At 70.8% G+C, this 57,671-nt stretch carries 47 protein-coding genes (1 of these 47 cut by a window edge); 34 read left to right on the top strand and 13 right to left on the bottom strand.

Annotated elements, in window-relative coordinates; translation table 11 throughout:
• The 8 genes from ACFZCY_RS27930 to ACFZCY_RS27895 all read left to right on the top strand — a co-directional run.
• A protein-coding gene (locus ACFZCY_RS27930) for an ABC transporter permease subunit (RefSeq protein ID WP_391178958.1) crosses the window boundary here: on the top strand, positions 1 to 697 show its 3' portion. It extends 308 nt beyond the left edge of the window; only the last 697 of its 1,005 coding nucleotides appear in the window; its start codon lies beyond the left edge, outside the window; its stop codon occupies positions 695 to 697.
• A gap of 86 nt (positions 698 to 783) precedes the next feature.
• Positions 784 to 2,544, top strand: a complete 1,761-nt coding sequence (locus ACFZCY_RS27925) for an ABC transporter substrate-binding protein (RefSeq protein ID WP_391178955.1) — start codon at positions 784 to 786, stop codon at positions 2,542 to 2,544.
• Positions 2,545 to 2,639: 95 nt separating this feature from the next.
• Entirely contained in the window at positions 2,640 to 3,674 is a 1,035-nt protein-coding gene (locus ACFZCY_RS27920; protein ID WP_391178952.1) for an ABC transporter permease subunit, read from the top strand.
• Positions 3,671 to 4,828, top strand: coding sequence for an oligopeptide/dipeptide ABC transporter ATP-binding protein (locus ACFZCY_RS27915; RefSeq protein WP_391178949.1), 1,158 nt, complete (start codon positions 3,671 to 3,673; stop codon positions 4,826 to 4,828). Before ACFZCY_RS27920 ends, ACFZCY_RS27915 begins: the two co-directional genes overlap by 4 nt.
• A gap of 41 nt (positions 4,829 to 4,869) precedes the next feature.
• The gene (locus tag ACFZCY_RS27910) at positions 4,870 to 5,940 is read left to right on the top strand and encodes a dipeptide ABC transporter ATP-binding protein (RefSeq protein WP_391178946.1); all 1,071 of its coding nucleotides are present in this window, start codon (positions 4,870 to 4,872) and stop codon (positions 5,938 to 5,940) included.
• A gap of 41 nt (positions 5,941 to 5,981) precedes the next feature.
• Positions 5,982 to 6,641 carry a TRIC cation channel family protein gene (locus ACFZCY_RS27905; RefSeq protein WP_391178943.1) on the top strand — a complete coding sequence of 220 codons (660 nt, stop codon included), beginning with the start codon at positions 5,982 to 5,984 and terminating at the stop codon, positions 6,639 to 6,641.
• Between the two features lie 52 nt (positions 6,642 to 6,693).
• Complete coding sequence (locus ACFZCY_RS27900) at positions 6,694 to 7,023, top strand: metalloregulator ArsR/SmtB family transcription factor (protein WP_391178939.1); 330 nt, start codon at positions 6,694 to 6,696, stop codon at positions 7,021 to 7,023.
• Positions 7,020 to 7,895 (top strand): SRPBCC domain-containing protein, encoded by an 876-nt coding sequence (locus tag ACFZCY_RS27895; protein ID WP_391178935.1) that lies wholly within the window; start codon positions 7,020 to 7,022, stop codon positions 7,893 to 7,895. Before ACFZCY_RS27900 ends, ACFZCY_RS27895 begins: the two co-directional genes overlap by 4 nt.
• A 169-nt stretch (positions 7,896 to 8,064) precedes the next feature.
• Here ACFZCY_RS27895 and ACFZCY_RS27890 read toward each other — a convergent pair whose 3' ends face one another.
• Positions 8,065 to 8,922: an alpha/beta fold hydrolase gene (locus tag ACFZCY_RS27890; RefSeq protein ID WP_391178931.1), complete on the bottom strand. Its 858-nt coding sequence runs from the start codon at positions 8,920 to 8,922 to the stop codon at positions 8,065 to 8,067.
• Positions 8,923 to 9,044: 122 nt separating this feature from the next.
• Here ACFZCY_RS27890 and ACFZCY_RS27885 point away from each other — a divergent pair, with 122 nt between their 5' ends.
• Entirely contained in the window at positions 9,045 to 10,214 is a 1,170-nt protein-coding gene (locus ACFZCY_RS27885; RefSeq protein ID WP_391178928.1) for an aminotransferase class V-fold PLP-dependent enzyme, read from the top strand.
• 212 nt (positions 10,215 to 10,426) lie between these two features.
• A complete protein-coding gene (locus ACFZCY_RS27880) occupies positions 10,427 to 11,779 on the top strand; it encodes a hypothetical protein (RefSeq protein WP_391178925.1) in 1,353 nt (450 codons plus the stop codon).
• Positions 11,780 to 11,797: 18 nt separating this feature from the next.
• Here the strand turns inward: ACFZCY_RS27880 and ACFZCY_RS27875 are convergent, their stop codons facing one another.
• Entirely contained in the window at positions 11,798 to 12,466 is a 669-nt protein-coding gene (locus tag ACFZCY_RS27875) for an N-acetylmuramoyl-L-alanine amidase (RefSeq protein ID WP_391178922.1), read from the bottom strand.
• 145 nt (positions 12,467 to 12,611) lie between these two features.
• On the opposite strand from ACFZCY_RS27875, the gene ACFZCY_RS27870 reads away from it, so the two are divergent.
• From ACFZCY_RS27870 to ACFZCY_RS27860, 3 genes are all read left to right on the top strand, one after another.
• On the top strand, positions 12,612 to 13,523 hold the full coding sequence (locus ACFZCY_RS27870) for a TIGR03619 family F420-dependent LLM class oxidoreductase (protein WP_391178919.1): 912 nt from the start codon (positions 12,612 to 12,614) through the stop codon (positions 13,521 to 13,523).
• Positions 13,524 to 13,574: 51 nt separating this feature from the next.
• Positions 13,575 to 14,726, top strand: a complete 1,152-nt coding sequence (gene mnmA, locus ACFZCY_RS27865) for a tRNA 2-thiouridine(34) synthase MnmA (RefSeq protein ID WP_391178915.1) — start codon at positions 13,575 to 13,577, stop codon at positions 14,724 to 14,726.
• 337 nt (positions 14,727 to 15,063) lie between these two features.
• A complete protein-coding gene (locus ACFZCY_RS27860; RefSeq protein WP_391179290.1) occupies positions 15,064 to 16,551 on the top strand; it encodes a methyltransferase domain-containing protein in 1,488 nt (495 codons plus the stop codon).
• Positions 16,552 to 16,618: 67 nt separating this feature from the next.
• On the opposite strand, the gene ACFZCY_RS27855 is transcribed toward ACFZCY_RS27860, so the two are convergent.
• The 5 genes from ACFZCY_RS27855 to ACFZCY_RS27835 all read right to left on the bottom strand — a co-directional run bounded on the left by ACFZCY_RS27855 (position 16,619) and on the right by ACFZCY_RS27835 (position 21,573).
• Positions 16,619 to 17,155 carry a Uma2 family endonuclease gene (locus tag ACFZCY_RS27855; RefSeq protein ID WP_391178912.1) on the bottom strand — a complete coding sequence of 179 codons (537 nt, stop codon included), beginning with the start codon at positions 17,153 to 17,155 and terminating at the stop codon, positions 16,619 to 16,621.
• 1,241 nt (positions 17,156 to 18,396) lie between these two features.
• Positions 18,397 to 18,717 carry a hypothetical protein gene (locus ACFZCY_RS27850; RefSeq protein WP_391178909.1) on the bottom strand — a complete coding sequence of 107 codons (321 nt, stop codon included), beginning with the start codon at positions 18,715 to 18,717 and terminating at the stop codon, positions 18,397 to 18,399.
• Positions 18,718 to 18,992: 275 nt separating this feature from the next.
• Positions 18,993 to 20,426 (bottom strand): WGR domain-containing protein, encoded by a 1,434-nt coding sequence (locus ACFZCY_RS27845; protein ID WP_391178905.1) that lies wholly within the window; start codon positions 20,424 to 20,426, stop codon positions 18,993 to 18,995.
• Positions 20,427 to 20,506: 80 nt separating this feature from the next.
• Positions 20,507 to 20,758 (bottom strand): DUF397 domain-containing protein, encoded by a 252-nt coding sequence (locus ACFZCY_RS27840; protein WP_391178902.1) that lies wholly within the window; start codon positions 20,756 to 20,758, stop codon positions 20,507 to 20,509.
• Positions 20,755 to 21,573 carry a Scr1 family TA system antitoxin-like transcriptional regulator gene (locus tag ACFZCY_RS27835; protein ID WP_391178899.1) on the bottom strand — a complete coding sequence of 273 codons (819 nt, stop codon included), beginning with the start codon at positions 21,571 to 21,573 and terminating at the stop codon, positions 20,755 to 20,757. The genes ACFZCY_RS27840 and ACFZCY_RS27835 overlap by 4 nt, the downstream gene beginning before the upstream one ends.
• A gap of 102 nt (positions 21,574 to 21,675) precedes the next feature.
• Between ACFZCY_RS27835 and ACFZCY_RS27830 the strand changes: the two genes are divergently transcribed.
• Together ACFZCY_RS27830 and ACFZCY_RS27825 are read left to right on the top strand one after the other, a co-directional pair.
• Positions 21,676 to 21,972, top strand: coding sequence for a hypothetical protein (locus tag ACFZCY_RS27830; RefSeq protein ID WP_391178896.1), 297 nt, complete (start codon positions 21,676 to 21,678; stop codon positions 21,970 to 21,972).
• 10 nt (positions 21,973 to 21,982) lie between these two features.
• Positions 21,983 to 22,510, top strand: a complete 528-nt coding sequence (locus ACFZCY_RS27825) for a TIGR00730 family Rossman fold protein (protein ID WP_391178893.1) — start codon at positions 21,983 to 21,985, stop codon at positions 22,508 to 22,510.
• Here ACFZCY_RS27825 and ACFZCY_RS27820 read toward each other — a convergent pair.
• Positions 22,492 to 23,112 carry an SRPBCC family protein gene (locus tag ACFZCY_RS27820; protein WP_391178889.1) on the bottom strand — a complete coding sequence of 207 codons (621 nt, stop codon included), beginning with the start codon at positions 23,110 to 23,112 and terminating at the stop codon, positions 22,492 to 22,494. The two genes, ACFZCY_RS27825 and ACFZCY_RS27820, sit on opposite strands and share 19 nt — an antisense overlap.
• A gap of 169 nt (positions 23,113 to 23,281) precedes the next feature.
• Here ACFZCY_RS27820 and ACFZCY_RS27815 point away from each other — a divergent pair, with 169 nt between their 5' ends.
• Positions 23,282 to 23,971, top strand: a complete 690-nt coding sequence (locus ACFZCY_RS27815; RefSeq protein WP_361478212.1) for an SDR family oxidoreductase — start codon at positions 23,282 to 23,284, stop codon at positions 23,969 to 23,971.
• Between the two features lie 15 nt (positions 23,972 to 23,986).
• Here ACFZCY_RS27815 and ACFZCY_RS27810 read toward each other — a convergent pair whose 3' ends face one another.
• Positions 23,987 to 25,261: a PQQ-binding-like beta-propeller repeat protein gene (locus ACFZCY_RS27810; RefSeq protein ID WP_391178883.1), complete on the bottom strand. Its 1,275-nt coding sequence runs from the start codon at positions 25,259 to 25,261 to the stop codon at positions 23,987 to 23,989.
• A 127-nt stretch (positions 25,262 to 25,388) separates the two neighbouring features.
• Between ACFZCY_RS27810 and ACFZCY_RS27805 the strand changes: the two genes are divergently transcribed.
• The 7 genes from ACFZCY_RS27805 to gatB all read left to right on the top strand — a co-directional run bounded on the left by ACFZCY_RS27805 (position 25,389) and on the right by gatB (position 34,691).
• Entirely contained in the window at positions 25,389 to 26,342 is a 954-nt protein-coding gene (locus ACFZCY_RS27805; protein WP_391179288.1) for a methionine synthase, read from the top strand.
• 15 nt (positions 26,343 to 26,357) lie between these two features.
• Positions 26,358 to 28,592, top strand: a complete 2,235-nt coding sequence (ligA, locus tag ACFZCY_RS27800) for an NAD-dependent DNA ligase LigA (RefSeq protein WP_391178880.1) — start codon at positions 26,358 to 26,360, stop codon at positions 28,590 to 28,592.
• Between the two features lie 280 nt (positions 28,593 to 28,872).
• Positions 28,873 to 30,957 carry an EAL domain-containing protein gene (locus ACFZCY_RS27795; protein ID WP_391178876.1) on the top strand — a complete coding sequence of 695 codons (2,085 nt, stop codon included), beginning with the start codon at positions 28,873 to 28,875 and terminating at the stop codon, positions 30,955 to 30,957.
• A gap of 182 nt (positions 30,958 to 31,139) precedes the next feature.
• A complete protein-coding gene (gene gatC, locus ACFZCY_RS27790) occupies positions 31,140 to 31,436 on the top strand; it encodes an Asp-tRNA(Asn)/Glu-tRNA(Gln) amidotransferase subunit GatC (protein WP_055547417.1) in 297 nt (98 codons plus the stop codon).
• Between the two features lie 5 nt (positions 31,437 to 31,441).
• Positions 31,442 to 32,935, top strand: coding sequence for an Asp-tRNA(Asn)/Glu-tRNA(Gln) amidotransferase subunit GatA (gatA, locus tag ACFZCY_RS27785; RefSeq protein WP_391178872.1), 1,494 nt, complete (start codon positions 31,442 to 31,444; stop codon positions 32,933 to 32,935).
• Positions 32,932 to 33,171 carry a hypothetical protein gene (locus tag ACFZCY_RS27780; protein WP_055547413.1) on the top strand — a complete coding sequence of 80 codons (240 nt, stop codon included), beginning with the start codon at positions 32,932 to 32,934 and terminating at the stop codon, positions 33,169 to 33,171. The genes gatA and ACFZCY_RS27780 overlap by 4 nt, the downstream gene beginning before the upstream one ends.
• A 14-nt stretch (positions 33,172 to 33,185) precedes the next feature.
• Positions 33,186 to 34,691: an Asp-tRNA(Asn)/Glu-tRNA(Gln) amidotransferase subunit GatB gene (gene gatB / locus ACFZCY_RS27775; RefSeq protein WP_391178865.1), complete on the top strand. Its 1,506-nt coding sequence runs from the start codon at positions 33,186 to 33,188 to the stop codon at positions 34,689 to 34,691.
• A 90-nt stretch (positions 34,692 to 34,781) separates the two neighbouring features.
• On the opposite strand, the gene ACFZCY_RS27770 is transcribed toward gatB, so the two are convergent.
• Positions 34,782 to 36,263: a M81 family metallopeptidase gene (locus tag ACFZCY_RS27770; RefSeq protein ID WP_391178861.1), complete on the bottom strand. Its 1,482-nt coding sequence runs from the start codon at positions 36,261 to 36,263 to the stop codon at positions 34,782 to 34,784.
• A gap of 156 nt (positions 36,264 to 36,419) precedes the next feature.
• Between ACFZCY_RS27770 and ACFZCY_RS27765 the strand changes: the two genes are divergently transcribed.
• The 6 genes from ACFZCY_RS27765 to ACFZCY_RS27740 all read left to right on the top strand — a co-directional run bounded on the left by ACFZCY_RS27765 (position 36,420) and on the right by ACFZCY_RS27740 (position 46,835).
• Positions 36,420 to 38,231 carry an ABC transporter substrate-binding protein gene (locus ACFZCY_RS27765; RefSeq protein WP_391178858.1) on the top strand — a complete coding sequence of 604 codons (1,812 nt, stop codon included), beginning with the start codon at positions 36,420 to 36,422 and terminating at the stop codon, positions 38,229 to 38,231.
• Entirely contained in the window at positions 38,228 to 39,178 is a 951-nt protein-coding gene (locus ACFZCY_RS27760; protein ID WP_391178854.1) for an ABC transporter permease subunit, read from the top strand. Before ACFZCY_RS27765 ends, ACFZCY_RS27760 begins: the two co-directional genes overlap by 4 nt.
• On the top strand, positions 39,175 to 40,110 hold the full coding sequence (locus tag ACFZCY_RS27755; protein ID WP_391178850.1) for an ABC transporter permease subunit: 936 nt from the start codon (positions 39,175 to 39,177) through the stop codon (positions 40,108 to 40,110). The genes ACFZCY_RS27760 and ACFZCY_RS27755 overlap by 4 nt, the downstream gene beginning before the upstream one ends.
• A complete protein-coding gene (locus tag ACFZCY_RS27750; protein ID WP_391178847.1) occupies positions 40,107 to 42,143 on the top strand; it encodes a dipeptide ABC transporter ATP-binding protein in 2,037 nt (678 codons plus the stop codon). The genes ACFZCY_RS27755 and ACFZCY_RS27750 overlap by 4 nt, the downstream gene beginning before the upstream one ends.
• A gap of 159 nt (positions 42,144 to 42,302) precedes the next feature.
• Positions 42,303 to 44,414: a phosphocholine-specific phospholipase C gene (locus ACFZCY_RS27745; protein WP_391178844.1), complete on the top strand. Its 2,112-nt coding sequence runs from the start codon at positions 42,303 to 42,305 to the stop codon at positions 44,412 to 44,414.
• Positions 44,415 to 44,549: 135 nt separating this feature from the next.
• Positions 44,550 to 46,835: an MMPL family transporter gene (locus ACFZCY_RS27740; protein ID WP_391178841.1), complete on the top strand. Its 2,286-nt coding sequence runs from the start codon at positions 44,550 to 44,552 to the stop codon at positions 46,833 to 46,835.
• Between the two features lie 19 nt (positions 46,836 to 46,854).
• On the opposite strand, the gene ACFZCY_RS27735 is transcribed toward ACFZCY_RS27740, so the two are convergent.
• The 3 genes from ACFZCY_RS27735 to ACFZCY_RS27725 all read right to left on the bottom strand — a co-directional run bounded on the left by ACFZCY_RS27735 (position 46,855) and on the right by ACFZCY_RS27725 (position 49,453).
• Entirely contained in the window at positions 46,855 to 47,019 is a 165-nt protein-coding gene (locus tag ACFZCY_RS27735; protein ID WP_361478181.1) for a DUF6191 domain-containing protein, read from the bottom strand.
• Positions 47,020 to 47,091: 72 nt separating this feature from the next.
• Positions 47,092 to 48,279 (bottom strand): PQQ-dependent sugar dehydrogenase, encoded by a 1,188-nt coding sequence (locus ACFZCY_RS27730; RefSeq protein ID WP_391178838.1) that lies wholly within the window; start codon positions 48,277 to 48,279, stop codon positions 47,092 to 47,094.
• Positions 48,280 to 48,454: 175 nt separating this feature from the next.
• Positions 48,455 to 49,453: an aldo/keto reductase gene (locus ACFZCY_RS27725; RefSeq protein ID WP_391178835.1), complete on the bottom strand. Its 999-nt coding sequence runs from the start codon at positions 49,451 to 49,453 to the stop codon at positions 48,455 to 48,457.
• A gap of 73 nt (positions 49,454 to 49,526) precedes the next feature.
• Between ACFZCY_RS27725 and ACFZCY_RS27720 the strand changes: the two genes are divergently transcribed.
• From ACFZCY_RS27720 to ilvC, 5 genes are all read left to right on the top strand, one after another.
• A complete protein-coding gene (locus ACFZCY_RS27720) occupies positions 49,527 to 50,531 on the top strand; it encodes an NAD(P)-dependent oxidoreductase (RefSeq protein ID WP_391178832.1) in 1,005 nt (334 codons plus the stop codon).
• 342 nt (positions 50,532 to 50,873) lie between these two features.
• On the top strand, positions 50,874 to 53,798 hold the full coding sequence (locus ACFZCY_RS27715) for an EAL domain-containing protein (RefSeq protein WP_391178829.1): 2,925 nt from the start codon (positions 50,874 to 50,876) through the stop codon (positions 53,796 to 53,798).
• Positions 53,799 to 54,007: 209 nt separating this feature from the next.
• Positions 54,008 to 55,867, top strand: coding sequence for an acetolactate synthase large subunit (locus ACFZCY_RS27710; RefSeq protein ID WP_391178827.1), 1,860 nt, complete (start codon positions 54,008 to 54,010; stop codon positions 55,865 to 55,867).
• A 39-nt stretch (positions 55,868 to 55,906) separates the two neighbouring features.
• Positions 55,907 to 56,431, top strand: coding sequence for an acetolactate synthase small subunit (ilvN, locus tag ACFZCY_RS27705; RefSeq protein WP_391178823.1), 525 nt, complete (start codon positions 55,907 to 55,909; stop codon positions 56,429 to 56,431).
• Positions 56,432 to 56,506: 75 nt separating this feature from the next.
• The gene (gene ilvC / locus ACFZCY_RS27700; protein WP_361478164.1) at positions 56,507 to 57,505 is read left to right on the top strand and encodes a ketol-acid reductoisomerase; all 999 of its coding nucleotides are present in this window, start codon (positions 56,507 to 56,509) and stop codon (positions 57,503 to 57,505) included.
• The last annotated feature ends 166 nt before the right edge of the window (positions 57,506 to 57,671 follow it).

Below are 57,671 nucleotides of genomic sequence, written 5' to 3'. Positions count from 1 at the left end.
CTTCGGCGTCGAGCCCTCCAACGGCCGCGACGTGTTCAGCCGCGTCGTCTACGGCGCGCGGATCTCGCTGCTGGTGGCCTTCCTCGCGGCCCTGGTCGCCGTCGTCCTCGGCACCGTCTTCGGCATCATCGCCGGATATTTCGGAGGCTGGGTGGACTCGGTGATCAGCCGCGTGATGGACATGCTGCTGGCCTTCCCGCAGCTGCTGTTCATCATCTCCCTGGTCTCGGTGCTTCCGAACGACCTGCTGGGCCTGACCGGCAGCGGGGTGCGCATCGCGGTGCTGGTCTGCGTCATCGGCTTCTTCGGCTGGCCGTATGTCGGCCGCATCGTGCGCGGCCAGACGCTGTCGCTGCGCGAGAAGGAGTACGTGGAGGCCGCGCGCAGCCTCGGCGCCGGCCGCCGCTACATCCTCTTCCGGGAGCTGCTGCCCAACCTGGTGGCGCCGATCACCGTCTACGCGACGCTGATGATCCCCACCAACATCCTCACCGAGGCGGCCCTCAGCTTCCTGGGAGCGGGCGTGAAACCGCCGACCGCCTCCTGGGGGCAGATGCTCTCCAAGGCGGTGGGCACCTACGAGGACGACCCCATGTTCATGATCATCCCGGGTGCGGCGATCTTCATCACCGTGCTGGCCTTCAACCTGTTCGGCGACGGCGTCCGCGACGCCCTCGACCCCAAGGGCACCCGTTGAGGCGCCCCGGCCGCGGCTGTCAGGCGGCTCCCCGAAGCTTTCCCCGCGCCATGCCACGTACCGCTATCCCGGAGGTTGCAGGAACCATGAAACCCCTACGTTCGTCGAGAAGCAGGCGGATCGTCGGCGCGACGGCTGTCGTCTGCGCCCTGCTCGCCACCGCGGCGTGCGGCGGCGGCAGCGACGAGAAATCCTCCGGTGCCGGATTCAACGCGGGGGCGAAGGGCGTCGCCAACAAGTCCACCAAGAAGGGCGGCACCCTCAAGTTCATCAACAAGCAGAACTTCGACTCGCTCGACCCGCAGCGCCAGTACTACGGCTTCGCCTGGGACTTCGCCCGTTTCTACTCGCGTCAACTCATCACGTACGCGCCGAAGCCGGGCGAAGCCTCCAACGAGCTGGTCCCCGACCTGGCCACCTCCACCGGCAAGATCAGCGACGGCGGCAAGACGTACACCTACACGCTGCGCGACGGGATCACCTGGGAGGACGGTTCGCCGATCACCTCCAAGGACATCAAGTACGGCATCGAGCGCATCTGGGCCAAGGACGTGGTCTCCGGCGGCCCCGGCTATCTGCGTCAGGTCCTCGACCCCAAGGGCGAGTACCCGGGCCCGTACAAGGACAAGTCCAAGGACAAGCTCGGGCTGAAGGCGATCGAGACGCCGGACGACAAGACCATCACCTTCCGTCTCGCCCAGCCCAACGGTGACTTCGAGCAGATGCTCGCGATGCCCACCGGCTCCCCGGTCAAGCGGGAGAAGGACACCGGCGCCCAGTACACCAACCGGCCGTTCTCCTCCGGCCCGTACAAGGTCCAGTCCTTCACCCCGGGCAAGAGCCTGGCCCTGGTGCGCAACGACAAGTGGAAGAAGTCGTCCGACCCGGTCCGCGCCGCCCTGCCGGACCAGGTCACGGTCACCTTCAACTCCAACCTGGAAGCCATCGACAAGCTGCTCATCAAGGGCGACTACGACGTCTTCCTGAGCGCCACCGGCATGGGCCAGTCCGGCCGCGCCGCCGCGCTCAAGGAGCACAAGGGCAACGTCGACAACATCAACACCAACTTCGTCCGCTATGTCGACCTCGCCACCAAGGTGAAGCCGTTCGACAACATCCACTGCCGCAAGGCGGTCTTCTACGCGACCGACTACACCCAGCTCCAGACCACCCGCGGCGGCCCGCAGGCCGGTGGTGACCTCGCCCCCAACATGCTCCCCAAGACCGTCAAGGGCTCGGACGACTACGACCCGTACGGCGTCATCAAGCGCAAGGGCAAGCCGGACACGGCCAAGGCCAAGGACGAGCTGAAGCAGTGCGGCAAGCCGAATGGTTTCTCCGCCAAGATCGTCTCGCGCACCGACCAGCCCAACGAGACGGCGGCCGCCGAGGCGCTCCAGGAGTCGCTGAGCAAGGTCGGCATCAAGCTCGACATCAACGAGATCGAGGGCGGCTCGTCCGCCGGCATCACCGGCTCCCCGTCCGTGATGCACAAGCGCGGCTACGGCCTCAACATGACCGGCTGGGGACCCGACTTCCCGACCGGCCAGGGCTTCTCCCGTCCGCTGTTCGACGGCCGCTTCATCGAGCAGACCGGTAACTACAACGTCTCCGAGACCAACGACAGCGCGATCAACAAGGACTTCGACGACGCGCTCAAGGAGACCGACCCCGCCAAGGCCGGCCAGATCTACACGGACATGAACCACAAGGTCGCCGACCTGGCCGTCGCGATGCCGTTCCTCTACGAGAAGAACATCACCTGGCGCAGCTCGCGGCTGACCAACGCCTACTCGTCCTCGGCCTACAACGGCCGGTACGACTACGTGTCCCTCGGGGTCAAGTGACGGCCGGCCACCAGCCACCCCACCCCCACCGTCGCTTCATCCGATAGGCCCGAAGGGCAGGTGATGGCCACGCGTGGCGGTCCCGGAACCCCGGTATGAGGGGCGACGGGACCGCCACCGGGCCGCGCACAGTGCTTGCTTACGTCATCCGGCGCTTGTTCGCCGTCGTCATGATGCTGCTGGTCGTCACCCTGACGACCTTCGCCATCTTCTTCGTGATCCCGAAGTGGGCCGGTTCCGACCCCGCGCTGCTCTTCGTCGGCAAACAGGCCGACCCCGCGGCCATCGAGGGCATCAGGCAGAAGCTGGGGCTCAGCGATCCGCTCCTGGTGCAGTTCTGGCACTTCGTCGAGGGGCTGTTCGTCGGCCGCGACTACGCCAACGGCTCCGACGTCACCCACTGCCCGATGCCCTGCTTCGGCTACTCCTTCCGCACCGAGCAGGCCGTGTGGCCGCAGCTGACCGACGCCATGCCGGTCACCCTCTCGCTCGCCGCTGGCGCGTGCCTGCTGTGGCTGGTCGGCGGCATCGCCACCGGCGTCGTCTCCGCGCTGCGCCGGGGCACCCTGTGGGACCGCTCGGCGATGACCGCCGCGCTCGCCGGCGTCTCGCTGCCGATCTACTTCACCGGTCTGCTCTCGCTGGCGATCTTCAGTTACCAGCTGAAGTGGGTCGACGTGGACTACAAGGGGCTCGGCGACGACCCCGCCAAGTGGTTCGAAAGCCTGATCCTGCCGTGGATCACCCTCGCCTTCCTCTACGCCGCCATGTACGCCCGGCTCACCCGCGCCACCATGCTGGAGATCATGGGTGAGGACTACATCCGCACCGCCCGCGCCAAGGGGCTGCGGGAACGGACGGTCATCGGGCGGCACGCGATGCGCTCCACCTGGACCCCGATCCTCACCCTGCTCGGCCTGGACCTGGGCGCGCTGCTCGGCGGCGCGGTGCTCACCGAGAGCACCTACAACCTGCCCGGCCTCGGCCGGCTCGCGGTGAACGCGATCAGCGACAAGGACCTCCCGGTCATCCTGGGCGTCACGCTGATCGCCGCGCTGTGCATCGTGCTCGCCAACCTCGTCGTGGACCTCCTGTACGCCGTCATCGACCCACGAGTGAGGCTCGGATGACCGATCTGAACAAGCCCGCGACCGACGCCGCGGGGGAGACTCCGGCCGCGGCCGCGGGGGAGCCCCGGACCGCCGCCGTGGGGGAGGTGGCCGCGGCCGGTTCGCCCGCCCCGACGGCCTTCCTCGAAGTGCGCGATCTGCGGGTCCACTTCCCGACCGACGACGGCCTGGTCAAGTCCGTGGACGGGCTCAGCTTCCGGCTGGAGAAGGGCAAGACCCTCGGCATCGTCGGCGAGTCCGGCTCCGGCAAGTCCGTCACCTCGCTCGGCATCATGGGGCTGCACACCGCGGGCCAGTACGGCCGCCGCAAGGCCCGGATCTCCGGGGAGATCTGGCTGAACGGGCAGGAGCTGCTGGGCGCCGACCCCGACGAGGTGCGCAAGCTGCGCGGCCGCGAGATGTCGATGATCTTCCAGGATCCGCTGTCGGCGCTGCACCCGTACTACACGATCGGCCGCCAGATCACCGAGGCGTACCAGGTCCACCACGACGTCGCCAAGGACGTCGCCCGCAAGCGCGCCGTCGAGATGCTCGACCGGGTGGGCATCCCGCAGCCGGACAAGCGGGTGGACAGCTATCCGCACGAGTTCTCCGGCGGGATGCGCCAGCGCGCGATGATCGCGATGTCGCTGGTCAACAACCCCGAACTGCTGATCGCCGACGAGCCGACCACCGCCCTCGACGTCACCGTCCAGGCGCAGATCCTCGACCTCATCCGGGATCTGCAGAAGGAGTTCGGCTCCGCGGTCATCGTCATCACCCACGACCTGGGCGTGGTCGCCGAACTCGCCGACGACCTGCTGGTGATGTACGCGGGCCGGTGCGTCGAGCGCGGCCCCGCCGAGAAGGTCTTCTACGAGCCCCAGCACCCGTACACCTGGGGGCTGCTCGGCTCGATGCCCCGTATCGACCGCGACCAGACCGAGCGGCTGATTCCGGTCAAGGGCTCCCCGCCCAGCCTGATCAACGTGCCGTCCGGCTGCGCCTTCCACCCGCGCTGCCCGTACGCCGACGTCCCCGAAGGCGGCATCACCCGCACCGAGCGGCCGGAGCTGCGCCAAGTAGTGGGCGCCGACGGGCACTTCTCCGCCTGCCATATGGCGCAGGAGGACCGTACGCGGATCTGGACCGAAGAGATTGCGCCGAAGCTGTGACGACGGACTCCCAGGGCACGAAAGACGTGAAGGATCCGAAGATGACGGTCCCGGAGCAGGCGACCACCACCGCCGAGCCCCTGCTCACGGTGTCCGGCCTGGTCAAGCACTTCCCCATCAAGAAGGGGCTGCTGCAGCGCCAGAGCGGCGCGGTGCAGGCGGTCGACGGCCTCGACTTCGACGTGCGCCAGGGGGAGACCCTGGGCGTGGTCGGCGAGTCGGGCTGCGGCAAGTCCACCATGGGACGGCTGATCACCCGGCTGCTCGAACCCACCTCCGGGAAGATCGAGTTCGAGGGCAAGGACATCACGCATCTGGGCACCGCCTCGATGCGGCCGATGCGCCGCGACGTCCAGATGATCTTCCAGGATCCGTACTCCTCGCTGAACCCCCGGCACACCGTCGGCGCGATCGTCGGCGCGCCCTTCCGGCTGCAGGGCGTCTCCCCGGAGGGCGGCATCAAGGCGGAGGTGCAGCGGCTGCTGGCGCTGGTCGGCCTCAACCCCGAGCACTACAACCGCTATCCGCACGAGTTCTCCGGCGGCCAGCGGCAGCGCATCGGCATCGCCCGGGCGCTCGCCCTCAAGCCCAAGCTGGTCGTCGCCGACGAACCGGTCTCCGCGCTGGACGTCTCCATCCAGGCCCAGGTGGTCAACCTGCTGGACGACCTCCAGGACGAGCTGGGCCTGACGTACGTGATCATCGCGCACGACCTGTCCGTCATCCGGCACGTCTCGGACCGGATCGCGGTGATGTACCTCGGGAAGATCGTCGAACTGGCCGACCGCAAGGCCCTGTACGAGACCCCCATGCACCCGTACACCAAGGCGCTGCTCTCCGCGGTGCCGGTGCCCGACCCCCGGCGGCGCGCCCGGCGCGAGCGGATCCTGCTCAAGGGCGATGTGCCCTCGCCGATCTCGCCGCCGTCCGGCTGCCGCTTCCACACCCGGTGCTGGAAGGCGACCGAGGTGTGCAAGCGGGAGGAACCGCCGCTGGTGGCGCTCGCCACCGGCCACCAGGTGGCCTGCCACCACCCCGAGAACGCGCCGGACCAGGCACCCGGCCAGGTCGCCGGACCGGTGCGGAGCGCGACGAAGAAGACCGAGAGCTGAGACGGGGCGGGCGCGGCGGCATCGTCGGATAACAATGTCGGGTGCTCATCGAACTGGTCACCCCGTCCGTCCAGCACGCGTTCGAGGTCGTCGGGATCTTCGTCTTCGCGATCTCCGGTGCGCTGCTCGCGGTGCGCAAGAACTTCGATGTCTTCGGCATGGCGGTGCTCGCCGAGGCCACCGCGCTGGGCGGCGGGGTGTTCCGGGACCTGGTGATCGGCGCGGTGCCGCCCGCCGCCTTCGTCGACCTCGGCTACTTCTTCACCCCGCTCGTCGCCACCGTCATCGTCTTCTTCCTGCACCCCCAGGTCGAGCGGATCACCCGGGCGGTGGGCGTCTTCGACGCGGCCGGGCTGGGGCTGTTCTGCGTCGAGGGCACCGTGAAGGCGCACCAGCACGGGCTCGGCCTCACCTCGTCCGTCACCCTCGGCATGGCGACCGCGGTCGGCGGCGGCGTGCTGCGCGACGTCCTCGCCCATGAGGTGCCCTCGCTGCTGCGCTGGGACCGTGACCTGTACGCCGTACCGGCCATCGTGGGCGCGTCCATAGCCGCCCTGCTCATCCACTTCGGCGCGCTCTCCGGGGCCACCAGCGCCCTCGCGGCCGTGGTGGCCTTCGTCGTCCGGCTGCTGGCGATGCGGTACGGATGGCGGGCACCGCGGGCATGGAACCGGCGCAGCACGGCGACCGAGGAGAGCTGACCGGGGCTACATTCCCTTGCAGCTATATACCCCGCAAGCTATATTCCCCTTCATGCCCATACCGTTCGACGTGCTCGCGGAGCCGAGCCGACGGCAGATCCTGGACCTCCTCCTGGAGCGCCCCCGCCTGGTCGGCGAGCTGACCGACCAGCTCGGGCTGACCCAGCCCGGCACCTCCAAGCACCTGCGGGTGCTGCGCGAGGCCGGGCTGGTGCGGGTGCGCCGGGACGCCCAGCGGCGGTGGTACGAGCTGTGCCCCGAGCCGCTGGCCGAGATCGACGCCTGGCTCGCCCCGTACCGGCGGCTGTGGACCGGCCGCCTCGACGCGCTGGAACGCCACCTCGACACCATGCCGCATCCTTCCGACGGAGAAGAGCCATGAAGGACACCCTCAGCCAGTCCGGCGGCGGCCGCTCGGCCCTGCGCCTGGAGCGCCGCATCGCCCACCCCCCGGAGAAGGTCTGGCAGGCCCTGACCGACCCGGCCGAACTGGCCCACTGGTTCCCCTCCGAGGTCCGGGTGGACCTCAAGGTCGGCGGCCGGATGGGCTTCGTCTTCCCCGGCCGGGAGGCCCCCGACATGGAGGGCGTGGTCACCGAGCTGGACCCGCCCCGTGTCTTCGCCTTCACCTGGGGCGACGACCAGCTCCGCTGGGAGCTGCGCCCCGACGGCGACGGCTGTCTGCTGACCCTCACCCACACCTTCGGCGACCGCTTCGGCGCCGCGAGCTTCGCCTCCGGCTGGCACGCCTGCATCACGACCCTCGCCGCGCTGCTCGACGGCGAGGAGTCCGCCCCGGGCGACATGGCCGAGCTGCACGAGTCGTACGTCGAGGCGTTCGGCCTGGCCGAGGGCACGGTGGAGACCACCGAGGACGGCGGCTGGCGGCTGCGCTTCGAGCGCCAACTGGTCCGCCCCGCCGAGACGGTGTGGCAGGCGCTGGCCGGGCAGACCGGCGCGGCCGGGCTCACGGCCGGGGAGCCGGTGCCGTTCGGATTCCGCACCGAGGGGGTCCCGGCGGGCGCGATCACCGAGGCCGAGGCGCCCCGGACGCTGTCCTACGACTGGGAGCGCGCCGGGCGGCCCGTCGGCCGGGTCCGCTGGGAGCTGGCCCAGGGTACTGGTCATGGCGCCCGCCTCATCCTCACCCAGACCGGCCCGCCGGACGCGGAGCAGGAGCGCTCCCAGTCCCTCACCGCCTGGCGCCGCCACATCGCCCTCCTGGCCGCCAAGCTGCTGCGCATGCGGGGGTGATCTCGCGGCGTCTGGCGGCGCGATAATCCAGCCTGTCCGGCGTTTGAGGACCGGGGTCCGGGGCGGAGCCCCGGCGGGGGCGCGGGGCGGAGCCCCCCGCGCGGCGGAGCCGCACATCGGATGCTGCGGGAAGGGGCGGGGTGGGGGACAGCCCGCCGCAGGCGCAACCTCACCCCTCGGCGAGGAACCCCGCCAGCACAGCCATCAGCTCCGCCGGCGCATCCTCCTGCACCACATGCCCCGCGCCCTCGATCAACCGCACCCGCGCCCCCGGAATCCGCGCCGCCAACTCCTCCGCATGCGCGACCGGAATCCACGCGTCATCCGTGCCCCAGCACACCAGCACCGGCCCCGGCACCGAAACCTCCCCATACCGCCCCGCGATCTCATCGATGAACCGCTGATCGTTCTGCGCGATCTGCCGATAGAAGGCGGGCTGCCCCACCTCCCCGCACCACGGCTCGACGAGCCGCTCCAAAACCCCCGACCGCAGCCCCGGCCCACCCGTGGACCCGATGTACTCCCGCACCAGCGCCCGGTGCAGCGCCGACGGCAGCCGCTCGAAGACCTCGGGGTGACCGCCGAACAGCTGATAGGAGGCGGAGCCGAACGGCGGCAAGGCGACGGGATCGACCAGGGCCAGCCGCCGGTAGCGCGCCCCGTGCAGCAGATGCGCGCGCAGCGCGACACACCCGCCGAAGTCATGGGCGACGACGACCGGTTCCGCCCCGGGCGCGGTCAGCCCCCAGTGGTCGAGCAGCTCACCGAAGACCCGCCCCTGCGCGGCGAGGGAGACGTCCTGACCGGCGCTCTTCTCGGAGGCCCCATAGCCCGGCATGTCCCAGACGAACACCCGCCACCGGTCGGCGAGGGCGCGGGCGAAGGCCCGCCAGACGTGCGAGGAGAACGGCGTGCCGTGCAAGAGCACCACCGGCGGGGCGTCCGGCGCGCCCAGAACGGCCCAGCGGACCTCGCCGGAGGCGCTGCGATACGTGCGGTCCAGTTCCCAGTGATCAGCAGCTGTCATGAGTAAAACCCTAGACACTCCTTACCGAAGAAAAAAGGGGTCGCGCGGACTCCGCGCCCACGCACCCGGTACGGCCGCACCCGGTACGGCCGCGCCCCACGGCTCGTAGAATCGAGCTCACCATGGTTTATCTCGACCACGCCGCCACCACCCCGATGCTTCCGGAGGCGGTGCAGGCGATGACCGCCCAGCTCGCCGTCACCGGTAACGCGTCCTCCCTGCACGCCGCCGGCCGGCGGGCCCGCCGTACCGTCGAGGAGTCCCGCGAATCCCTCGCCGAGTCACTGGGCGCGCGCCCCAGCGAGGTCGTCTTCACCTCGGGCGGGACCGAGGCCGACAACCTCGCCGTCAAGGGGCTCTACTGGTCCCGCCGCGACGCCGACCCGGCCCGCACCCGGTTGCTCGCCAGCCCCGTCGAGCACCACGCCGTGCTCGACGCGGTCGACTGGCTCGCCGAGCACGAGGGCGCGCGGGTCGAGTGGCTGCCGGTCGACGCGTACGGGCGCGTCCACCCGGACGCGCTGCGCGAGGCGATCGCCCGCGATCCCGCGGACGTCGCCCTCGCGACCGTCATGTGGGCCAACAATGAGATCGGCACCATCCAGCCGGTGCGCGAACTCGCCGACGTAGCGTCGGAGTTCGACGTTCCGCTGCATGCCGACGCGGTCCAGGCCTTCGGTCAGCTCGACGTCGGCTTCGCCGCCTCCGGCCTGGCCGCGATGACGGTCAGCGGCCACAAGATAGGCGGTCCGTACGGCATCGGCGCCCTGCTGCTGGGCCGCGAGTACGCCCCCGTGCCCGTCCTGCACGGCGGTGGCCAGGAGCGCCAGGTGCGCTCGGGCACCCTCGACGTCCCCGCCGTCGCCTCCTTCGCCGTGGCCGGTGCGTACGCCACCGAGCACCGCGAGGAGTTCGCGCGCGAGATCGGCGCGCTGCGCGACGCGCTCATCACCGCCGTCCGTACCGCCGTCCCCGAAGCGGTCCTCGGCGGCGACCCCGATCCGGGTGGCCGCCTCCCGGCCAACGCCCACTTCTCCTTCCCCGGTTGCGAGGGCGACTCGCTGCTCCTGCTGCTGGACGCGCGGGGCATCGAATGCTCCACGGGCTCGGCCTGCACCGCCGGGGTCGCCCAGCCCAGCCATGTGGTGCTGGCCACCGGCACCGACGCGGCCCTGGCGCGCGGCACCCTGCGCTTCTCGCTCGGACATACGTCGACCAAGGCCGATATCGAGGCGGTGGCGGAGGCGATCGGCCCGGCCGTGGAACGGGCGCGCAGCGCGGGACTCAGCTGACCGGCGAGATCGCGCTGCTGACCGGCGAGATCGCGCTGACCGAAGAATAACCGAAGAATTCCCGATGCTCTCCCGGCCATTTCAAATAACCCACGGAACACCAGGCTCCGCTTGAAATCGCGAAGATCCGTCGGCAAGGATCTACCCCGTCAACGGGCCCGGCATGCAGAAAAGTGCACGGGCCCCTTAAACGGGGAAAACGGGAGACATTGATGGTGCGGCGTTCGGGTCGAGTGGTGATGACGGCCCTGGTGGTGGGCGGTTCGGTGTTCCTTTCCGGATGCGGGGAAAGTGAGGGCGGCGGGAAGGACGGCGAATCGTCCTCCCAGGGCGCCCAGGCGAAGACGCTCGGCAAGGTCGGCATGCCGAAAGTCACCAAGGACACCAATGTCATGGGGATGTGGGTGACCGGCAAGAATTTCGTGAAGGGCGATATCGACAAAATCGTCGGATATTCCCCGGACGGCTCCAAGGCCCAGTGGACGATAGCGCTCGACGGGGAAATCTGCTGGGCCTCGCCGCACACCACCGAGGACGGACGCACCGCGGTGCTGTTCAAGGACGGAAAGGGCAGCGACGCGCAATGCACCCAGGTCGGCCTGGTCGACCTGGACAAGGGAAAACTGGTCTGGCAGAAGGAGGGGACCGACACCGAGGGCAACGACGGCGTCGACTTCGACGAGGTCACGATCAGCGGTAACACCATCGCCGCCGGGGGCACGAGCGGCGGCGGCGCCTGGTCCCTCCAGGGCAAGCCGCTGTGGAAGCCGGAGTACATCGCGGACTGCGACGACGACGGCTACGCGGGCGGCGACGGCAAGCTCGTCGCGCTGCGCGGCTGCAGCAGCGCGGACTCCAGCACCGAGAAGCTGGAGATCCAGACCGTGGACCCCACCACGCGGAAGGTGCTGTCGTCCTACAAGCTCGACGGAGAGTTCGAGCGCGCCCACATCCTGTCCACCGCGCCCCTCGTCGTGGCCGCCGACACCGGCGACTCCGACGGCGGCTCGAGCGTCACCGACATCCTGACCATCGACGACAGCGCCGCGCAGGGCAAACTGGTCAACTCGATCGACGTCCTGGCCAAGGGCTTCCAGCCCGACTGCCCCGCCGTCAACGTGGAGGGCTGCAAGGACCTGGCCCTCGACAAGAAGAGCAGCACCGTCTACCTCTCCTCCGAGGTGGACGTGGACGACGGCGGCCCCGGCGAGAAGATCACCGGCGTGAACTTCGAGACCGGCAAGGAGACCGGCCGGACGAAGATGGCCGAGAGCCGGTCGCTGACCCCCATCAGCACCGAGAAGGACGGCTCGCTGATCGCCTACCAGGGCAGCATGTACAGCGAGGCGGGCGGCGTCGTGCGCATCGACCCCACGTCCTTCGACGTCGAGCAGATCCAGCGGAACCCCGCCGCCATGAAGAAGGCGGAGTCGGACATGGAGACCTACGGCGACGCCAGGATGCTCTTCACCGACGGCAAGCTCTACATCGGTGACGACACGGCCCGCAGGCCGTCCGCCGACAGCCAGGGCCGCCCGCTCGCCGTCGTCTTCGGCACCGCCTGAGCGACGTGGCCCCCGCGCTCACTTGGCGATCCGCACCGCCCGCACCAGCTCCAGATAGCGGTCCCAGTCCCAGTGGCGGCCGGGGTCGGTGTGGTCGGTGCCCGGCACCTCCGAGTGGGCCACGATGTGCTCGCGGTCCCGCTCCATCCCGTAGCGCTCGCAGATCGCCGCGGTCAGCCGGGCCGAGGACCGGTACATGGCGTCCGTGAAGTCCTGCGGCCGGGTGACGAACCCCTCGTGCTCGATGCCCACGCTGCGCTCGTTGTACGAGCGGTTGCCCGCGTGGAACGCCACGTCCAGCTCGCGGACCGTCTGCGCTATATGCCCGTCGCGGCGCACCACATAGTGCGCCGCGGCGCGGTGCCCGGGGTCCCGGAAGACCTTGAGCGCGTCCTCGTAGGAACCCTGCACGACATGGATCACCACCCGGTCCACGGCGTAGTCGTACGGCCGGTCGGCGCGCCGGTAGTTGGCCCCGGAGGCCGCCACCCAGTCCGCGCCCGGGTGGTCGACGGCGCCCTCCTCGCGCGGCCGTTGCTCACCGGGCATCCGCCACCACAGGTGCTCCAGGCTGTCCCGCGCGGCATACCCGGCGATCCCGGCCGCGCCGAGACCGGCCGCGGTACCGCCCACCAGCAGCGTGCGCCGGCTCATATGGCGGCGCACGCCGCCGTTGGTTTCGCTCACGTCGGCTCAACGCGCGGACCTACGCGTGCGGTTCCGCCGCTTGCGGATCATGGCGCGAACCGTACGCCGACGGGTAGCTGAATGTTGAACCAACGGCGAGGATCACCCGTAGCCCGAGGACAACGAGTCGACGAGGAGCCGCCGTATGCGCATCGGGTTCACCCTTCCCCAATTCGGTGATCTGGCCCACCATCCGCAGCACGTCACACGGTTCGCACAGCAGGCCGAAGCGCTCGGCGCGGACAGCCTGTGGGTCGGCGACCGGCTGCTCGCCCCGGTCGACCCGAAGGTCGGCTACGCCGGTACGGATGTGATCCCGCCGGAATTCCGGTCCGCCCTGGACCCGTTCGCCCTGCTGGCCACCGCCGCCGCGGTCACCGAGCGCGTCCAGCTCGGCACCAACGTCATCAACGCGCCCTGGTACGCGCCCGCGCTGCTCGCCCGCTCCCTCACCAGCGTCGACCTGCTGAGCGCCGGCCGGCTGCTGGTCGGCCTCGGCACCGGCTGGTCGCCCGAGGAGTACGAGACGACGGGCATCCCCATGGCCGAGCGCGGCCGCCGGCTCGACGAATGCCTGGACGTGCTCACCGCCTGGTGGACGAAGAACCCGGTCGAGCACCGCGGCGAACACTGGACCGTGCCCGCCAGCTACATCGACCTCAAACCCGCCGGCCGCCCCGGTCCACCGGTCTACCTGGGCGCCTTCGCCCCCGCCGCCCTCGCCCGGGTCGCCCGGCGCGCCGACGGCTGGCTGCCCATCGCGCTCGTCGGCCGGAAGTACGCCGGGACCGACCCCATCGCGTCCCTCGCCCAGGGCCTGGCCGGGCTGCGGGAGACGGTCGAGCGGGAGGGACGGGATCCGGCCCGTTTCGGCGCGATCCTCCGGGTCAACCCCGATGCCGACGCCTCGGTCGAGGACATCGCGGCCACGATCACGCGCGCGGAGCGGGAGGCGGGCGTCGAGCACTGCTTCGTCGAGCTGTCCTACCTCGCCAAGGATGCCGATCAGGCCCTTGACCTGGCCGGGCGCGTGCTGGAAAGCGTCCGCGCGGGCTGAGCGCGGAACCCGTTATTCGTTCTCCGCGGAGCGAATTATGCTGGCTGGGTTATGACTGAATTCCCCGGTGCGCCCACAGGTCCCCGCGACGGCCGTCGCCTGCGCGTCCTCGCCGCCATGTCCGGCGGCGTGGACTCGGCGGTCGCCGCCGCGCGGGCGGCCGAAGCGGGCCACGATGTGACCGGCGTCCACCTCGCGCTCTCCGCCAACCCGCAGTCCTTCCGTACCGGCGCCCGCGGCTGCTGCACGATCGAGGACTCACGCGACGCCCGCCGGGCCGCCGATGTGATCGGTATCCCGTTCTATGTGTGGGACCTGGCCGAGCGGTTCCGCGAGGACGTGGTCGAGGACTTCATCGCCGAGTACGAGGCGGGCCGCACCCCCAACCCCTGCCTGCGCTGCAACGAGAAGATCAAGTTCGCCGCGCTGCTGGACAAGGCCCTCGCGCTCGGCTTCGACGCCGTGTGCACCGGCCACTACGCCACGGTCGTCCGCGGCGACGACGGCGCATTGGAGCTGCACCGCGCCAGCGACATGGCCAAGGACCAGTCGTACGTCCTCGGCGTGCTGGACGAGCGGCAGCTCGCCCACGCCATGTTCCCCCTCGGCGACACGCTGACCACCAAGGACGAGATCCGCGCCGAGGCCGAGCGGCGCGGTCTGGCCGTCGCCAAGAAGCCCGACAGCCACGACATCTGCTTCATCGCGGACGGCGACACCCAGGGCTTCCTCGCCCGTCACCTCGGCGCCGCCGAGGGCGACATCGTCGACGAGGGCGGCCACAAGCTCGGCACCCACGAGGGCGCGTACGGCTTCACCATCGGACAGCGCAAGGGGCTGCGTATCGGCCACCCGGCGCCCGACGGCAAGCCGCGGTACGTGCTGGACATCTCCCCGGTGAACAACACCGTCACCGTCGGCCCCGCCGAGGCCCTGGACGTCTCGGCGCTCACCGCCATCAAGCCCCGCTGGTGCGGTGCCGCGCCCACCGGCCCCGGCACCTACACCGCCCAGCTCCGCGCGCACGGCGGCGAGACCGAGGTGACGGCCGAGCCGGTGGACGGCGAGCTGCGGGTGACCTTCGCCGTGCCGGTCCGCGGAGTGGCCCCGGGCCAGGCGATCGTGCTCTACGACGGCACCCGCGTCGTGGGCTCGGCGACCATCGCGGCGACGCAGCGGTCCCGCCCCGCCGTACAGGCGTAACGGGGCGAAACGCCAAAAAACAGCATAAAGCGGTGTATTCCAGATAGGTCGGTCCGTGTTCCCTGGTATTTACATACAATTGGCCTCGTGGGTGGCATAGATCACGCGACTTCGGGGAGGCGCACTTCTGGACACGGGTGCCGTTGTCCGCTGTCTCAGCACCGGAGGTTTCGTTATTTCTGCGCGATCTGTCCAGAAATTCGGAGACAATCCATTCGAGGTCAGGGACACCGATCACTACACCGAGGAGTACGTACCAAGCTTCGTTGAAAAATGGGACTCGCTCATCGACTGGGAAAAGCGATCGGAAAGTGAGGGTACGTTCTTCATTGACCTCCTGCGGGAGCGTGGCGTAAAGACGGTCCTCGATGTGGCCACGGGGACCGGGTTTCATTCGGTCCGGCTTCTGGAAGCCGGATTCGAGACCGCGAGCGTCGACGGAAGCGCCGAGATGCTCGCCCAGGCGTTCGACAACGGGCTCAAGCACGGCGAGCACATCCTCCGCGTCGTCCAGGCCGACTGGCGCTGGCTCAATCGCGACGTGCACGGCCAGTACGACGCCATCGTCTGTCTCGGCAATTCCTTCACGCACCTTTTCTCGGAGCGTGACCGGCGCAAGGCCCTCGCCGAGTTCTACGCGATGCTCAAGCACGACGGCATCCTCATCCTGGACCACCGCAACTACGACGCGATGCTCGACAACGGCTTCACCAGCAAGCACGTGTACTACTACTGCGGCGAAGACGTCGCGGTCGAGCCGGAGCACGTCGACGAGGGGCTGTGCCGCATGCGCTACAGCTTCCCCGACGATTCCGTCTACCACCTCAACATGTTTCCGCTGCGCAAGGACTACACGCGCCGGCTCATGCAGGAGGTCGGCTTCCAGCGGATCGAGACGTACGGCGACTTCCAGCACACCTACCGGGAGGAGCGGCCCGACTTCTTCATCCACGTCGCGGAGAAGGAGTACATCGCGTCGGACGAGCCGACCGCCGACTATTCCGCGACGGTCGGCACCGCCCGCGACTACTACAACTCCGCGGACGCCGACGAGTTCTACTGGCGCGTCTGGGGCGGCGAGGACATCCACATCGGTCTCTACGACCGGCCCGACGAGCCGATCGCCGAGGCCAGCAGGCGCACCGTGGCCCGCATGGCGAGCCGCCTCGACCTGACACCGTCCTCCCGCGTCCTCGACCTCGGATCCGGATTCGGCGGCTCGGCGCGCTATCTCGCCGAGACCTACGGCTGCCGCGTCACCGCGCTCAATCTCAGCGAGGTGGAGAACGAGCGGCACCGTGCGATCAACGCCGAGCGCGGGCTCAGCGAGATCATCGAGGTGGTGGACGGCTCCTTCGAGACCATCCCGCTGCCGGACAACAGCGTTGATGTCGTCTGGTCCCAGGACGCGTTCCTGCACAGCGGCAGCCGCGCCCGTCCCCTGGCGGAGGCCGCCCGCGTCCTGCGCCCCGGCGGCCACCTCATCTTCACCGACCCCATGGCGACGGACGGCTGCCCGCCGGAAACCCTGCGCCCCATCCTGGACCGCATCCACCTGGACACCATGGGCTCCCCGGACTTCTACCGCCACGAACTGGCCCGCCTTGGCTTCACCGAGGTCGGCGGCGGTTTCGAGGAGCACCGCGACCACCTGATCGCGCACTACGCCCGGGTCCTGGAGGAGACCCGCCGCCAGGAGGCCGAGGGCCTGACGGAACACGTCAGCGCCGACTACCTCGCCCACATGAAGAAAGGTCTCACCAACTGGGTCGAGGGCGGCAGGAACAACCACGTGACATGGGGAATCTTCCACTTCACCCGGTAGCCCGGTTCATCCGGTAACCGGTACGGCCGGCGGCGGGCCCACCCCGCCGCCGGCCGCCTGTGCGTACTCAGTACGTGTAGAGGGCCTTGGTGTCGAGCGCCATGCCGATGGGATCACCGATCGGCACCGGCTCACCGAAGTCGGTCTCCAGCGATGCGCGGTAGTGGTCGCCGCTGGGCAGCGAGTAGAGCAGGCACTTTCCCACGATGGGGTTGACGATCAGGTAGTACGGGATCCCGGCGAGGGCGTACTTCCTGACCTTCTTGTCGGTGTCGTTCTCGGGGTTGGACTCAGAAGCGACCTCGACGACGAGGATGATCTCGTCGGCCGGAAACTGCTTCAGCCGCGTGCCACGGTAGGTGGGGTGGGCGATGGCGAGGTCCGGGCGGAGGAGTGTCTTGCCGTGCCAGCCGTCGTAGACGGTGTCGACCTCGGTCATGACGAACCACTGAGACACGAGCTGGGAGGCGATGGTGAGGACCATGTTCCCATGTGGGCTGCTGACCACGGTGCTGACGTAGACCTCTCCATCGATCATCTCGGCGTGGTAGTCCGGGAATGCCGCGTCGAATTCCTCGAAGCGCCGCATCTCTTCGGTCTGCACTGGGCTCTCCATCTGCGCTGTCATGGTGTGCCCGCCCCTCGTGATCCTGGCCACTGCCAGGGTAGCTGTGCGTATGCGCCCTCGCATTCAGTCAGTGCCATGGGACGTGTCCGGTCGTTCACTCGGTCTCCAGTGCTTCGACTTCGCGTTGTGCGGCCTGCACGATGGCCCCGATATTCATGGAGCGCCGCTTGCCGCGCGTCCGCCCTTCGGCTGGTGTGCAGGACCTGCTCTGCGGCGTGCATACGAACTGCTCGCTCCGAGATGCGCTCGATGACGACGACGGTGCCCCACCGGCGGTAGAACATACGGAGAGGCGCCGTGCTGTCGTCCGCTGCGGCGCGGTCGAATGCCTGCTGCATCTCGGCAGTCAGCTCTGCCAGCCTGCTGGGAACCAGGCGGGCGACTGCGGAGCGCAGAGCGAGGAGCGTGAGTGCTGGCATCGGCATGGCTGGCGCGTCGATGGTTTCGCTGTTCGCTTCGGCGTCATACGAGCGTGAGCCGAATTCCAGGCCTTCGAAAGGTGTGGATAGGAGGAACGCCTCGAATCCGTCGATCCCCAGCGTGAGCCATCGGTTGAGTACCGCAGGCGTAGCCTCAAGCTCGGTGCGAGCCAACTCCGCATCGAAGAGGGGCTGCTGGTGCGCTGGTAAGGCGTCGCGGAGCTCGCCGATGGTAGGCGGTAGATGAGTGTCCGCGCTCGCAGCAGCGGAGCCCGGGCCGTCGTTCGGTCCAAGTGGCATGCTGTCCTCTTTCTCTCAAGCTGGAGGGCAGGGGGCCGGTCAAGCGGCGAGTGACGCGGAGTCGGCCGTCGCTCCCCGGCAGTCGCGGCACCGTCCCGGCCGGGGCGCGCGGAAGACTCGGTCGCAGCCGTCGCAGTCCTGGAAGGGCACCGGGCGGGTCGGCGTTGGGTCGGCGGCAGGCGTGGGTGGGCGCAGGGCGGCCAGGCGGTAGGCGAGCAGCCGCGCGGACGGCGGTCGATGCGGTTTCGGGGAGCCCGGAGGTCAGCGCCTCGGCGATCTCGTACGGCCCGACGCCACGGTCGAGCCATTCCGCGACGGCGGGCGCCAGCGCGGCGGTCTCCCGCTCGGACAGGACCAGGCGGCCGTCCCGGTGGCGCAGGGAGCCGAGGACGGCGGTGGCGCGCGGGTCGGGCGCGGCGCCCGGCGCCGCTTCCTGCGCCGGCGCCGGCTCCGGCTCCGGCTCCGGCTTCGGTTCCGGCTCCGCAACGGGCGCCTCGGCTACGGGCGGCACGGCCGGCGGCGCGTCGCTCTCCGTACGGCCCGGCGCGTCGTACTCTCCAGCTCGTTGAGCGCGGCGGAGATCCGGGCCCGGCCCTCCTTGAAGTGGGCGCAGAGCGCGTCGATGCGGATGGAGGCGCCGTCGGGCAGCGACAGGATGTACGCGGCGACGCCGACGGTCACCGCACTGCCCGCCCGCTGGGCGAGCCGATTGGAGAGCACCGTGAAGTTGGCGGTGTGCCGGGTGCGGATGTGGGTGACGCCGGACGCGGGAGCGTCGGCGCGAGTGCGCAGGGGCGCACTAGAATGGGTGTCAGCCATCGGGAAGGGTCTGTCTTCCTTGTTTGGTCAGGCCCTCGCCTTGGGATGGCAGTCCCGGCGGGGGCCGACGTCGTTGTGAGGTTGTTGCGGCGAGACTAACCCGACCCTTGGCATATTCGCACCCAAGTCACCCGATGGGGTGATGAGTTGGGTGGGTGGGTGGGTGGGAGTTCTCTCCCTGGGTTCTTTGGGAGGGCGCCGCCTCACCGGCTGTCGGCTCCCCGGCACCTGGCTCCGCTCCACCGGGTGGCGGGAGCCCGGCATCCGGTCGTCCGTCAGAGCAGCCGCCGGATGTCGCCACGGACCCGGTAGAAGCCCCCGGCCGCCGCGTGCAGCGTGTCCACGACGTAGCGCGCCCCCGGCTCCCGTATCGCGCGCGGGAACTGGACCTTCCAGGACGGGTCGTAGCCCTCGGACACCACGCGCACCCGGACCCGGCCACCGTCCTGGACGCACTCGACGACGACCGACCCGGCCGGGGGCTGGGCGACGGTGGCCACCGATCCCACGGCGGTGGCCGGGGCGTAGGTCGGCAGCGCGGCGGCGAGCTTGACGTCCCGCACCGCCGGGACCGTGCCCTGATGCGCCGCCGAGATGGCCGCCTCACTCGCGTCCACGCAGACCAGCGAGCCGTCCGTGGTCACCAGGTACAGCCGGTCGTCGCGGTACTGCATCGACAGCGCCGAGCCCCCGCCCGTGCCGAGCTTCCACAGGCGTGTGCCGTCCTGGTCGAAGCAGTAGACGGACGACGCCGAGTCACCGGCGAAGACGAACCGCCCACCGGGCGAGGTGGCGCACGAGTACACCGCGCCGTCGCAGGCATAGGTGGCCTCGATCGCGCCGGTCGCCTTCGACAGCCGCTGGACCACGTGGCGCCCGGTCCCCGCGTACACGGTGTCGTCCTCCTGCCAGCCGAACAGAACGCTGCCCGTGGTCTGCCTGTGCCACAGCTCGCCGCCGCCGTCGGGAGCGTAGGCGGTGACGCCTTGGGTGTGGCCGTGGTAGACGGCCCGGTCGTCGGCGCGGACCATCCAGGCGTGCCCGCCCTGGCTGCGGCGGGCCCACTGATGCTCGTCCTCATGGTCGATGACGGTGAGCCGGCCGTCCTGGTCCGAGACGTTGAGGACGCCCTCATGGATGTCCAGCCAGAAGATGTCGATGTCGGCCGCGATGTCGTACGCCGCGAACGGCAGCTTCGAGGACAGGTCGTAGACCTTGCCGTCGTCGCAGCCCGCGTAGATCCAGAAGTCGTCGGCGACCAGGCACTTCACCCCGTCCGGCAGGTTGAAGTGGGCGAGGACGCCGCCGTCGTGGTCCAGGGTGAAGACATCCCCCGCCTGGTTGCCGACCCAGCAACGGTCGTCATCGACGTGGATGCCGAACGCCGACGAGCCGGTGCGGAACCGCCACAGCACGGGGGCCACGGCACGCGCGGTGGACGGAGCGGAGGTCACCTGGCGCCGGGTCACCCGGCGCGGGGCCCGCTGCCCGGGAACGGCCGGGGCGTACCCCTTGCGGACCTTCTCTCCGAGCTTCTTCGCGGCGGCGGCCTTCGCCTTCTCCGCCGTGGCGAACGTCGACGTCTGCGTCTGCCCGGCGGCGCCGATCCGCCCGTACCGCACCGTCACGGTCAGCCCGTCGACGGCGACCTCGTAGAACTTGTGCGCGCCTTCGCCTTCCTGCGACAGCTCCAGATACGTCGTCGACACGGCAGACCCCTCCCCAGGACGGACCCGCGGCCTTGTCCGGCGGGTCCCACTGCTCAGACCGTAGGAGGGGCCACTGACATTCAGCCCGCGTCGCGGGCGGCGGCGAAGGCGACGAAGGCCGCCCAGGCGGGCGCGGGGACGGTGAGGGCCGGTATCGCGGTGTCCTTGGAGTCGCGGATGTGTACGGCGCCGGGGCATGCGGCGACCTCGACGCAGGCTTCGCCTTCACCGCCGCTGTAGCTCGACTTGTGCCACTCGACGGCGACTTCGACGCAGGCTTCGTCCTGCCCACCGCTGTAGCTGCTCTTGAACCAGGCAAGTTCGGTGTTCATTTGTCTCCTGCCAGCAGTCGCTTGATGAAGGCCACCGATGACTCGGGGTCGAGTGCTTGCGACTGGATCGTGCCATAGCGATGGCTGAGCATGCTCACGTCTTCAGGGTCCGCGAGAAAGTAGCTGCCTTGCTGGCCGGAAACGTAGCCAATCGTGCGGTGGTCCGGCGTCTCCAGCAAGACAAACGGGCCCTCGACGCCAGCGTTCGTCTCGCGGGAGTTCGGCATGATCTGCATCTGAACGTTGTGCAGTTCGGCGCACTCCAGCAGGTGACGCAACTGGCCTTCCCATACGGCCCGGCCGCCGGTCATCTTCTGGAGCACGGCCTCCTCCAGGACGAAGGCCAGCCTGGGGGCAGGCTTGCGGTGCAGCAGCTGTTGCGTCGCCAGCCGCCTCTGTACGGCAAGCTCCACCGCTTCCTCGTCCAGGCTGGGGCGTACGGACCGGAACACCGCCCGCGCGTAGTCCTCCGTCTGGAGCAACCCATGCAGGATGTGCGTGGAGTACACCCACAGCGACAACGCCTGGGCCTGCAACTCGCGGTACTCCTGGGTCCACTCCGGCGGGCCGTCCTGCCACAGCAGCTTCGCCGCCTCGATCAGCAGCCCCTGCGCGGCGAGCGCTTCGTCCACCGCCACCACATACGGCGGCTTCGGCACCCGCTCGGCGCGCTCCACCTTGGCGATCATCGACTCCGTATAGGGAATCCGCTTCTCCAGGTCCTTCATGGTCCACCCGAGCCGTTCCCGCATCATGCGGGACTGCGCTCCGAAGACCTTCGCGGCCGGTGACGGCTTCTTCTTCCGCTCGGTCAACGGTTCCCCTCCCCATCGCACAGATCGCACGGTCGCGAACCGATCACGCACCGTTACGTCGATTCCGCGACCAGGCTAGACGCGACCTGTGACAGTAGGCACATGTCACGCGAAGTCACCTCACCGACCGGTCTCCGCTTGCTACCCTGGACGACTCCCGACGGCCGTCCCTCCTATCTCTCCACCGACGGCGACGGCCCCGTGTCGGCCCTGGCGGACGAGGTCGAGGCCATGCAGCTCTCCACGGGCGACGAACTATTGCTCCACGCCCGCGCGATGCTCGCCGACCCCCAAGTCCCGCTCGGCGAATTCCGCTTCCTCTCCGCTCGCCTCTCCGAGGCCCTGCGCGACGCGATCCGCGTGGCGCGGAGCCGTGAAGGTGTCCGACCCGGCTCGTAGAGTGACGGGCATGAACATCTGCGTCTTCTGCTCCGCCGCCGACCTCGACGACCGGTACACCACCCCCGCCCGGGAGTTCGCCGAGCTGATCGGCAAGGGTGGGCACACCCTCGTGTGGGGCGGGTCGGACGTCGGGCTGATGAAGGTCATGGCCGACGGGGTGCAGGAGCACGGCGGGCGGCTGGTCGGGATCTCGGTGGAGTTCCTGGCCGACCGGGCCCGGGAGAGCGCCGACGAAATGGTGATCGCCAAGGACCTCGCCGAGCGCAAGGCGCAGCTCCTCGCCCGCGCCGACGCGGTCGTGATCATGGTGGGCGGGACCGGGACGCTGGACGAGGCGACGGAGATCCTGGAGCTGAAGAAGCATGGGCTGCACATCAAGCCGGTCGTCCTGCTGAACGCGGCGGGGTTCTACGACGGTCTCAAGATGCAGTTCCAGCGGATGGAGGCCGAGGGCTTCCTGCCGCGTCCGCTCAGCGAACTGGTGCACTTCGCGGAGAACGGTGTGGAGGCGATGACCTACCTGGAGGCGGTCTGATCCGCCTCGGCGGTGGCCTTCAAGTCGCGCATCCACTGTTCGAGGCCCCGGCCGAGGGCCTCGGTCGCGGTGGGGACATCGGCTTCGATCTGGTCGCCGGTCCATGTCTCCTCGGTGTGTACGCGCACGCCGCCCTTGACCTTGGTGAACCTCCACAGGTGGACACCCTCGTCGATGCGCAGCCCCTCGCCGACCGCAGGTCCCTTCCACAAGATGCAGGAACCGCGCTGGAGTTGGTGGACGGTCGAGGTGATGTTCAGGGTGGTCTCGGGCGTCGTGGGGGTGGCGGGCGCCGGGGTGGTCCACCGGAACCGCGACCCCTTGTGCAGCGGGCCCGGATCGAGGCGCTTCATGGTGAGGACAGGCGCTTGCCAGGTCGGCCAGCGCTCCACATCGGTCTGCAGCTTCCAGATGGTGCTCAGTGGCGCCTTGATCACGGTGTCGGTCCGGTAGCGGATGAGCGCGGTGCGGTCGACGCCTTCTCCGCGACATGTGGACGAGGCGCCGGAGGCCGCTTGGGCGGGCGGGGTGGTCATCCCGAGGGTGGCGGCGACGGCGAGCGGGATCGCGAACAGGGCGGCTAACGGGCGGATACGCGACATGAGGTCCTCCGAGATCAGTTAGTTGTTCTCGTGTTCGTTAGAAGTTCTAACGCAGGTCGGAGGGAGTGTCAATGGGTTCCGTAAGAACCTCAAACTAAAGCGTGAAGATCTAGCTTCGCGCCCGGAGGGCGATGCCGTGTGGCCGGAGCCGGTGCGGCAAGCTGGGGGCATGGGAACGCATTTGATCACTGGGGCAGGCTCGGGTATCGGCGCGGCGGTCACCGAGCGGCTGGCCGAGCGGGGCGACGAGCTGTGGCTGCTGGCGCGGGACGCCGGGCGGGCGAAGGAGCTGGCCGGGCGGTTCCCGGGGGTGCGTACGGTCGTCGGTGACCTGGGGGACCCGGAGAAGCTGTCGTGGGCGCTGAGCCACCAGGCGCTGCCCGAGCGGCTGGACTCGCTGCTGCACATCGCGGGCGTGGTCGACCTCGGCGAGATCGGCGAGCTGACCCCCAAGGCGTGGAACCGGCAGCTCGCCGCCAACCTCGTCTCGCCCGCCGAGCTGACCCGGCTGCTCCTGCCGCAGCTCCGGCTGGCGCAGGGCCATGTCGTCTTCGTCAACTCCGGCGCGGGCCTGCGCGCCAACGCCCAGTGGGGCGCGTACGCGGCCAGCAAGCACGGCCTGAAGGCGCTGGCCGACGCGCTGCGCTGGGAGGAGAGCGGCAACGGCGTGCGCGTGACGACCGTCTACCCGGGGCGCACGGCGACGCCGATGCAGGTGAAGGTGCATCAGCAGGAGGGCAAGGAGTACGACGCGGAGCGCTGGATCGCGCCGGAGACCGTGGCGACGACCGTCCTCACCGCCCTCGACCTCCCGCACGACGCGGAGATCACGGACCTCCAGATCCGCCCGCGCGGCTGAGCCCGGAGCCGTCCGTCAGCCGCCGAGGACGGTGACGTCGACGGGGTCGTAGTAGGGGGTGTCGGCATCCCACGCGACGGCCACGACGCCGTCCCGCACCACCCAGGCATCGAGGGTGTCGACGTAGTCGCCGTGGGCGGGCGCGGGCACGGGGGCGGTGTGCAGCGTCTTCCCGCTCGCCAGGTCAAGGACCAGCAGCCGGGCGGGGCCGGGCTCGGGCCTGTGGTCGCGGTCCTCCTGCGGCTGCTCCACGACGTACACCCGGCCCTCCGTGACCAGCGTCCGCCCGAACCGCCGGTCCTTCGGCGCGTGGTGGGTCCACCGGATGCGTCCGTCCTCCGCGCCGCGTGCCCGCAGCACGTTGTCCCCTCTCCACAGCTTGCCCTCCTTCCCGAACGTCGTCGTCACGACGGTGCCGTCCTGCCCGTCCCAGTCCAGGTCCGGGTTGGGCACGGTGCGGATGGCCGGCTCGGCTCCGGAGACGTCGATCACGGCCGCGTGCTTCTTGTCCCTCCAATAGGGCGCGAACACGGTGTGGTCGGCGAGGTGCAGATAACGGAGACCGCCCATCCAGTCGGGATGGCGCCAGCGCACCGTGCCGCGCCGGGCGTCGATCCCGAGGACGATGCCCTCGGCGAGCGGCCCACCGCCGCAGGTGGCCTCGACGCCGAAGGCGGTGGGCACGATGTACCGGACGCTGTCGAGGCGGCAGGACTTGGGAACCTCGGCGGTCCACGACCGCTTGCCGGACTTCAGGTCGAACGCGACCAGCTTGTCCTCGGTGTACATCGCCACGACGCCGTTCGCGATCCACAGCTTGTCGCCGGATCGGCGCTCCTCGGGAAGATCCTGGTACCAGCGCCGCTTGCCCGAGCGCACGTCGACGGCGATCAGCGGGCCGTCGAAGTACCGCAGGACCGCGGTGCCGTCCGCGACGCGCACCGCCTCGATGCGCTTCCCGTCCCGCTTGTAGTGCCAGTACGTCCTGCCGGTGCGCAGGTTACGGGCTATCAGGCCCCGGGCGTAGGCCTTCTCGGTCTCACCGGAGAGATGGAAGGAGAGCCCGCCGACGATGTCCACGGCGTCGTCGACCCTGCGTGTGAAGCGGCCGGGTGCGGGCGGGGCGCCGGTGCCGAGGGCCGTGGGGTAGGCGCCGTGCGGCCCGCTGACCCGTTCCCCGTACTCGTCCGGTCCCCGCGTCAGCCACCAGGTCACCCCGGCGCCGACGGCAAGCGCGAGAACGAGTAACGCCCCCAGCGACCGGCGCGACCGCCAGTTCACACTGCCCATGCCCCCCCTGCCCCCTGCGACGCGGTCATGACACCTTATCCAGTCGCGATCACCGCCTACCCTTGCCGGGGTGAGCGAGACGAAGAAACACAGCTGGGGCGCGGGGGCCGCGACCGGGGTCGGGTCGATGCCGGGCGGGGACGCGCGGGAGGCCGCGAAGACCGTCACCGGGTCCCTCGAAGCCCTGCAGTATCTGCCGGAGCTGCCCGCGCGGGGGCCCGGGGCGGACATGATCGGGCGGACCGCCGGGATGCTGGTCGAGGTGTACGCCCACGTCGAGCCGAGCGGCTGGCGGATCGGCGACCGGCCGGGGCGGGACACCCGGCGGGCGCGGTCCTGGCTGGGGGAGGACCTGGACGCGCTGGAGGAGTTCACCCAGGGCCACCGCGGGGCGCTCAAGGTGTCGGCCGTCGGGCCGTGGACGCTGGCGGCGAGCCTGGAGCTGCGGAACGGGGAGGTCGCGCTGAGCGATCCGGGGGCCTGCCGCGATCTGACGGCCTCGCTGGCCGAGGGGGTGCGCGCGCATCTGGCGGAGGTACGCCGCAGGGTGCCCGGCGCCGAGGTGGTGCTGCAGCTGGACGAGCCGTTGCTGACGGCGGTGCTGACCGGAACCGTCCGTACCGCCAGCGGCTACCGCACCCACTCCGCGGTGGACCGGGGCGTGGTCGAGGGCGCGCTGCGGGATCTGGTGGCGGCGGCGGAGGCGCCGGTGGTGGTGCACTCGTGCGCGCCGGGGGTGCCGTTCGGGCTGCTGCGGAGGTCCGGGGCGAGCGGGATCTCGTTCGATTTCTCGCTGCTCACGGAGCGTGAGGAGGAGGCGATCGGGGAGGCCGTGGAAGGGGGAACGGCGCTGTTCGTCGGCGCTGTCCCCGGCATCGACGCCGCGTTGTCGGACCCTGCCGGTAGCGTCGGGGGTGTCAGGACGCTGTGGCGCAGGCTGGGGCTGTCACCGGGGACTCTCGCGGAGTCCGTGGTGATCACGCCGTCGTGCGGGCTCGCGGGCGCTTCGCCCGCGTACGCGCGCGCCGCGCTGGCCCACTGTGTCCGGGCGGCGAGATCGCTCGCGGACAACCCTGAGTGACGGGAGGACGACACGGTGGCCGGCGAACAGCAGTCGACGGTGCCCACGGAGGCACGGGATGAGCACGCCAAGCTCGCTGAGCAGGTCGAGGAGCACCGCTTCCGGTACTACGTGAAGGACGCCCCGATCGTCAGCGACGCGGAGTTCGACAGGCTCCTGCGCAGACTGGAGGCGCTCGAGGAGGACCACCCCGAGCTGCGGACCCCCGATTCGCCCACCCAGAAGGTCGCGGGGGCGTACGAGACGGAGTTCACGGAGGTCGAGCACCGGGAGAGGATGCTCAGCCTGGACAACGCGTTCGACGACGACGAGCTGGCGACCTGGGCCGACCGCATCGCCAAGGAGCTGGGCACCGGCGCGTACCACTTCCTGTGCGAGCTGAAGGTGGACGGCCTCGCGGTCAACCTCACCTATGAGCACGGGCGGCTGACCCGCGCCGCGACCCGTGGCGACGGGCGCACCGGCGAGGACATCACCCCCAACGTGCGCACCATCGCCAAGATCCCCAACCGGCTGACGGGCGACCGCGTCCCGGCGCTGGTGGAGGTGCGCGGCGAGGTCTTCCTGCCCAGGAAGGCGTTCGACGAGCTGAACGCGCGGCTGGTGGAGGCGGGCAAGCCGCCGTTCGCCAACCCGAGGAACGCGGCGGCGGGTTCGCTGCGCCAGAAGGACCCGAAGATCACCGCGAGCCGCCCGCTGGACATGGTGGTCCACGGGATCGGCGCGCGCGAGGGCTTCGCCATCGACCGGCTGTCGCAGGCGTATGAGCTGCTGCACGAGTGGGGGCTGCCGACCGCGGCCCACTTCAAGGTCGTGAAAACGATCGAGGGCGTGCGCGAGTACATCGCGTACTACGGGGACAACGAGCACCGGCACTCGGTGGAGCACGAGATCGACGGCGCGGTCGTCAAGCTGGACGAGATCCCGCTGCAGGGGCGGCTCGGCTCCACCTCGCGGGCGCCGCGCTGGGCGATCGCGTGGAAGTTCCCGCCGGAGGAGGTCAACACCAAGCTGGTCGACATCCGGGTGGGCGTGGGGCGCACGGGGCGGGTGACGCCTTATGCGGTGGTTGAACCGATCACAGTCGCGGGCTCGGAGGTCGAATTCGCGACACTGCACAACCAGGACGTGGTCAAGGCCAAAGGTGTGCTGATCGGTGACACCGTGGTGCTGCGTAAAGCGGGCGATGTCATTCCGGAAATCCTGGGTCCGGTCGCCGATCTGCGGGACGGCAGCGAGCGCGAATTCGTGATGCCGGCCGAGTGCCCGGAGTGCGGAACCCCGCTGCAGCCCGCCAAGGAGGGCGATGTCGATCTGCGGTGTCCCAACAGCCGGTCCTGCCCGGCGCAGCTGCGCGAGCGAATTTTCTATCTCGCGGGGCGGAAATCCCTGGACATCGAGAACCTCGGTTATGTCGCCGCGGCCGCCCTCACCCAGCCGCTGGAGCCCAGCGAGCCGCCGCTGAGGGACGAGGGCGATCTGTTCGACCTGAAGATCGAACAATTGTTGCCCATCCGCTCGTATGTGATGGATCCGGACAGCGGGCTGCCCAAGCGCGATCCGGAGTCGGGCGAGGAGAAGGTCGTCACCTTCTTCGCCACCCAGAAGGGCGAGGCGAAGAAGAACGCCCTGGCGATGCTGGCCAATATCGAGGCCGCCAAGCAGCGCCCGCTGGCCCGGATCATCACCGGCCTTTCGATCCGTCATGTCGGCCCGGTCGCGGCCGCCGCGCTGGCCCGGGAATTCCGCTCGCTGGACCGGATCGCCGAGGCCGACGAGGAGGAGCTGGCGGCCACCGAGGGCGTCGGCGGAATCATCGCCGCCTCCGTGAAGCAGTGGTTCGCCGTCGACTGGCACCGCGAGATCGTGGAGAAGTGGCGGCGCGCCGGGGTGCGCCTGGAGGAGGAGGCGGGCGAGGACGAGGGCCCGCTGCCGCTCAAGGGGCTGACCGTGGTGGTCACGGGCACGCTGGAATCGCACACCCGGGACGGCGCCAAGGAGGCGCTGCAGAACCGTGGTGCGAAAGTCACCGGCTCTGTTTCGAAAAAGACCGATTTCGTGGTCGTCGGCGACAATCCTGGATCGAAGTACGACAAGGCCATGCAGTTGAAGGTCCCGGTGCTCGATGACGACGGATTTGGTGTCCTCCTCGAACAGGGCCCCGACGCCGCCCGCGAGGTCGCCGTAACACCACCGGAGGAGACCGGGGGAGAGGCGGCGGAAGAGCCGGGAGAGAAGTCCGAGGGGTAGTCACGTCGCTCACGAGGAGTAGTCCGACCACCCGTACGGCGCAGTAGTCCGGCCATCTTGGGCTCCACAACAGTTCAAAGCTGGCCGGAATACGACTGGGAGCACTTCCCGGGCACAGCCAGCGGGCATCACCCTTACAGCGCATACCAGAAGGTTATGGATCGTCGGGCGGCATTCGGGCAACCGTTGCCGATCGCCGCCCACCATCCCCTTCTGCCGCCTACTGTTGAGGTGTGCGCCTGCCGTGGCGCTGGCACCGCCGGCTGTGAGAGGGACGGGTATGAAACCGACCGAAAGCGCCGCACCGGCGTCGCGGCTGCGCCGGGTTCTGCTGCCCGCGTTGCCCGCCGCCGCGGTCGCCATGGCCGCTTTCGCACTCGGCATCGGAGTATTCCGAGTGCTCGACGCGGGCCATGCGCTCTTTCCCGACGGCACCGTGGGCTGGTCGCTCGCGGTCCTCACCGGAATCATCGTCGGCCATCTGGTCGCCCTCGGCCGGGACCGCTGGTGGGGCGGCACCGGATCGGGCGCCGCGTTAACCCTGGCCGCACTCCTGCTCTACGGCTGGATGCCCGCCACCCTCGTCAGCCTCGCCGTGGTCGTCCTGGTCGGCGCCGCCCGACGGCACCGCTGGCGGCAGGCGGCTCTGCACGGCGCGGTCGACATCCTCGGCGTCGGCGCGGCCGCCCTCACCCTCGCCGCCTTCGGCACCACCCCCTCCGTCGAACAGCCCTGGCACACCGACACCTGGCAGGCCTCCGCCGTCCCCCAGACGATCCTGGCCGCCTTCGTCTACCTCGTGGTGACCCGCGCCCTGCTGTGGTACTCCCTCGCACCCCCCGGCGCCGGACTGCCCACCGTCGCCCGCACCGCCCTCCTCCGGCAGGCCCTCGTGGGGATCGCGCTGCTCGGCATCTCCCCGCTCATCGTCGTCGTCGCCGGGGACACCCCGCTGCTGCTGCCGCTGTTCGCGGTGCCGCTCGTCGCCCTCGACTCCACGCTGTGGATCGCCCGGGTGCGGGCCGAGGAGCAGCTGCGCGACCCGCTCACCGGGCTGCCCAACCGCCAGTGGCTGCTGGAGCGCACCTGGACCGCGCTGGACGAGGCCGAGCGGGCCGGGGCCCGCACCGCGCTCGTCCTGCTGGACCTCGACCGCTTCCGCTCGGTCAACGACACCCTCGGCCATCTGGCGGGCGACCGGCTGCTGCTCCAGATCGCCGAGCGGTTGCGGCTGGCACTGCCCCGCGGCGCCGAGGTGGCGCGGCTCGGCGGCGACGAGTTCGCCGTCCTGCTCCCCACCACCGACTCGCTCACCAGCGCCCAGCGCAGCGCCCGCGTCCTCGTCGGCGACCTCGGCTCGCCGCTCGACCTGGACGGGCTGACCCTGGTGCTGGAGGCCAGCGCCGGGGTCGCCGTCTACCCCGACCACGCGCTCGACGCCGAGGGGCTGCTGCGCCGCGCGGACGTCGCCATGTACCAGGCGAAGCGGGACCGCAGCGGCGTCGAGCTGTACGAGGCGCGGCGCGACGGCAACACCCCCGACCGGCTCGGCCTGCTGGGCGATCTGCGGCGCGCCCTGGACGCGGGCGACGTCGAGCTGCACTACCAGCCCAAGGTCGGCTTCGACGGCCATGTCGCCGGGCTGGAGGCGCTGGTCCGCTGGGTGCACCCGGAAAGGGGGAAGGTGCCGCCGGACGAGTTCATCGCCATGGCCGAGAGCTCCGGGCTGATGCCCCGGCTCACCGAGTACGTCCTGGAGACCGCGCTCGGCCAGGTCGCGCGCTGGCGCGCCGACGGTCTTGAGGTGCCGGTCGCCGTCAACGTCTCGCCGCGCGATGTGCACACCCCCGGCTTCGCCGGTGCCGTCGCCGGGCGGCTCGCCCGGCACGGGGTCCCGGCCGGGGCGCTCCAGCTGGAGATAACCGAGCACGTGCTGCTGGAGGACCCGCAGCGGGCCGCCGACACCCTCGCCGGGCTCACCGGGCACGGGGTGAAGATGTCCCTGGACGACTTCGGCACCGGGTATTCGTCCCTCGTCCATCTGCGGCGGCTGCCGGTGAGCGAGCTGAAGATCGACCGCTCGTTCGTGGCCCGGCTCGCCGTGGACAACGAGGACGCGGAGATCGTGCGCTGCACCGTCGACCTCGCGCATTCGCTGGGCCTGCTGGTCGTCGCCGAGGGCGTCGAGGACGACGAGACCTGGGAGCGGCTGCGGGATCTCGGCTGCGACGCGGTGCAGGGCTGGCTGGTGGCCGCGGCGATGCCGCCCGACGAGACGACGGCGTGGCTGCGGGCCCGGGGCGAGAGCGGCTGGCGCCGCGAAGAGCGGACCCCGGCCCCCGCCGAAGAGGACGCCGTAACGTAATTGGTTGTGGTCCCGCGGGCGAGACGGGTGGGCACAACCCACCCATCGGCCCGCACCCGGCGACGAAACCCCAGGAAGAACAGAGCCGCACCGCGACAGCGCAAAGCGTTTCGCGCCGGGTGTGGGGGGCGCCATAGGATTGGGGCCGGAAAACACTTCACACTCACCCTGAGGATCGCTGCATGCCTGGCATCACGCGCGAGGAGGTTGCCCACCTCGCACGGCTGGCGCGTCTGGAGCTGAAGGCCGAAGAGCTGGATCACTTCGCCGGACAGCTGGACGACATCATCGGCGCGGTGGCCCGCGTCTCCGAGGTCGCCGATCAAGACGTACCGCCGACCTCCCACCCGCTGCCCCTGACCAACGTCATGCGGCCGGACGAGGTCCGTCCGTCGCTGACCCCGAACGAGGCGCTGTCCGGCGCCCCGGCCCAGGAGCAGCAGCGTTTCAAGGTGCCGCAGATCCTGGGGGAGGACTGACCCGCATGACTGATCTGATCAGGCTCACCGCGGCGGAGATCGCCGCCAAGGTCGCTTCCGGCGAGCTGACCGCCGTCGAGGTCACCGAAGCCCATCTGGCCCGTATCGAGGCCGTCGACGAGAAGGTGCACGCCTTCCTGCACGTGGACCGCGAGGGCGCCCTCGCGCAGGCCCGCGCCGTCGACGAGAAGCGGGCGCGCGGCGAGGAGCTGGGCCCGCTGGCCGGGGTTCCGCTCGCGCTCAAGGACATCTTCACCACCAAGGGGATCCCGACCACCGTCGGCTCCAAGATCCTCGAAGGGTGGATTCCGCCGTACGACGCGACGCTGACCCAGCGGCTCAGGGCCGCGGACGTCATCGTGCTGGGCAAGACCAACATGGACGAGTTCGCCATGGGGTCCTCCACCGAGAACAGCGCGTACGGACCCACCGGCAACCCGTGGGACCTCACCCGCATCCCCGGCGGCTCCGGAGGCGGCTCCTCCGCCTCCCTGGCGTCCTTCCAGGCGCCGCTGGCCATCGGCACCGACACCGGCGGCTCCATCCGCCAGCCGGCCGCCGTCACCGGCACGGTCGGCGTCAAGCCGACGTACGGGGCGGTCTCCCGGTACGGCATGGTCGCCTTCTCGTCCTCGCTGGACCAGGGCGGCCCCTGCGCCCGTACCGTGCTGGACGCGGCCCTGCTGCACGAGGTGATCGCCGGGCACGACCCGCTCGACTCGACCTCCATCGACGCCCCGGTCCCGGCGGTCGTCGAGGCCGCCCGCAACGGCAGCGTGCGCGGCATGCGCGTCGGCGTGGTCAAGGAGTTCGCGGGCGAGGGCTACCAGGCCGGCGTCATGCAGCGCTTCGACGAGTCGGTGGAGCTGCTGCGCGAGCTGGGCGCCGAGATCGTGGAGATCTCCTGCCCGTCCTTCGACAAGGCCCTGGCGGCGTACTACCTGATCGCGCCGTCGGAGTGCTCCTCCAACCTGGCCCGCTTCGACGCCATGCGCTACGGCCTGCGGTCGGGCGACGACGGCACCAAGTCCGCCGAGGAGGTCACCGCGCTCACCCGTGCGGAGGGCTTCGGCGCGGAGGTCAAGCGCCGGATCATGCTCGGTACGTACGCGCTCAGCTCCGGCTACTACGACGCGTACTACGGCTCGGCGCAGAAGGTCCGCACGCTGATCACCCGGGACTTCGAGAAGGCGTTCGAGCAGGTCGACGTGCTGGTCTCGCCGACCACCCCGACCACCGCCTTCCCGATCGGCGAGCGCGCCGACGACCCGATGGCGATGTATCTCGCCGACCTGTGCACGATTCCCGCGAACCTGGCGGGGAACGCGGCCATGTCACTGCCCTGCGGTCTGGCGCCGGAGGACGGTCTGCCGGTCGGACTGCAGATCATCGCTCCCGCCATGGCCGATGACCGGCTCTACCGGGTCGGTGCCGCGGTCGAGGCCGCGCTCACCGAACGCTGGGGCCACCCGCTGCTTGAGGAGGCACCGTCGCTGTGAGTGCGATTCAGAAGGCCAAGGGCTTCAAGAAGTCCAAGCCCGGCACCTACGTGTCCATCGCGACCTCGCTGTTCGGCGCGGTCAGCGTGATCAAGCAGGCCAAGAAGGCCCGCTTCGAGAACGACAAGCTGCAGCTGGCCGACGCGCTGGTGTCCGCCGCCGCCATCGCCACCGGCGTCGCCCTGCTCGTCCGCGAGCTGAAGCGCCTGGGCGACGACGACGTCCTCGCGGGTTGAGAGGTTGGTTTTCCGTGACCGTCACTGAACTGGTGTCGTACGAGGACGCCCTGGCCGCCTACGAGCCCGTGATGGGGCTCGAGGTCCATGTCGAACTCGGCACCAAGACCAAGATGTTCTGCGGGTGTTCCACCACCCTGGGCGCCGAGCCCAACGCGCAGACCTGCCCCACCTGCCTCGGCCTGCCCGGCTCGCTGCCCGTCGTCAACGCGACCGGCGTCGAGTCGGCCATCAAGATCGGTCTCGCGCTGAACTGCGAGATCGCCGAATGGTGCCGCTTCGCCCGGAAGAACTACTTCTATCCGGACATGCCGAAGAACTTCCAGACCTCGCAGTACGACGAGCCGATCGCCTTCAACGGCTATCTGGACGTCGAGGTCGACGGCGAGGTCTTCCGCGTCGAGATCGAGCGCGCCCACATGGAGGAGGACACCGGCAAGTCCACCCACGTGGGCGGCGCGACCGGTCGCATCCACGGCGCCTCGCACTCCCTCCTGGACTACAACCGGGCCGGGATCCCGCTCATCGAGATCGTCACCAAGCCGATCGTCGGGGCCGGGGAGAAGGCTCCCGAGGTCGCCCGGGCGTACGTCGCCGAACTGCGCGAGCTCATCAAGGCGCTCGGGGTCTCCGAGGCGCGCATGGAGATGGGCCAGATGCGGTGCGACGTGAACCTGTCGCTGCGGCCGCACGGCGCCGACAAGTTCGGCACCCGCTCCGAGACGAAGAACGTCAACTCGCTGCGGTCCGTCGAGCGCGCCGCCCGCTTCGAGATCCAGCGCCACGCCGCGGTGCTGGGCGACGGCGGGACGATCATCCAGGAGACCCGTCACTTCCACGAGGAGGACGGCTCCACGACGTCCGGCCGGGTCAAGGAAGAGGCCGAGGACTACCGGTACTTCCCCGAGCCGGACCTGGTGCCGGTCGCCCCCTCGCGCGAATGGGTCGAAAAGCTGCGGGCCGACCTCCCCGAGCTGCCGCGGGTGCGGCGCACCCGGCTGCGGGAGCAGTGGGGCATCTCGCACCACGAGATGCAGTCCGTCCTCAACGCGGGCGCCATCGACCTCATCACCGCGACGATCGACGCGGGCGCGGACGCGGGTGCCGCGCGCAAGTGGTGGATGGGCGAGCTGGCCCGCCGCGCCAACGAGGAGGGCGTCGAGCCGGCCGCCCTCCCCATCACCCCGGCCCAGGTCGCCCGGGTCTGCGCCCTGGTCGACGAGGGCTCCCTCAACGACAAGCTGGCCCGCCAGACCATCGAGGGCGTGCTGGCGGGCGAGGGCTCCCCGGACGAGGTCGTGGCCGCCCGCGGCCTGAAGGTCGTCTCGGACGAGGGCGCCCTGGGCACGGCCGTGGACGAGGCGATCGCCGCGAACGCCGCCATCGCGGACAAGATCCGCGGCGGCAAGGTCGCGGCGGCCGGTGCGCTGGTCGGTGCCGTCATGAAGGCCACGCGTGGCCAGGCGGACGCGGCGCGGGTGCGCGAGCTGATCCTGGAGAAGCTGGGTGTAGAGGGCTGACGCCCGTTTGTACGGCGGCGGGGTGCGCGGTTCGCACCCCGCCGCCGTCGTGTGGCCGGGGTGGGGGAACACAGCCGCCGCAGGCCCCGGCTACAGCAGCACCGGGGTCAGGTCCGGCTCCGGCATCGGGTCGTCGAAGGGGTACAGCGGCCGCACCACCCGGCGGTGGCCCAGCCGCAGCAGGTCCTGGTCCACCCCGCCCGGGGACAGGGCGAGCCGCCAGTCCGCCGCCATCTCGTACAGCTCCGGCTCCAGGTAGCCGATCTTCACCACGACCAGGTCGTACGTCCGCGGATCCAGCTCCCCGAAGTCGGCCAGCCGATGGAACGGCTTGCGGCGGCTGGTGAGGATCACCGTGACCCCGCCGCGCCGCACCGCCGCGAGGTCGCCGCCGACCTCGTCGCCGGGGCGGAGCGCGACCACCTCGCCGGTCAGTTCGTACGGGCCGCCGTGCGCCGTGGCACCGCTGATGTGCCCGCCGACCGAGAGCGAGACCGTCGCACCCACCCCCGCGGCGAAGCACCGCGCGACCGCCGCGGGGTCGGTGATGCCGGGGTGGAGGGCGGTGGCGCGGCCGGAGGCGAGGTCGTCGTGGGCGAGCAGCCGGCCGAGCAGGTACGCGAGGTCGCCCGCGCCGCCCGCGGTCGGGTTGTCGCCGGAGTCGCTGATGAGGAAGGGGTGGTCGGGGGAGGCGAGGGCGTCGGCGATGCACGCGTCGGCGCTGCCGGTGGGGCCGACGAAGGTGAAGTCGCGACGCACCTCCCAGTATTCGCGGGCCAGCGACCGGGCCTGGTCGACGACGAGCGCGGGATCGTCGCCGGTGACGACCACCGTGGCCCGGCAGCGCGGTTCGTCGGCCCAGGCGTAGCCGACCCAGATCGCCGCGTCCACGACGCCGTCCAGCGCCTCGACGGCGGCGAGCCGCCCGTAGAGCGACGCGGCGGGCTCAAGGCGGGTGCTGGTCTTCTCGCCGGGCAGCAGCACCGGGATCTGGACCCAGGCGATGTGGGGGCGGCCCTTGCCGGAGGCGAGGCGTTCGACGAGTTTGCGGGCGGCGCGTTCGCGCGTTTCCCAGGCGTCCTCGTGCGGGGCGAGCCGGTGCGCGGTGAGCAGGTCGAGGCGGTCGGCGAAGCGGCGTGAGACGTTGCCGTGCAGATCCATGGCGGCGGAGATCAGCGCGTCGGGTCCGATGGCCTCCCGTACCGCGTCGGTGAGATCGCCCTCGGCGTCGTCCATGCCGACGACGCTCATCGCGCCGTGGATGTCGTACACCAGCCCGTCGAGGGGGCCCGCGGCCCGGATGCGGTCGGTGAGTTCGGCCTTGAGGCGGGCGTACGTCGCGGGCTCGACGGGCCCGCCGGGGAGCGAGACGGCGTGCACGAGGGGCACCCATTCGACGTGCTCGGAGAGGTCGCCGTCCGGACGGGTCCAGCCGTAGCGGCCCAGCAGGTCGCCGCCGCGGGTGACCCGGAAGTCGTCGTAGCCGGCGCGGTGCGGGCTGAAGGTGCTGGATTCGATGTGCATGCCGCCGATGCCGATCCGCAGGCGGCTTCGGATGGTGGTGGGTGCCATGCTGCCTCGCTTCCGGTCGGTCCGCGCTCACCTTATGCGTTGGCCGAATGAAGACGATGTCACAACGGGCCTTCCGTGGTTACCATCCGTTCGTTCCCGTACCAGACGTAACAGAGCCTTGATGTGGTTTCACCGGCGTCCGTACGCGGAGGCAGCATGGGTCGGTCCGGCACACGCACGCGCATACGCATACGCACAGGCTTACGCGCCCTCCTCGCCGGGCTGCTCGCGGCCCTGCTGACCGGCGGCTGTTCGGCCGGGTCCGAGCGGGTCACGGACCTCGGCGCGACCGGCGGAACCAGGGTCGAGGGCGGTACGGCGACCATGGCGCTGCCGCCCGCCGCCGGACCCAACTGGATCTTCCCCATCGCCGCCCCCGGCTATCTGGCCTCGTACAACAGCGCCATCCAGAACCTGCTGTACCCGCCGCTGTACCAGCCGGTGAAGGCGGGCGGGAAGCTCACCATGGACAGCCCGCGCAACCTCGCCGAGCCGCCCCGCTACGGCGACGGCGGCACGACCGTGACCGTCACCCTGAAAAGGGGCTTCACCTGGTCGGACGGAACACCCGTGACCACCGGGGACGTCAAATTCTGGTTCGATCTGATCAAGAGCAACAAAAAAGAGTGGGCCGGCTATTCGCCCGGACTCCTGCCCGACAACGTCAAGCGCTTCGAGACCGTCGACGACCGCACCTTCCGGCTCCGGCTGGTCCGCCCGTACAACCCCGCCTGGTTCACCGCCAACCAGCTCGGCCTGAACGTCGTCCCGCTGCCGCGCCACGCGTGGAATCCGCGGAACGAGAGCCCCGAGAGGGCCTTCGCCCGGTTGATCCAGCACGCCGGGAAGCTGTCCGCGTTCGCCACCGATCCGCTGTGGAAGACCGTCTCCGGGCCCTGGAAGATCGAGCGGTGGAGCGCCTCCGGCCAGGTCTCGCTCGTCCCCAACCGCCGGTACACCGGTCCGGACACACCCCACCTCGACCGCGTCGTCTTCAAGCCCTTCACCACCGCCGACTCCGAATTCAACGTGCTGCGCTCCGGCGGCGTCGACTACGGCTACATCCCGCCCTCGGTGATGGCCCAGGCCGGGCGGTTCAAGGAGAGGGGCTATCGCGTCGATCCGTGGGAGGGCTGGGCGATCACCTATATCGTCCTCAACCTCAACCACCCCACCGCGGGCCCGATGCTGCGTCAGGCCTATCTGCGCCAAGCCCTCCAGCACCTGATCGACCAGCGGTCCATATCCAGGGTCGTCTGGCACGGCACCGCGGCCCCCACCCGCGGCCCGGTCCCCGCCAACCTCCTCGCCCGCGATCCGTACCCGTACGACCCGGCCAGGGCGCGGCGGCTGCTGGCCGGGCACGGCTGGCGCGAGCGTGACGGCGTGCTGCGGTGCGTGCGGCCCGGGACGGGACCGCACGCCTGCGGCAAGGGGATCGAGGAGGGGCGGCGGCTGCGGCTCTCGCTGCTCTCCCAGTCCGGCTCGACCGAGACCTCCAACCAGATGCAGGAGATCAAGTCCTCGTACGACCGGGCCGGGATCACCCTCGACATCCGGCAGCAGCCGCTCAACACCGTGCTCGGCACGACCGTGCCCTGCCGGCGGACCGAGCCGCTGTGCTCGGCGTGGGAGCTGGGGTTCTTCGGCACGGCCGGGAGCTGGTACTTCCCGCCCGCCCCCAGCGGGGAACAGCTCTTCGCCACCGGCGCCCCCTCCAACATGGGGAACTGGTCCGATCCGCGCACCGATGAGCTGATCAGGGCGACCGAGTACACCGGCGATCCGGCCGCGATGCGGCGCTACGGGGAGTACGTCGCGCGGCAGGTCCCCGTCCTGTGGACCCCGAACCCCGCCTACCAGGTCTCCGTCATCCGCAACGACCTGCGCGGCATCGACCAGAACCCCACCCTCACCCTCGCACCCCAGGACTGGTATTTCGTCAGGAAGGGAGCGGGCCGCGGATGATCCGTTTCCTGGCCCAGCGGACCGCACAGGCCGCCGTCGTCCTGCTCCTCGTCTCCGTCATCGTCTTCGTGCTGCTGCACCAGCTCCCCGGCGGCCCGGCCCGCGCCATCCTCGGCCCCAAGGCCACCCCGCAGGCCGTCGAGCACTTCAACCACCAGCAGGGCTACGACCGCTCGCTGCCCCTCCAGTACGTCCACTACCTGGGACGGCTGCTCACCGGTGATCTCGGCGAGTCGTACAAGCTCAACCAGACCGTCTCCGCCCTGCTGGCCGACCGGCTCCCCAAGACCCTGGTGCTGACCGGGCTCGCCATCGCGCTCGCGGCGGTCCTCGCCGTTCCGCTCGGCGTCCTCCAGGCCGTGCGCCGCGGCCGGATCGCCGACCACCTGCTCACCGGGATCGCCTTCCTCGCGTACGCCACCCCGGTCTTCTTCCTCGGCCTGGTCCTCATCCTCGTCTTCAGCCAGCGGCTCCAGCTCTTCCCGGCCGAGGCCCCGCAGGCGGACACGGCCATCGGTGTGCTGTCCGACCCGCGCGCCCTGGTGCTGCCCGTGGTCACCCTGGCGCTCGGCCTCGTCGCCGCCTTCAGCCGCTACACGCGCTCGGCGGTGCTGGACAACCTGGGCGAGGACTACGTCCGCACCGCGCGCGCCAAGGGCCAGTCCAACGCCCGGATCATGGCCCGGCACGTGCTGCGCAACGCGCTCATCCCGCTCGCGAGCCTCCTCGGCCTTTATCTCCCGACGCTCCTCAGCGGCACGCTCGTCGTCGAGTCGATGTTCAACTACCCGGGGATGGGGCTGCTGTTCTGGAACTCCGCCCAGGGCTCGGACTTCCCGGTGCTGCTCGGGGTGACCCTCGTCGTCGGTGTCGCCACCGTCCTCGGCTCGCTGCTCACCGACATCGCGTACGCCGTCCTCGACCCCCGGATCAGGAGCGTCTCGTGACCGCCGCGGCCTCCGTGAGCACCGACGGGACGGTGCCCGCCGCACCCGGTCCGGCCCGCCGCGCCCTCGCCGTCTTCACCCGCGACAAGCCGGCCCTGGCCGGCGCGGTGGTGCTGGCGGCGCTCATGGCCTTCTGCTTCGCCGGCCCGCTGGTCCGCCCCACCGACCAGGTGCACACGGACCTCGGCCGGGCCAATCTCCCGCCCGGCAGTCCCGGCCACCCCCTCGGCACCACCGACCTCGGCTACGACATGCTGGGCCGGCTGATGACCGGCGGCCAGACCTCCCTGGAGGTCGGCCTCGCGGCGGGGCTGCTGGCCACCCTCATCGGCACCGTGTACGGCGCGGTCGCGGGCTACTTCGGCGGCTGGCTCGACGCCGCGATGATGCGGATCACGGACGCCGCGCTCGCCATCCCGGCGCTGTTCCTGCTGGTCGTCGTCGCCACGATCGTCACTCCCAGCAAGCCCGTGCTGATCCTGATCATCGCCTCCGTCGCCTGGCTGTCCCCGGCCCGCCTCATCCGGGGCGAGGCGCTGGCGCTGCGCAGCCGCGACTACATCCACGCCATGCGGCTCATGGGCGGCGGCGGCGCGCGGGCCGTCTTCCGGCACATCGTGCCGAACGCCATCGGCACGATGATCGTCAACGCCACGTTCCAGATCGCCGACGCGATCCTGTACGTCGCCTATCTGTCGTTCCTCGGCCTGTCCATCCCGCCACCCGCCGCCGACTGGGGTTCCATGCTCAGCACCGGCATCACCTACACCCAGGTCGGCTACTGGTGGCTGATCTTCCCGCCCGGCATCGCGATCGTGCTCGTCGTCGCCGCGTTCACCTTCATCGGCGACGGCCTGCGGGACGCCTTCGACGTGCGGTTCCAGCGGCTCCAGGGAAACGGATTCCGGAGAGGCCGGGGTGAGCGCCGATGACCGGCCCCCTGCTGCGCGTCGACGACCTCCACGTCGAGATCCCGGACCGCGACGGGGACCGGCGCCGCACCGTGCACGCCCTCGACGGGGTGTCCCTCGACCTCGCCCCGGGCGAGGCACTGGGCCTCGTCGGCGAGTCCGGCTGCGGCAAGACCATGACCGCGCTGAGCATCCTGGGCCTGCTGCCGGGCGGAGGCCGTATCACCGGCGGTTCCCTCACCTTCGCCGGTACGGACCTGGCGAGCGCACCCGAACCGGTGCTGCGGGGCGTACGCGGCAACAGCATCGGCATGGTCTTCCAGGATCCGCTCACCTCCCTCAACCCCACCATGACCATCGGCGCCCAGGTCGCCGAACCGCTGCTGCTGCACAAGGGCGTGGCGAAGGCGGAGGCGTGGCGGCGGGCCGAGGAGATGCTGCGGCTGGTCGGGCTGCCGAAGCCGGGGGAGCGGCTGCGGAGCTATCCGCACCAGCTCAGCGGCGGTATGCGGCAGCGGGTCGCCATCGCCATGGCCCTGATCTGCGAACCCCGGCTGCTGATCGCCGACGAGCCGACGACGGCGCTGGACGTCACCACACAGGCCCAGATCCTGGAGCTGATCGACGAGTTGCGGGCGCGGCTGGGCATGGCGATGATCCTGGTCACCCACGACCTCGGAGTGATCGCCCGGCGGGTGGACCGGGTGGCCGTGATGTACGCGGGCCGGACGGTGGAACGGGCCGGTGTCCGCACCCTCTTCGCGGCCCCGCGCCACCGCTACACCCAGGCGCTCTTCGCCGCCCTCCCGGAACGCGCCGCCGACGCGTCCCAGCCCCTGGCCACCATCCCGGGCCTCCCGCCGTCGTCGTCGCCGGCCCGTCCGGCGGGCTGCCGCTTCGCACCGCGGTGCGGGTTCGCGAGCGAGCGGTGCGAGGCGGAGGAGCCGCCCCTGACAGCGGCCGAGCACGAGGGGCACGCCTTCGCCTGCTTCCATCCCGTACCGCCCGGCATCGATCCCGTCGCCCAGGTGGTCCCCGCGGCCCCTGCCCCGGCCCCGGTCCGTACCGACGAGACCCTGCTGCGGGTCACCGGCCTGACCAAGGACTACCCGCTGCGCGGCGGCCCGTTCGCCCGCCGCGGGGGCGCGGTGGTGAGCGCGGTGGCCGGGGTGTCGCTCTCCGTCCGGCGCGGGGAGACGTTCGGGATCGTGGGGGAGTCCGGCTGCGGGAAGTCCACCCTCGGCAGGCTCGTCGTCGGCATGGAACCCCCGACCGCGGGCTCCGTCCGGTTCGGCGGGCGCGACATCGCCACGCTGGACCGCCGCGCCCGCAAGGCGCACCGCCGCGAGGTGCAGCTGATGTTCCAGGACTCGTACGCCGCGATGGATCCGCGGATGCGCGTGGCGGAGATCCTGCGTGAGCCGCTGGTCATCCAGGGCATCGGGGACCGCGCCGGGCAGCGCGCGCGGATCGCGCGGCTGCTGGACGACGTGGGGCTGCCGCGCGGCGCCGTGGACCGCCATCCGCACGAGTTCTCCGGCGGCCAGCGCCAGCGGCTCGGGCTGGCGCGAGCGCTGGCGCTCTCGCCCTCGCTCGTCGTGGCGGACGAACCGGTCTCCGCGCTGGACGTCTCCGTACAGGCGCAGATCCTCAACCTGATGCGGGACCTGCAGCGCGAGACGGGGGTGGCATATCTGTTCATCTCGCACGACCTCGCCGTGGTCCGGTATCTCGCGGACCGGGTCGGCGTGATGTATCTGGGCAAGCTGGTGGAAAGCGGCCCCGCCGCGACGGTGTTCGCCGCGCCCCTCCACCCGTACACCTGCGGTCTGCTGGACACGGCGGACCAGGCCGATCCGGACGACGGGCCGACGGCCGCGCCGCTCGGCGGGGAGACGCCGTCGGCCGCCGATCCGCCCTCCGGCTGCCGGTTCCGCACCCGCTGTCCGCGCGCCCGGGACATCTGCGCGCGCGAGGAGCCGATGCCCGCCGAACCGGCCGCCCCGGGGCACCAGGTGGCCTGCCACTTTCCCCTGGGCCCCACGCTCCGCTGAGCCCGGCGTTCCGCTGATCCGGGGCTGCCATGCGGGAACGCCGTCGTGCCGTAACGCCGTCGTGCCGTAACGCCGTCGTGCCGTAACGCCGCGGACGTGCACCGGCCATCTGCTCTCACTAGCTTCCCTGTGCGGACGCTCACGGACAGGGAGGCACAGGTGGCATCGGACATCGCACGCCGGAGGCTGGTCGCACTCGGTGCCGGCGCGACGGGGGCGGTCGCGGCGGGTTCGCTGCTGCCGCCGTCGCTCCAGGCCGCCCTCGCCGCGCAGCCCGCCCCGCCGCCCGGCGGTCTCGACGCCATCGAGCATGTGGTCCTGCTGATGCAGGAGAACCGTTCCTTCGATCACTACTTCGGCACGCTCCGGGGCGTCCGCGGCTTTGCCGACCCGGGCGCCGTCACCCTGCCCGGCGGACGAAGCGTCTTCGCGCAGCCGAAGCCGGGCGGCGGCCACGTCCTGCCCTTCGGGGCGCGCGAGGCGGCCGAGGCGCAGCGCGAGGACCTGCGTTTCGTGGGCCAGCTCGACCACTCCTGGGACGGCGGCGCGAAGGCCTGGAACGGCGGCTGGATGGACAACTGGATCGCCGCCAAGTCCCCGGCCACCATGGTCCACTTCGACCGGGCGGACATCCCGTTCCACTACGAGCTGGCGGACACGTTCACCATCTGCGACGCGTACCACTCCGCCATCCACTCCTCCACCAGCCCCAACCGCAACTACTGGGTCAGCGGCACCACCGGCTACGAACCGGGCGGGCAGCGCGCGGTCGGCAACGACGCGTACGAGGAGGACAGCCACCCCGGCTACGACTGGACCACCACCCCCGAGGTGCTGGAGCGGGCCGGGGTGAGCTGGCGGGTCTACCAGGAGTGGGACAACTTCCAGGACAACAACATCGAGTTCTACCGGCCGTTCAAGGACGTGGCCCGCAAGGCGCTGGCCGGGCTGGGCTTCACCAGCACGAACGCGTTCTACACCACGGTGCGGGAGGCGTCCGGCGCCGAGCGGCGGCGGCTTCTCGACGGGCTGGAAGCGGGTCTGGCCAAGCTCGACGACGATGAGCGGCGGCTGTTCGAGCGGGGCTTGCGCCGGGTCGAGGAGGGCGGCTTCGAGGAGGCGTTCCGCGCCGACGTGGCAGCCGGGCGGCTGCCCGCGGTGTCGTACCTGGTGCCGTCCCCGCTGGACTCCGAGCACCCCGACGTCTCCACCCCCGCGCACAGCGCCACCGTCACGTACGCGGTCCTGGACGCGCTCGCCGCCCACCCCGAGGTGTGGCGCAAGACCGCGGTCTTCCTCACCTACGACGAGAACGACGGCTTCTTCGACCATGTGGTGCCGCCCAACCCGCCCGCCGACGTGGCCGAGGAGTGGTGGCAGGGCCGGCCGCTGGGTCTGGGGATGCGGGTGCCGATGCTGGTGATCTCGCCGTGGACGGTCGGCGGCTACGTCTGCTCCGAGCTGTTCGACCACACCTCCGCCACCCGCTTCCTGGAGAAGTGGCTGGGCATCGAGGTGCCGAACGTCTCCGCCTGGCGCCGTACCGTATGCGGCGACCTGACTGGTGCCTTCGCCTTCGGCAGCGCCGCTGCCCCGCAGCCGCTGCGCCACCCGGGGCCGCCCCCGGCGGACCGCGAGCACTGGACGCCGGAGCCGCCCGCCGACCAGCGGATGCCACGGCAGGAGGTGGGCACGCGTCCGGCCCGCCCGCTGCCGTACCAGCCGGAGGTGTCCGGCGTGTTCGAACCGCGGGCGGGGGTGATGCGGCTGGCACTCGCCAACGCCGGGGTGCGCAGCGCGCACATCATCCTCTTCCCGTACGCGGGCGAGTACGAGGCGCCCCAGCACCGCGACCTGGCCCCCGGCACCCTGTCCACCTGGGACGTGCCGGTGCGGGACGGGGGTTACGACTTCGTCCTCACCGGGCCGAACGGCTTCCGCCGGGAGTTCCGGGGCACGGCCGACGGCGCCGCCGCCGGGCTGCGGGTGCGCGGTGGCATCGACGCCCGCCGACGGCAGCTCACGCTCACCATCACCAACAAGGGGGAGCGCACGGTCGAGGTCACCGTGCGCCCGCGCGCCTATGTGGCCGACGCGGACGCGCGGCAGCGGACGGTGAGCGTGCGCGCGGGCTCGACGCGGGCCGTGGAGTTCTCGGCGAAGGAGGGCCGCGGCTGGTACGACCTGGTGCTGACGGCGGAGGGCGACCCCTCCTTCCACCGCCGCCTCACCGGGCACATCGAAAACGGGCGCCCCTCGGTCAGCGGTTGAAGCCACAGCTACCGGAGGCGCTTGCTCCGGATGTGGGGAAGCCCACAAAGGGGACAAAGGATCTTTTCCGGCTGACAGAGTGCCTTGGTCACAAGCACATCACGCCGCACTCGGTGCACAGACCGGAAAGCAGCCATGGCCGCACTCGCACGATGGTGTATCAGCCGCAGCGCCGTCGTGATCGTGCTCTGGCTGGGTCTCTTCGCGGGCGTCGCCGCCGCGGCGGCCATGGCCGGGTCCGCGTACTCGAACAACTACGACATCCCGGGCACCGGCTCCTCCACGGCCTCGCGCCTGCTGGAGCAGCGGTTCCCGGACCGGGCGGGGGACACCGACACCATCGTCTGGCATACCGCCGACCACGCCGGAAACGACCGCGCCGGAGCCGTGCACGCCGGAAGCGGGCGCGCCGGAAACGACCGCGCCGGAACCGTGCGCTCCGCGGACGTCGAGCGGCGGATGACGGCGGCGCTGCGGCGCGTCGCCGAGCTGCCCGGCGTCGTCTCCGTCACCGGCCCGTACGGCACCGACGACACCAGCCGCATCAGCGCCGACCAGCACACCGCCTACGCCACCGTCGTCTTCCGCGAACCCGCCGCCGACCTGGGCAAGGACGAGGTGCGCCGGGTCCTGGACACCGCGCGCTCGGCCGCCGCCCCGGGGCTGGAGATCGAGATGGGCGGCGTGGGCGCCGGGCTCACCGAGACGGCCGGGCCCGCCCACCTCAGCGAGGCCATCGGCGTCGCCGTGGCCGCCGTCGTCCTCTTCCTCGCCTTCGGTTCGCTCGCGGCGACCCTGCTGCCGATCGCCACCGCGCTCATCGGCGTCGGCACCGCGTACGCGGCGATCGGGCTGCTCGGCCACGCCATGACCGTCGCCGACTTCGCGCCCATGCTCGGCATGCTGATCGGGCTCGGCGTCGGCATCGACTACGCGCTGTTCATCGTCACCCGGCACCGCCGGGGGCTGCGGCAGGGGCTGCCGGTCGCCGAGGCCGCACAGCGTGCGGTGACCACCTCGGGCCGTGCGGTGATCTTCGCGGGCGCGACCGTGTGCCTGGCCCTGCTCGGCATGCTGGTGCTCCGGCTGAGCTTCCTGAACGGTGTCGCGGTCGCCGCCGCGCTGACGGTCGCGCTCACCGTCGCCGCCTCCATCACGCTGCTGCCCGCGCTGCTCGGGCTGATAGGGATGAGGGCCCTGAGCCGCCGCGAACGACGGCGGCTGGCCGAGCACGGGCCACGGCCCGGTACGCTGCCCTGCCTCGCCACCCGCTGGGCGTCCTTCGTGGAACGCCACCCCAAGGTGCTGGGCGCGGTCGCCGTCGTCGTCATGCTGACCCTCGCCCTGCCCACCCTCTCGCTCCGGCTCGGCACCTCCGACCAGGGAAACAACCCCCAGACCTCGACCACCCGGCAGGCGTACGATCTGCTCGCCGAGGGGTTCGGGCCCGGCTTCAACGGACCGCTGACGCTCATCGGCAGCATCGACGGCGCCGAGGACCGGATGGCCTTCACCCGGCTGACCACCACCCTGCGCACCACCGAGGGCGTCGCCTCGGTGAGCGCGGCGGACCTCGGCGGCGGAGGCGACACCGGGGTGATCACGGTCGTGCCCACCACCGCCCCGCAGTCGCCGGACACCTCGCGGCTCGTCGAGCGGCTGCGTGGCGAGGTGCTGCCGAAGGCCGAGGAGGGCACCTCGCTGCGGGTGTACGTCGGCGGACTGACCGCGGGGTACGACGACTTCGCGGCGGTGATCGTCTCCAAGCTGCCGTTGTTCGTGGGAGTGGTGGTGGCACTCGGCTGTGTGCTGCTGCTGCTCGCGTTCCGCAGCATCGGCATCCCGGTCAAGGCGGCGGTCATGAATGTGGCCGCCGTCGCGTCGTCCTTCGGTGTCGTCGTCGCGGTCTTCCAGTGGGGTTGGGGGAGCGAGCCGCTGGGGCTCGGCAGGGCGGGCCCGATCGAACCCTTCCTGCCGGTGATCATGGTGTCGGTACTCTTCGGGCTCTCCATGGACTATCAGGTGTTCCTGGTCAGCCGGATGTACGAGGAGTGGCAGCACACCCGCGACAACCGGCTCGCGGTCCGGGTGGGCCTCGCCGAGACCAGCCGGGTCATCAACTCCGCGGCCGTCATCATGATCGCCGTCTTCTCGGCGTTCGTGCTCAGCGGCGACCGGACCATCGCCATGTTCGGCATCGGGCTGGCGGCCGCGGTCGCCCTGGACGCCTTCGTTCTCCGCACGCTGCTGGTCCCCGCCCTGATGCATCTGCTCGGCGGCGCCAACTGGTGGCTGCCGGGCTGGCTGGAGCGGACCCTGCCGCGCATCAGCATCGAGGCGCCGGACCCGGGGCGGAGCCCGCTGCCCGTGCCCGGACCGCGTGCGCCCGAGGCGGACACGGCCCCCACGCCCGTACCGTAGGGCGCGCCCTACGGGGCCGTCAGCCCTCGCGAGGGCGGATCACCACCTGGCCGGAGTCGAGGTCTATCGGCCCCTTCCCCGGGTCGCTGTCGCCGATGTCCTCCAGCGTGAACTCCAGCCGGTTGCGCTCCTCTTCGGTGTGTTTGCGACCGGGCGCGAACAGCTCCTCGATGAGGTTGAACATGGCGACCCCCGTAGGTGTGGGACTGCGGCCAGTGTAAGCAGACCGCCAGAAAAGGGGCCGGGCCCGCCACCGTCAGCTGATGTCCAGCCGCAGGATCCGGTCATCCTCCTTGCCCGGATCACCCCGCCCGTCCGTATTGCTCGTGACCAGCCACAGCCCGCCGTCGTCCGTGGCGACCACACTGCGCAGCCGCCCGTACTTCCCGGTGAGGAACGCCTGTGGGGCGGCCACCGGCTTGGTCCCCCGCAGCGGGATCCGCCACAGCCGCTCACCGCGCAGCCCCGCCATCCAGATGGAGCCCTTGGCGAACGCGATACCGCTCGGCGAGGCGTCCTTGGGCTTCCACTGCTCGACCGGATCGACGAACCCCTTCTTCCCGGCCTTGCCCTCCACCTCCGGCCAGCCGTAGTTCTTGCCCGGCCGGATCAGATTCAGCTCGTCCCAGGTGTCCTGGCCGAATTCCGATGCCCACAGCCGCTTCTGGGCGTCCCAGGCCAGCCCCTGCACATTGCGGTGACCCAGGGAGTAGACGACGGAATTCGCCGACGGATTGCCGTGCGCCGGCTCGCCGTCCGGGGTCATCCGCAGGATCTTGCCGCCGAAGGAGTCCATGTCCTGGGCGAGCCCCCGCTCACCGCTCTCGCCCGTGCCCGCGTACAGCATCTTGTCCGGGCCGAAGGCGATCCGGCCGCCGTTGTGGATCGAGCCCTTGGGGATGCCCTTGAAGATCGTGTCCGGGGCGCCCAGCTGATCACCCGAGGGGCGCTTGTCGTCGTACACCATCCGGACGATCCGGTTGTCCGAGTCGGTGGTGAAATACGCGTACACCATGTGGTCCGCGCCGAAGTCGGAGGAGACCGCCAGACCCAGCAGACCGCCCTCGCCCGCGGGAGAGACGCCGGGCACGGATCCCAGCTCGGTCTGCTTCCCGCTGTCCGCCGAGATCTTGAAGATCTTCCCGGTGTCCCGGGAGGACACCAGCAGATCCCCGCCCGGCAGCGGGGCCACCCCCCAGGGCGATCGCAGCTTGGTGGTGAGCATGCTCACCACCTTCGCCGAACCCTTCTTGGGCGCCGCCGACTCACTGGCCGAGGGCGCCGACGACGGGGAGCCGCCCTTGGAGCCCTCCTTCCCGGGCGCGGACGAGCCCGACCGCTCGAAGGGGGACTTCCCGTCACCGGTCGAGCAGCCGGTGATCAGCGACAGCGCGGCCGTGGCGGCGAGGGCGGCGAGGGCGGGGGTGATGCGAGGACGTCGCACGGTCGGGTTCCTCTCGGTGGGGCACGTGTGCCGCGGCACGGCACTGATTCTTATACACCGCAGCTCCGCGCAGGGTTCCCTTCCCCGAACCGGCCCCCTGGCCCCGGCGGAGAGCCCTGGTCCCACGCCCCCCCCGGGCGGGCACTCCCAGCCCCACGGTCCCCGGGCGGGCCCCCTAGTCCCACGACCCCCGGGCGGGCGGCAGCGTGACGATCTCGGCGAGGTCGTCGGCGGTCAGCATCACGTCCACCGCCGCCGCGTTCTCCGCCGCCCAGCGCTCCCGCTTGGTCCCCGGCACCGGCACCACGTGCGGTCCCTGGGCCAGCAGCCACGCCAGCGCCACCTGAGCCGCCGTCACCGTCTCCCCGTGCCGCCGCGCGACCCGCCGCAGACCGGCCACGATGGGCTGGTTCGCCGCCATCATCTCGGCCGTGAAGCGCGGGTGCCGGGCGCGCATGTCCTCCGGTTCGAAGCCCTGCCCTGGCGTGAGCGTCCCGCTCAGGAAGCCGTTGCCCAGCGGCATCGCCGCCAGGAAGCCCACCCCGCGCGAGGCGCACCACGGCACCAGCGCCTCCAGCGCCTCGGGCGACCACACCGACAGCTCCGCCTCCACACAGCTCACCGGGAAGACCTGCTGCACCCGCTCCAGCTGCCGCACCGTCGCGTCGTGCATCCGCGCACCGGCCCGCCGCTGGGCCCGTGCCCCCACCGCGCACAGCCCCAGCGCCCGCACCTTGCCCGCGGCGACCAGCTCCGCCATCGCGCCCCAGGTCTCCTCTATCGGCACCTCGGGATCGGCCCGGTGCAGCTGGTAGAGATCGATCACATCGGTCTGCAGCCGCCGCAGGGAGGCGTCGCACGCCCGCTTCACATAGCCGGGCCGCCCGTTGGCCACGATGTGCTGCTCACCGACGAGCAGTCCGCACTTGGTGGACACGAAGGCGTCCGCGCGCCGCTCCTTGAGCGCCCGGCCCACCAGCAGTTCATTGGTGAAGGGGCCGTACATGTCGGCGGTGTCGAGCAGGCTCGCACCCGCGTCGAGCGCGGTGTGCACGGCGCGCAGCGAGTGCTCGCCGTTGCGCTGCGAAGCGGTGTATGCCCAGCTCATGGGCATGCACCCAAGGCCGATGGCACCCACCTCGAGCGCCGCCGCTCCGATTGTCCTGCGCTCCACCTGGCCTGACCCCTCCCGTTTCTCGCACCAAACTAACCTCTGCGGAGAGCCTCACTTCGCATAGCCTCCTGGCATGAGTGCAGATCACAGCGATACGTTCCGGCACCACGATTCGTCTCATGCCGCGTCCGGCGACTCGGCCCGCCCCCTCGTCTGGCTGCCCATCCCGCCCGAGGAGATCGAGGGCCTGCCCGAGAGCCTGGAGTACGCCCACTGGGACGGTGGCCCCGAATACCCCACCGACCCCGCCCGCGTCGCCTTCTACTGCGCGCCGTACATGAAGCGTCCCGAGGTGCTGGCCCGGCCGCTGGAGGCCATGACCGGTCTGCGGGTGATCCAGACGCTCACCGCGGGCATAGACAGCCTGCTGCCCGCCATGTCACGCGTCGTCCCCGGCGTGCAGCTGTGCAACGCCCGGGGGCTGCACGACGCGAGCACCGCCGAGCTGGCCCTGACCCTGATCCTGGCGTCGCTGCGTGACATCCCCGGTTTTGTCCGCGCCCAGGACGCCGAGGAATGGAACTCCGGCTTCCGTCCGGCGCTCGCCGACAAGTCCGTTCTGATCGTCGGATACGGTTCGATCGGCAGCGCGATCGAGGACCGGCTCGAACCCTTCGAGTGCGAGCGGGTGACGCGCGTCGCGCGCTCCCCGCGCACGACCGAGCGCGGTCCGGTGCACCCGATCGACGCCTTGCCTCAACTGCTTCCGGAGGCCGACGTCGTTGTCCTGGTGACCCCGCTGACCGAGCAGACCCGGGGCCTGGCCGGAGCGGACTTCCTGGCGAAGATGAAGGACGGAGCGCTGTTGGTGAATGTCGCACGGGGCGCGGTGGTGGACACCAAGGCGCTCCTCGCCGAGGTGGAGAGCGGCCGGCTGCGCGCCGCGCTGGATGTCACCGACCCCGAGCCCCTGCCCGCCGGGCATCCGCTGTGGCACGCTCCAGGAGTGCTCATCACCCCGCATGTGGGCGGCCCCTCGTCGGCCTTCCGGCCGCGCGCCAAGCGGCTGTTGCGCGCCCAGCTGCGCCGGTTCGCCGCGGGCGAGCCGATGGAACATCTGATGATGACCACGGGGTAGACGAGGGGGCAACATGCCCCTGGCAGTACATACAGACATCGATTGACTGCACTCCGTATATACAACGCCGTAGTCGATTACGGTGAGTAGATGGCCTATGTCCCTGAGTGACCAGTCTGGTGTATCGTCCCGAGCGGGGGCTGCGCCAATGACCTGACGGCGTCAGCGATGGACCGGAACTCGAGGGGGGCGACGGGCGATGTATGGCCAATGGACCAACGACCCGACGCAGCTCAGGCGTCGACCGCGACTATTCCGCGCAGCCGCGCGGCTCTCGATGACGAAGCTCATGGGGATACGGCTCGCGCGGCCGCGCCCCCTCGCACGACGGGTGGCAGCGCGGTGAGCGCCACCGGAGCGGTGCTCGCCCGGCCGTCGGTCTCCGGCGGCACCCGGCTGCTGCCCCAGGTCGTCCTGGCCCTGGTCTGCGCCGCGTACGCGGTGGGTGCGGTGCTCGGCTGGGGGTCGGCCGAACTGGCCGTCTTCATGGGCGACTTCGGCCTGGCGGCGGCCGCGCTCACGGCCGCGGCCTCCTGTCTGTGGCACGGGCGCAGGAACTCGGGGCGGATGCGCCCGGCATGGCTGCTGTTCGCGGCCTCCTCCGCCATGGCCGCCCTGGGCAACGCCACCTGGGGGTGGTACGAGGTGGTGCTGGGCCGTCCCGTGCCCACCCCCTCGTTCGCCGATGTCTGCTTCCTGCTCTTCGCGCCGCCCGCGATCGTCGGCATGCTGGTGCTCGCCAAGCGCCCGCAGAACCGGGCCGGATGGATCTGCCTGGGCCTGGACGCCTGGCTGATCGCCGGATCACTGATGACCCTGTCGTGGAGCCTCGCGCTCGCCCACACCGGGGAGTTCGGCGGGGACGCCGAGAGCGTGGCCCGCAGGGCCTTCTCGCTCGCCTACCCACTGCTGGACATCGTGCTGGTCAGCATGGTGATCGTGCTGCACTTCCGGCGCTCGTCGTCGGCCAGCCGGCCGGCGGTCAACACCGCGATCGCGGCGTTCGCCCTGACCGTGCTGTGCGACGCGCTGTTCACCTCGCCGCTGCTCCACGAGCGCTACCACTCCGGCCAGATCCTGGACGCCGGATGGTTCGCCGGCTCGCTGCTGCTCGCGTACGCGCCCTGGGTGGCCCGGCGGGACGCCGCCGAGACCCCGCCGCCCGTGGCGCGCCGCTCCGACCGGCCGAGCCGCCCCACGGCGGGCGCGTTCGCCGCCCTGGCGCCGTACCTCGCCGCCGCCGTCTGCACGCTGGGGATCCTGTTCAACGTGATGGACGGCCGCCCGGTCGACGGGGGAGTGCTCTTCACCGCCTGCGCGGTCGTGCTCGCCCTGCTCGTCCGGCAGGCGATCATGCTCATGGACAACATCGCGCTCACCCAGGAGCTGGCGCACAAGGAGAACCACTTCCGGTCCCTGGTGCAGAGCTCCAGCGATGTGATCATGATCGCCGCGCCCACCGGCATCCTGCGGTACGTCAGCCCCGCCGCCACCGGCGTCTACGGGCGGGACGCGGACGAGCTGATGGGCTCCGAACTGGCCTCGCTCATCCACCCCGAGGATCTGGGTCCGGTGGTCCACGAGGTCCGCCGGTTCCTGGCCGCCTCGCCGGGCGAGGAGCCCACCACCCGCATCGAGTGCCGTTTCCGCTCCGGCTCCGGCGACTGGCTCAACGTGGAGTCGACGATCAACCGCCACCACGGCGGCCTGATCTTCAACAGCCGCGATGTCACCGAGCGGGTCCGGCTCCAGGCCCAGCTCCAGCACAGTGCCGAGCACGACCCGCTGACCGACCTGCCCAACCGCGCCCTGTTCACCAAGCGGGTCCGGCACGCGGTCGGCGGCCGCCGCCGCACCGACGCGGGCACCGCCGTGCTCTTCATCGACCTCGACGGCTTCAAGGCCGTCAACGACACCGTCGGCCACCAGGCGGGCGACGAGCTGCTGGTCCAGGCCGCCCGCCGGCTCCAGGAGTCCGTGCGCTCCGGCTCCGGCGACTGCGCCGCCCGGCTCGGGGGCGACGAGTTCGCCGCCCTCATCGTGGGCGACGGCGCCGGGGACACCAGCACCCGCGAATGCCGCATCCTGGAGATCGCCGACCGGCTGCGGGCCCGGCTCTCCCAGCCCTACCGGGTCGAGGGCGGCACCGAGGTGCGGGTCGCCGCCAGCATCGGCGTCGCCTTCGCCGAGCCCGGCACCAGCCCCGGCGCCCTGATGCGCAACGCCGACCTGGCCATGTACCGGGCCAAGGCCGCCGGAAAGAACCGCGTCGAGCTGTACGCCCCGCAGATGCAGGCCGAGGTGGCGCGCCGCGCCGAGGTCGCCACGAGGCTGCGCGCCGCCCTGCACGACGGTGAGTTCGTGCTGCTGCACCAGCCCGTCGTGGAGCTGGCGACCGGCCGGGTCACCGCCGTCGCGGCGCAGCCCCGCTGGCGCTCCGCCCAGGGCATCCTGTTCACCCCGGCCGAGTTCCTGAGGGTCGCCGACAACGGGCGCGGCGGCGACCACGGCCGCGCGGGCGAAGAAGGCGCCCGTACCGCCGAGCTGACCCGGTGGACGCTGGAGGCCGCCGTGGAACAGGCCGCCGAGCGCCGTCGCGACGGCCATATGGTCCCCGTCTGCGTGCGGCTGCCCGCGGGGCGTCTGGTCGACAAGTCGATGCCGCCCAAGGCCGTCGAGACCCTGCTCACCCGGCACGGTCTGCCATCCGGCGCGCTGATCCTGGAGCTGACCGACAGCGATCCCCGGGTGCCGCTGGACGAGCTGGAGCACCGCCTCGGCGCGCTGCGCCGCCTGGGGGTGCGGATCGCGCTCGACGGCTTCGGCAGCGGCTACGCCGCGATCAGGGCGCTGCGCAGGCTCCCCATCGACGTGCTCAAGCTGGACCAGGGGCTGGTCGAGGGGGTGGTGGAGTCCTCCCGGCTGCACAAGATCACCTCAGGGCTGCTGCGGATCGGCGGCGATCTCGGGATGCAGTCCATCGCGGAGGGCGTGGACCTGCCCGAGCAGCTGGTGACCCTGCGCGGCATGGGGTGCACCCACGCCCAGGGCATGGTCTTCAGCGGGCCGCTGGATGAGCACCGGCTGCGTCGGGCGCTGATCCGCGGCGGCTATCCGGTGCCGCGCTCGGACGCCCCGGTGCTGGTCGGCGGCGGGTTGCCGGTGCGGCACGGCGGATACGGCGGGCATGGGCCCCGGCGCCCGGAGGCGCACCACACCCACCCGCCGACCCGCTCAAATACTGAGACTCCTGTCCCACCCACTTGACACCTGATACGCGCGGGGGGGAGGGTCGGAGCCATGCGCACCCGAATTCTCGTACTTGGACAGCGCGTCGGCTGAGCAGGGTCATGTTGAAGCCCTGCGGACCCTCACCGGCGCGCTCCCCTCGCTTGCCTCACGGCACGAGGGGTTTTTTGTTGCACTGACGCCTGTGCACCGCCTTCCTCCCGCATCACACCTCATTCGAGAAGAGAATGCCGATGACCGAGCAGGCCTCCGGGGCCCATCATCCCCAGCCGCGGGCCCGTAACGGCGGACCGCAGTCCGCCACCGTCGAGCACGTCACGGGCGCGCAGTCCCTCATCCGTTCGCTCGAGGAGGTGGGCGCCGACACCGTGTTCGGTATCCCCGGCGGTGCGATCCTCCCCGCGTACGACCCGATGATGGACTCCTCGAAGGTCAGGCACGTACTCGTCCGTCATGAGCAGGGCGCGGGCCACGCCGCCACCGGGTACGCCCAGGCCACCGGCAAGGTCGGCGTCTGCATGGCGACCTCGGGCCCCGGCGCCACCAACCTGGTCACCCCGATCGCCGACGCCCACATGGACTCCGTCCCGATCGTCGCGATCACCGGTCAGGTGGCCTCCAAGGCGATCGGCACGGACGCCTTCCAGGAGGCGGACATCTGCGGCATCACCATGCCGATCACCAAGCACAACTTCCTGGTCACCAAGGCCGAGGACATCCCGCGCACGATCGCCGAGGCGTTCCACATCGCCGCCACCGGCCGCCCCGGCCCGGTCCTGGTCGACATCGCCAAGGACGCGCTGCAGGCCAAGACCACCTTCTCCTGGCCGCCGCAGACCGACCTGCCCGGCTACCGTCCGGTGACCAAGCCGCACGCCAAGCAGATCCGCGAGGCCGCCCGGCTGATCACCGAGGCCCAGCGCCCGGTGCTGTACGTGGGCGGCGGCGTCCTCAAGGCGCATGCCACCGCGGAGCTGAGGGTGCTGGCCGAGCTGACCGGGGCGCCGGTCACCACCACCCTGATGGGGCTCGGGGCCTTCCCCGACAGCCACCACCTCCACCTCGGCATGCCGGGTATGCACGGCACCGTCGCCGCCGTCACCGGTCTGCAGAAGGCGGACCTGATCGTGGCGCTCGGCGCGCGCTTCGACGACCGGGTCACCGGCAAGCTCGACTCGTTCGCCCCCCACGCCAAGATCGTGCACGCGGACATCGACCCGGCGGAGATCGGCAAGAACCGCGCCGCCGACGTGCCGATCGTCGGGGACGCCCGCGAGGTCATCGCGGATCTGGTCGTCGCGGTCCAGGCCGAGCACGACGCGGGTCACACCGGCGACTACTCCGGCTGGTGGGAGGACCTGAACCGGTGGCGCGAGACCTACCCGCTCGGCTATGACCTGCCCGAGGACGGCAGCCTGTCGCCGCAGCAGGTCATCCAGCGGATCGGCGAGCTGGCCCCGGAGGGCACCGTCTTCGCCGCGGGCGTCGGCCAGCACCAGATGTGGTCCGCCCACTTCATCCAGTACGAGCAGCCCGCTACCTGGCTGAACTCGGGCGGCGCCGGGACCATGGGCTACGCCGTCCCGGCCGCCATGGGTGCCAAGGCCGGCCTGGAGGACCGTACGGTCTGGGCGATCGACGGCGACGGCTGCTTCCAGATGACCAACCAGGAGCTGGTCACCTGCGCGCTGAACAACATCCCGATCAAGGTCGCGATCATCAACAACGGCGCGCTGGGCATGGTCCGCCAGTGGCAGACCCTGTTCTACAACCAGCGCTACTCCAACACCGTGCTGCACTCCGGCCCGGGTGCTGACACCACCCAGCCCAGCGCGGGCACCAGGGTCCCGGACTTCGTGAAGCTCGCCGAGGCCATGGGCTGCATCGGCATCCGCTGCGAGGACCCGGCCGACCTCGACGCCGTGATCGAGAAGGCCAACGCGATCAACGACCGGCCGGTGGTCGTGGACTTCATCGTCCACGAGGACGCCATGGTGTGGCCGATGGTCGCGGCCGGCACCTCCAACGACGAGATCCTGGCGGCGCGTGACACCCGCCCGGACTTCGGCGACGGCGAAGACGACTGAGGCCACGGGACCGAGAGAAGAAGAAGAGAGACACACGCCATGTCCAAGCACACGCTCTCCGTCCTGGTGGAGAACACCCCGGGCATCCTCGCCCGGATCGCCGCCCTGTTCTCCCGCCGCGGCTTCAACATCGACTCGCTCGCCGTGGGCGTCACCGAGCACCCCGACATCTCCCGCATCACCATCGTGGTCAATGTCGAGGAGCTGCCGCTGGAGCAGGTCACCAAGCAGCTCAACAAGCTCGTCAACGTTCTGAAGATCGTCGAGCTGGAGGACGGCTCGGCCGTTCAGCGGGAACTCGTTCTCGTGAAGGTCCGCGCCGACAACGAGACCCGCTCCCAGATCGTCGAGATCGTCCAGCTGTTCCGCGCCAAGACCGTGGACGTCTCCCCGGAGGCCGTGACCATCGAGGCCACCGGCAGCAGCGACAAGCTCGAGGCCATGCTCAAGATGCTGGAACCGTACGGCATCAAGGAGCTGGTGCAGTCCGGCACGATCGCCATAGGGCGCGGCGCCCGCTCCATCACCGACCGGAGCCTGCGCGCGCTCGACCGGTCCGCCTGACGAGACCCCCGAACCTTCACCGGCCCGCCCGTCATACGGTGGGACGCACAACCCACACGCTAGGAGAATCCCGAAGTGGCCGAGCTGTTCTACGACGACGACGCCGACCTGTCCATCATCCAGGGCCGCAAGGTCGCGATCCTTGGCTACGGCAGCCAGGGCCACGCCCACGCGCTGTCGCTGCGCGACTCGGGCGTCGACGTGCGCGTCGGCCTGCAGGAGGGCTCCAAGTCCAAGGCCAAGGCCGAGGAGCAGGGCCTGCGCGTGGTGAGCCCCGCCGAGGCGGCCGCCGAGGCCGACGTCATCATGATCCTGGTCCCGGACCCGATCCAGGCCAAGGTCTACGAGGAGTCCGTGAAGGACAACCTGAAGGACGGCGACGCGCTGTTCTTCGGGCACGGCCTCAACATCCGGTACGACTTCATCAAGCCGCCGGGCAACATCGACGTCTGCATGGTCGCCCCCAAGGGCCCGGGCCACCTGGTCCGCCGCCAGTACGAGGAGGGCCGCGGCGTGCCGTGCATCGCGGCCGTCGAGCAGGACGCCACGGGCAACGCCTTCCCGCTCGCCCTGTCGTACGCCAAGGGCATCGGCGGCACCCGGGCGGGTGTCATCAAGACCACCTTCACCGAGGAGACCGAGACCGACCTCTTCGGTGAGCAGGCGGTGCTGTGCGGTGGTACCGCCGCGCTGGTCAAGGCCGGGTTCGAGACCCTGACCGAGGCCGGCTACCAGCCGGAGATCGCGTACTTCGAGTGCCTCCACGAGCTGAAGCTGATCGTGGACCTCATGTACGAGGGCGGCCTGGAGAAGATGCGCTGGTCGATCTCCGAGACCGCCGAGTGGGGCGACTACGTCTCCGGCCCGCGGATCATCAACGACTCCACCAAGGCCGAGATGAAGAAGATCCTCGGCGAGATCCAGGACGGCACCTTCGCCAAGAACTGGATGGCGGAGTACAACGCCGGTCTGCCGAAGTACAACGAGCTGAAGAAGGCGGACGAGGACCACCTCCTGGAGACCACCGGCAAGGAGCTGCGCAAGCTCATGAGCTGGGTCGACGACGAGGCGTAAGCGCCCGGACGGCGCGGTGGGCCGTGCCCCGGGTGTGGCGGGGGGGGGGGGGGGGCCCCCCCCCCCCCCCCCCCGCCGGGGGGGGCCCCCCCCCCCCCCCCCCGCGGGGGGGGGGGGGCGGGGGGGGGCCGGCCCCCCCCCCGCGCCGAAAAAAAAATGAAAAAAA

Source organism: Streptomyces sp. NPDC007983 (assembly GCF_042958345.1).
Taxonomy (GTDB): domain Bacteria; phylum Actinomycetota; class Actinomycetes; order Streptomycetales; family Streptomycetaceae; genus Streptomyces.
Note: the sequence above shows the minus strand (reverse complement) of the source record. Positions and strands in the feature narration are given on the sequence as shown.

What these genes read in the sequence shown, in the direction of transcription:
- ACFZCY_RS27795 (WP_391178876.1), top strand. Translation starts at nt 28,873, where the DNA reads ATGAAACCGACCGAAAGCGCCGCACCGGCGTCGCGGCTGCGCCGGGTT.
- ACFZCY_RS27810 (WP_391178883.1), bottom strand. Translation starts at nt 25,261, where the DNA reads ATGGGCAGTGTGAACTGGCGGTCGCGCCGGTCGCTGGGGGCGTTACTC.
- ACFZCY_RS27830 (WP_391178896.1), top strand. Translation starts at nt 21,676, where the DNA reads ATGTCACGCGAAGTCACCTCACCGACCGGTCTCCGCTTGCTACCCTGG.
- ACFZCY_RS27820 (WP_391178889.1), bottom strand. Translation starts at nt 23,112, where the DNA reads ATGTCGCGTATCCGCCCGTTAGCCGCCCTGTTCGCGATCCCGCTCGCC.
- ACFZCY_RS27920 (WP_391178952.1), top strand. Translation starts at nt 2,640, where the DNA reads ATGAGGGGCGACGGGACCGCCACCGGGCCGCGCACAGTGCTTGCTTAC.
- ACFZCY_RS27870 (WP_391178919.1), top strand. Translation starts at nt 12,612, where the DNA reads ATGCGCATCGGGTTCACCCTTCCCCAATTCGGTGATCTGGCCCACCAT.
- ACFZCY_RS27895 (WP_391178935.1), top strand. Translation starts at nt 7,020, where the DNA reads ATGAAGGACACCCTCAGCCAGTCCGGCGGCGGCCGCTCGGCCCTGCGC.
- ACFZCY_RS27850 (WP_391178909.1), bottom strand. Translation starts at nt 18,717, where the DNA reads ATGGCTGACACCCATTCTAGTGCGCCCCTGCGCACTCGCGCCGACGCT.
- ACFZCY_RS27805 (WP_391179288.1), top strand. Translation starts at nt 25,389, where the DNA reads ATGCCGGGCGGGGACGCGCGGGAGGCCGCGAAGACCGTCACCGGGTCC.
- gatA (WP_391178872.1), top strand. Translation starts at nt 31,442, where the DNA reads ATGACTGATCTGATCAGGCTCACCGCGGCGGAGATCGCCGCCAAGGTC.
- mnmA (WP_391178915.1), top strand. Translation starts at nt 13,575, where the DNA reads ATGACTGAATTCCCCGGTGCGCCCACAGGTCCCCGCGACGGCCGTCGC.
- ACFZCY_RS27915 (WP_391178949.1), top strand. Translation starts at nt 3,671, where the DNA reads ATGACCGATCTGAACAAGCCCGCGACCGACGCCGCGGGGGAGACTCCG.
- ACFZCY_RS27910 (WP_391178946.1), top strand. Translation starts at nt 4,870, where the DNA reads ATGACGGTCCCGGAGCAGGCGACCACCACCGCCGAGCCCCTGCTCACG.
- ACFZCY_RS27720 (WP_391178832.1), top strand. Translation starts at nt 49,527, where the DNA reads ATGAGTGCAGATCACAGCGATACGTTCCGGCACCACGATTCGTCTCAT.
- ACFZCY_RS27735 (WP_361478181.1), bottom strand. Translation starts at nt 47,019, where the DNA reads ATGTTCAACCTCATCGAGGAGCTGTTCGCGCCCGGTCGCAAACACACC.
- ACFZCY_RS27750 (WP_391178847.1), top strand. Translation starts at nt 40,107, where the DNA reads ATGACCGGCCCCCTGCTGCGCGTCGACGACCTCCACGTCGAGATCCCG.
- ACFZCY_RS27825 (WP_391178893.1), top strand. Translation starts at nt 21,983, where the DNA reads ATGAACATCTGCGTCTTCTGCTCCGCCGCCGACCTCGACGACCGGTAC.
- gatC (WP_055547417.1), top strand. Translation starts at nt 31,140, where the DNA reads ATGCCTGGCATCACGCGCGAGGAGGTTGCCCACCTCGCACGGCTGGCG.
- ilvN (WP_391178823.1), top strand. Translation starts at nt 55,907, where the DNA reads ATGTCCAAGCACACGCTCTCCGTCCTGGTGGAGAACACCCCGGGCATC.
- ACFZCY_RS27765 (WP_391178858.1), top strand. Translation starts at nt 36,420, where the DNA reads ATGGGTCGGTCCGGCACACGCACGCGCATACGCATACGCACAGGCTTA.
- ACFZCY_RS27925 (WP_391178955.1), top strand. Translation starts at nt 784, where the DNA reads ATGAAACCCCTACGTTCGTCGAGAAGCAGGCGGATCGTCGGCGCGACG.
- ACFZCY_RS27880 (WP_391178925.1), top strand. Translation starts at nt 10,427, where the DNA reads ATGGTGCGGCGTTCGGGTCGAGTGGTGATGACGGCCCTGGTGGTGGGC.
- ACFZCY_RS27740 (WP_391178841.1), top strand. Translation starts at nt 44,550, where the DNA reads ATGGCCGCACTCGCACGATGGTGTATCAGCCGCAGCGCCGTCGTGATC.
- ACFZCY_RS27710 (WP_391178827.1), top strand. Translation starts at nt 54,008, where the DNA reads ATGCCGATGACCGAGCAGGCCTCCGGGGCCCATCATCCCCAGCCGCGG.
- ACFZCY_RS27770 (WP_391178861.1), bottom strand. Translation starts at nt 36,263, where the DNA reads ATGGCACCCACCACCATCCGAAGCCGCCTGCGGATCGGCATCGGCGGC.
- ACFZCY_RS27840 (WP_391178902.1), bottom strand. Translation starts at nt 20,758, where the DNA reads ATGAACACCGAACTTGCCTGGTTCAAGAGCAGCTACAGCGGTGGGCAG.
- ACFZCY_RS27815 (WP_361478212.1), top strand. Translation starts at nt 23,282, where the DNA reads ATGGGAACGCATTTGATCACTGGGGCAGGCTCGGGTATCGGCGCGGCG.
- ACFZCY_RS27760 (WP_391178854.1), top strand. Translation starts at nt 38,228, where the DNA reads ATGATCCGTTTCCTGGCCCAGCGGACCGCACAGGCCGCCGTCGTCCTG.
- ACFZCY_RS27890 (WP_391178931.1), bottom strand. Translation starts at nt 8,922, where the DNA reads ATGACAGCTGCTGATCACTGGGAACTGGACCGCACGTATCGCAGCGCC.
- ACFZCY_RS27900 (WP_391178939.1), top strand. Translation starts at nt 6,694, where the DNA reads ATGCCCATACCGTTCGACGTGCTCGCGGAGCCGAGCCGACGGCAGATC.
- ACFZCY_RS27885 (WP_391178928.1), top strand. Translation starts at nt 9,045, where the DNA reads ATGGTTTATCTCGACCACGCCGCCACCACCCCGATGCTTCCGGAGGCG.